The following is a 57,342-nucleotide window of genomic DNA, read 5'->3' on the forward strand; positions in this document are numbered from 1 at the left end:
CGTCGTTTCCGGCGGCCGTGGCATGGGCAATGGCGACAACTTCAGCATCCTTTATTCCCTGGCCGACAAGCTGGGCGCTGCTGTCGGCGCTTCCCGCGCTGCCGTGGACGCCGGCTTCGTGCCGAACGACATGCAGGTCGGCCAGACCGGCAAGATCGTTGCTCCGCAGCTGTACGTGGCCGTCGGCATCTCCGGCGCCATCCAGCACCTGGCGGGCATGAAGGATTCGAAAGTGATCGTGGCGATCAACAAGGACGAAGAGGCGCCGATCTTCCAGGTCGCCGACTACGGCCTGGTGGGCGATCTGTTCGAAGTCGTACCGGAGCTTCAAGGTTCACTCTGAGCCCCACTCCTGCCTGAAGTTGCGCGCCGGGGCCTGCTCCCTCGCCCTGGCGACGCGACCCGCTCCGATCAATCCAGGCGGAATACCAGCGCCTTGAGGCCGCTGTCTGCTTCGATATCGGCAAATTCCGGCGGGTTCTCCAGGCGCTCGACGAAGCGCAATTGCGACGCCTCGGCAGCCATGCCCTGGAGGAGGAAGTCCACCCCGACGGCAGGGTCGTTCACGCAGGCCAGTACGGTGCCGGCGCCATCCAGCAGTTCCGGCAGGCGCCGGAGGACGCGGGCGTAGTCCTTGTCGAGGACGAAGCTGCCTTTCTGGAAGCTCGGCGGGTCGATGATGATCAGGTCGTACGGGCCGGATTTCTTCACCTTGCCCCAGGACTTGAACAGGTCGTGGTCGAGGAAGCTCACCTTCGACAGGTCGTGGCCGTTCAGACGGTGGTTGTCGCGGCCACGGCTGAGCGCGGCGCGGGCCATGTCGAGGTTGACCACCTTCTGCGCACCGCCGGCCATCGCCGCCACGGAGAAGCCGCAGGTGTAGGCGAACAGGTTAAGCACGCGCAGGCCGGCGGAGTGGGTCTGCACCCACTGGCGGCCGTAGCGCATGTCGAGGAACAGGCCGTTGTTCTGCTTGCGGCCCAGGTCCAGCTGGTAGCGCAGGCCGTGTTCGCTGATCTGCCAGCCGTCGAAGGCTTCGCCGCAGAGTACTTCCATGGTGCTTTCCAGGGTGTAACGGTGCTGCAGCATCAGGCTGCGCGCGCCCGTTGCGCGCCAGATGTCGCCTTGCGCCAGCTCCACCAGCATCGCCCGCAGCGCGCTCAGTTCGTCCTCGGCCGGCTCGCGGAACAGCGACAACAGCAGCACGCCTTCCAGCCAATCGGCAGTCAGGTGCTCCAGCCCTGGCCAGCGCCGGCCGCGGCCATGGAACAGGCGGCGGGTTTCCGTGGGGGCGGGGTTCAGGGCGGTGAGCAGTTGCTCACGCAGGGTGGCGATGGCTTCGGTGTTCATGCTTCGGGGCTTTCTGATCAGGCGATTGGTGCGAATCGGGGCGGCGATTCTACGCGTTCAGGCTCCATGGCGCTGCACCTGGAGCTTTTCTTCCGGGCCTGGGGCGACGAAGTAGCGGTTGAGCGCCTCGTAGCCGGCTGGGTCCAGCGGCGCTGCCAGTGGGGCGATGGCGTGACGCGCCAGCAGGCGGCTGCGGCAGGTGGCCGGGTCGACATCGAGGAAATGCAGGCAATGCGCCGCGCCGGCCTGTTGCGCCAGGTCGATCAGCCAGCGGCGGTCGGCCAGGGTGTTGGCGGGGATATCCAGCACTACGCTGGTGCCGGCGCGCAGCAGGCCGACCACGTGCGGGCCCATGACCTTGCGCACGCGGCGGGCGTAGAGCTGGTAGTCGTCAGGGTTGCTGATGCCCCAGGGGAACAGCTCGGCCAGCCATTGCTCCTCGGCCAGCATCACGGTGCCCGGCGCCTGCGCCAGTTCGCGGGCGAGGCGGGACTTGCCCGACGCCGCCTTGCCGCACAGCAGGTGCAATGTGCCGGTACTCATGTCGTGGCCTCCAGCAGGTCGGTGCCGTAGGAGTTGTCCACGGCGCAGCGCCAGGCGCCGTCGGCTTCGCGGCGGAACACGTAGGTGGCGCGGCGGCTCAGCTTGCCGTGGCGGGTGTCGAGCAGGGTCTGTGCGACGACGAGCGCGGTGTCGCCGGTTTCGAGGATTTCCAGGCGGCCCTGGCGTACCCGCAGGTTGTGCCCGAAGTGCTCGGCGATGGCGACGAAGGCCTGGCGGATCTGCGCCTTGCCGCGCGCCAGCAGGCCGGGCTTGACCACCAGGAGTGCGTCGTCGGTGTAGAACGCGAGCAGCGCGTCGAAGTCCTCGCGGCCGATGGCTTCGTCGGCGGCCTGGATAAGCGCTTGCAGGGGATGCGGTGCCGCGGGAAGAGTAGGGGAAGGTGCCTGGTCCATCAGTGTCTCCTCGATCGGGAGCCTCGGACGGCGGGCATTAAAAAACCCGCCGGGAGGCGGGTTTGGTTGTTCGCGGAATGCGCTAACCCACCATCGGAGCGATGGTGGTAATAATCGGCTGGAAGGTGCGGTGGGCGGCATTCATGGTTCAGAAGCTATCAGAAGTTTCATACGTCGCGCCAGCGCTCTTTTTTTGCTGGCGGCATGGCATGATCGCGCCGCGCCATTGTCTGAGCACCATGTCTTTCTCCACGCCGTAGCGGAGCCTTTTCATGTCGTCCCCTTTTCCGACTCGTCTCTTGCGCGCTCTGGCGCTGCTCGCCGGGTTGGCCATGTCCGTCGATGCCGGCGCCGCAACCTGCCCGCCGGGGCAACGCCAGGTCTGCCTGGATACCTGCCTGTGCCTGCCTGACCTGGGCGCGGTACTCGGCCCGGTGCTTACCGATACCCGCAAGATGGCCGCCCAGGCGCTGGGCGTGTGGTTGCAGCAGTCCCGCGACCAGGCGGAGCAGGGCGGCACCGAGCCGATCCCGCTGGAGATTCGCGCGCAGCTGCAGCCTTATTTCTCCGATGAGGTGCTGATGACGGCGCGCTATTCCACCGGCGCGCTGGACGAGCTGAACGCTGCCCAGACGATCATGCAGAACCCCGACACCGAGGCCGTCACCCTGGTGGACGTAATCGTCTTCCGCCGCGAGGTCGATGCACAGAAGGACGTCGCCCTCTGGGCCCACGAACTGTGGCACGTGAAGCAGTACCAGGAGTGGGGCGTGCAGGGCTTCGCCACGCGCTATTCCGAGGACTTCGATGCCGTGGAGGCGCCGGCCTACGAGATGCAGCGGCGGGTCGCCAAGGACCTGCGCGACGGCAAGGTCACCGCGCAGGCGCAGTGAGTCTCAGCGGCTGGCGCTGGCCTCCGGCGCCGGCGTGCCGCCGCCGAGCGCCTTGCACAGGGCGATCAGCGTCAGGCGCAACTGGGTATCGCTGTCGACCACGTCGCGGCGCGACTGCAGGTAGGCGCGCTGGGCGTCCAGCTCCACCAGGAAGTCGGTCATACCGCCGGCATAGCGCGCCTTGGCCATGCCGTAGGCGACGTCGCTGCTGTGCAGCTTTTCCTGCAGGCGCTGGTTGCGTTGGCGCTCGGCGCCGTAGTGGCTCAGCGCGTCGTCCACCTCCTGCCAGGCCTTGAGCACGGTCTGTTGGTAGGACACGGCGGCTTCCTGCTCTTCCAGCTTGCGCAGGTTGATCTGCGAGCGCCGCCGGCCATTGTCGAAGATCGGCAGCGACAGGCTCGGGCCGACATTCCAGGTGCGGCTGCCCCAGTCGCTGAATTTGCCGTCGTCCGCCGATTCGTAGCCGAAGCTCGCGCCCAGGCGGATGGATGGGTAGAGGTCGGCCACGGCCACGCCGATGTTGGCGGTGGCAGCGTGCAACTGGGCTTCGGCGGCGCGGATGTCCGGGCGGCGGCGGGCGACTTCCGAGGGCAGGCCGAGGCTGAGGTCGGGCGTCTGCGGCGCGGCTTGGACGACGGGCTTCAGGTCGTCGCGCAGGCTGCCGGGCTCGGCGCCGATCAGCACGCCAATCTGGTTGATTGCAGCGCTCTCGCTGGCGTGCAGTTGCGGCAGGCTGGAGCGCAGGTCGGCGAGCTGGCCGCGCTGGCGCTCGACGTCGAAGTCGTCCACCAGCCCGCCGTCGGCGCGCACCTGGATCAGTTGCAGGGATTCTTCGGTGGCGACGATGTCCTGGTTGGCCACGGCGATCTGCTGCTGCACGCCGCGCAGCTCGAAGTAGGCGCGGGCCAGTTCGGCCGAGACGCCCAGGCGGGTTTCCTCGAGCATCGCCTGCTGCGCCGCCACGCTGGCGTCGGCGGCCTCGATGGAGCGGCTCACGCGGCCCCACAGGTCGGGCTCCCAGGAGGCGTCGAAACCGGCCTGGTAGAGGGTGAAAGGTTGGGCCAGCACCTTGCTGATCTCGTCGCTGCTGGCGCCCGGGGCGATGCGCTGGATCATCAGCGCGTTGGCGCCGTTCTCGCTCATGCGCTGGCGGGTTACGCCGCCGGAGGCGTTGACATCCACGCCGCGCTGGGCCGCCACCATCTGCCGCTGCATACGGCTCTGGGCGAAGCGCAGCACGGCGCTGTTGAGGTCGGGGCTGGCCTTGTCCGCGCGGCGTTGCAGGTTGTTCAGCACCGGGTCGTTGAACAGTGTCCACCAGTCTTCGCCAAGGCGTGTGCTGCCCTCGGCCGGGTGCAACTGCGTATCGCCGGAATGCGCGGCCTGCCAGCTGGCCGGCGCCTGGGTTTGTGGCGCTTCATAGTCGGGGCCGACGGCGCAGCCGGCGAGGCCGGCGCCGAGCAGGGCGAGGGAGACGAGGCGAGACGTGCGGTTCATCGATGGCACCTTTTCAGAATTGCACCTTTTCAGATTCGCTGGGCGCTAGTCATCGGACGAGCCCTCGAAACGTCTTGCGAAGTAGCCAAGCAGCAGGCCTGCGGCGATGCCGACGACCCCCAGTAGCAGGCCCATGGAGCGGTTGCTGACCATGCCGACGTTCTTTACGTGGGTGGGCAGGCCAAGCAGGCCGATGAAGACCAGCATCGCCAGCGAAAGCGCGATCAGGTAGATGCCGCCGGCCCGCCAGGTGTCGGTCGGGATGCCCTTGCGGCGGCAATACAGGTAGCCCAGCCCGAACGGCAGGGCGAGCTGGGTGACCGCGAAGACAATGAACTGGCTGGTTTCGCTCATGGGTTGCTGCTTCTGAAGTGAGGTTCCGGGGCAGGGTATTGCATCGCTTGGCCATCTCCAGTGATCGACTACGCAAGCCGGTGGCGGAACAGCCACGAAGCCAGCGGCAGGGTGATGGCGGACACCACCAGCATGGGAATCAGGTTGAGCCAGACATCGGCGAGGGTCGCGCCTTCGAGGTAGACGCGCTGGATCAGGTCGATGCCGAAGCGCAGCGGGTTGGCGTAGGTCACCACCTGCAGGAACTCAGGCATGTTGCGTACCGGCGTGGCAAGGCCGGAGAGCAGCGTCAGCGGCATGATCAGCACAAAGGTGTAGAGCATCGCCTGCTGCATGTTCAGCGACACCGCGCTGATCGACATGCCCAGCCCGACACAGGCCACGGTGAATACCGCCAGCCCGCCATAGAGGTTGAGCAGCGAGCCGGCCATGGGGATGTCGAACCAGAACAGCGCCATCAGCAGCACCAGGGTTGCCTGCGCCAGGCCGATCAGGGTCGGCGGGATGGCCTTGCCGAGCATGATTTCCAGCGGCGTGTAGGGCGTCACCAGTAACTGGTCGAAGGTGCCCTGTTCGCGCTCGCGGGCCACCGAGAGCGCGGTGAGCATCAGCGTCTGCATCATGCTCAGGGTGGCGATCAGCGCCGGGATCAGCGGCCAGCGGGTTTCCAGGTTGGGGTTGTACCAGGAGCGGCTGACCACGCTGATCGGCGCCGCGGCCAGGCCCTGCTCACGGTTGAATTCGTCCACCACCACGGCAAGGCCCGCAGCGGCGGACCCGGCGGTATTGGAGTTGCGCCCATCGAGGATGACCTGGATCGGCGCCGGGTCGCCCTGCGCCAGGCGGGTCTGGAAGTCCGATGGGATATGGATCACCAGCAGCGCTTTCTGCTCGTCGATCACCGTCTGGATTTCCTCGACGCGGGTCAGCGTCGCCACCCGGTGGAAGATGCCGCTGCCGTCCAGGCGCGAGGCGAGGCGGGTGGAGGATTCGCTGTGGCTGAGGTCGAGAATGGCGTAGGGCGCGTCGTTGAGGTCGAAGGTCACCGCGTAGCCGAACAGCACGCTCTGCATCAGCACCGGCGCCACCAGCACGATGCGGTTGGCCGGGTCCTTGAGGATCACCAGCAGTTCCTTGCGCCACAGGTTGAGGATGCGCCAGAGAAATTCCATGCGAGTCAGTCCAGCCGCTTGCGCGTCACCATCCGCGCCAGGCCCAGAAGGGCGACGGCGTAGGCGGCGAGGATGGCGCAGTTCTTGAGGATCATCGGCCAGAAGTCGCCGGCCAGGAACAGGGATTTCACCAGCTCCATGAAGTAGGTCGCCGGCAGCAGGTTGCCGATCACGCGGATCGCGGTGGGCACGTTGCGCAGGTCGAAGATGAAGCCCGAGAGCATCATCGCCGGCAGGAAGCTGGCGAGCAGGGCGATCTGGCTGGCGAGGAACTGGTTCTTGGTCACCGCCGAGATCAGCAGGCCGATGCCCAGCGCCACCAGCATGTAGAGCATGGAGGCGATCACAAGCACGATGAAGGAACCGTAGAGCGGCACGTCGAACAGGAATCGCGCGGCGAGCAGGCAAAGCGCCAGGCCGATCATGCCGATGCCGAAGCAGGGGATGATCTTCGCCAGGAGGATTTCCACTGGCCGCACCGGCGTGACGAACAGCGCCTCCAGCGTGCCGCGCTCCCATTCGCGGGCCATCACCAGGGCGGTGAGGAAGGCGCCGACCAGGGTCATGATCAGCACGATCAGCCCTGGCACCAGGTACCAGGTGCTGGTGTTGGCGGCGTTGAACCACATGCGCTGGACGATGGTGACCGCGCCGCGCTGGTCCGTGGATTGGGTCGCGCTGCCGGCGCTGCGGTCGGCCTGCTTCTCGCCATAGCCCGCCAGGGCACTGCTGACGTAGGTGGCGACGCTGGCGGCGCGGGTGGCGTCGGAGCCCTGCACCAGCACCTGGATTTGCGCGTTGCCGTCGTTCAGGCGGCGGGTGAAGTCGGACGGGAACTGCACCACCGCGTCTACTTCGCGGGCCTTCATCAGAGCCTCGGCCTCGGCGAAGGAGCGCACGAGATGGGGTTCCAGGTACTCGGTGCGGCTGATCCCGGCGGCCACGTCGCGGGCCACGGGGGAGGGGTCGTCGAGGACGATGGCGACGATGGCGCGCTTCACGTCCAGCGACAGGCCGTAACCGAAGATCAGGATCAGCGCGATGGGCAGGCCGATACCGATCAGCAGGTTGCTGCGGTCGCGCACCAGCTGCCGCACTTCCTTGCGGGTGAGCGAGGCGAGGCGTCGCCAGAAGCCGCCGGCGCTCATGCCGCGCCAGCCTTGGCGTGTTGGCGGTTGCTCTCCACTATTTCGATAAAAGCCTGCTCCATGTTCAGCGTGCTGCCCTTGCCGCCGGCCTGTTCGCGGACTTCCCGTGGGGTGCCCATGGCCAGCAGCTTGCCGGCGTCCTGGATGACGATGCGGTCGCAGTACTCGGCTTCTTCCATGAAGTGGGTGGTGATGATGATGGTGGTGCCGCCTGCCGCCAGTGCGGTGATGCGCTGCCAGAAACCCCGGCGGGCGAGGGGGTCGGCGCCGCTGGTGGGCTCGTCGAGGAAGAGGATTTCCGGCTCGTGGAGCAGGCCGACCGCCATCGCCAGGCGTTGCTTGAAGCCGCCGGGCAGTTGGCCGCTGGGCGAGTCTTCCTGGCCGCTGAGGTCGAACTGCCGGGACACCGCGTCCATCCGCTGGCTCAGGCGCTTGCCGCCAAGGCCATAGGCGCCGCCGAAGAAACGCAGGTTCTCGGCCACCGAGAGGTTGCCGTACAGGGAGAACTTCTGCGACACGTAGCCGACCTTGCGCCGCGCCTGGGCCCGCGCGTGGCGCAGGTTGACCCCGGCCACCTGCAGCGTGCCGCTGGTGGCCGGCAGCAGCCCGCAGAGCATGCGGAAGGTGGTGGTCTTGCCAGCGCCGTTGGGCCCGAGCAGACCGAAGATCTCCCCTCGGCGCACGCTGAAGCTGGTGCTGGCCACGGCGGTAAAGTCGCCGAACTTGCGCACCAGGTCCTTCACTTCGATCACCGCTTCGCTGCCGTCTTCATGACGGTGCGTACCGGCTTTCAGGGATTCCATGTCCACCGCCTCGGCGTCACTGCGGGCGCGCAGGAGGAACATGAAACCGTCTTCCAGGCGCGCGTCCACCTGGCGTACCGGCGCGCCGTCGAGCATCTGGTCGAGCTTGCCCTGGTCGGCGTCCGGCTGGCGGATGAAGCGCACCTCGCCGGACTGCGGCACCGCGTCGACGACGTTCTGGTGGTCGTCCAGCAGCCGCGCCTGCAGGGTGCGGGCAGGTTCGTCGGCGGGCGGGGTGGCGATGAAACAGAGGTTGTCGGCATGCTCGCGGATCGACGCCGGGTTGCCCTTGGCCATCAATTGGCCCTGGTGCAGCAGGAAGACTTCGGCGCAGCGCTCGGCCTCGTCCATGTAGGAGGTGGAGACCAGCACGCTGAGCTGCTCCTGCTCGATCAGTTGCTGGATGATCTCCCACAGCTCGCGGCGCGATAGCGGGTCGACGCCCACGGTGGGCTCGTCGAGCAGCAGCAGGTCCGGCGAGCGCACCAGGGTGCAGGCCAGGCCCAGCTTCTGTTTCATGCCGCCGGAGAGCTTGCCTGCCGGGCGCTCGGTGAAGCGCGCCAGGTCGGTCATCTCCAGCAGGCGCTGGTAGCGTTCGACACGCTGCTGGTGCGGCACGCCGTGGAGGTCGGCGTAGAGGTCGAGGTTTTCCTGCACGCTCAGGTCCTCGTAGAGGCCAAAGCGCTGCGGCATGTAGCTGATGCGGTCCTGCACCTGCTGCGGGTGGGCGTGGACGTCCACGTCCAGCACCGTGAGCGTGCCGGCATCGGCCTGCAGCAGCCCGGCGACCAGGCGCAGGAAGGTGGTCTTGCCGGCACCGTCCGGGCCGACCAGGGCGGTGAGCTGGCCGCGCGGGATGTCCAGGCTGATGTCTTTCAGCGCCTGTACTGTCTTGCCCGACTCTTTCACCAGGAACTGCTTGGCCAGGCTTTCGGCGCGGATGACTGGGCCGTCGTTGTGGTTTCCCTGAATCGGCGCCATCAGTGCGGCTCGTCGGCGAAGCGCACCGTGGCCGGCATGCCCAGACGCAGGCGGTTGTCAGGGTCAGCTACCAGCACCCGCACTTCGTAGACGAGGCTGGTGCGCAGCTCTTCGGTCTGCACCGACTTGGGCGTGAATTCGGCGACCGAGGAAATGAAGCCGACGTGGCCGTCGATGGCCTGGTCCGGATGGCTGTCGGTGAACACCTGGGCCTTCAGGCCGGGCTTGATGCGGCCCAGGTTGGTTTCGCTGACATAGGCACGAATCCATTTCGGGTCGGTCAGCGCCAGGGAGTACACCGGGCGCTGCGGCGAGGCCATGTCGCCGGGCTCCAGCAGGCGCGAGCGCACGGTGGCGTTCTGCGGTGCCTTGAGGTCGGCTTCGTCGAGGTTGTGCTGCAGCAGCGCCAGGTCGGCGCGGGCGGCGGCGAGCTGGGCCTCGGCCTGGGCGATGTCTTCCACCCGCGGGCCGATCTGCGCCAGGCGCAGGGATTTCTGCCGGTCTTCCAGTTCGGCCTGGGCGACCTTCTGCTGCGAGGTGGCGCTGTCGATGTCCTGCTGGCTCACGGCGCGGCCGCCGGGGCTGTTGGCGCGGATGTTCTGCAACCGGCGCAGCTGGGTATTGGCGAGGTCGAGCTGGGCGCGCGCGGCCTTGTCCTGGGCCTTGGCGCGGTCGATGTCCTCGGGGCGCGAGCCGTTCTTCAGGCGCAGCAGGTTCTGCTCCTGCGCGGCGATCTGCGCGCGGGCCTTGTCGACCTGCAGGCGCAGGGTGCGGGTGTCGAGGCTGGCCAATACGTCGCCGGCCTTCACCACGTCGCCTTCCTCGACGTTCATCTTCGCGATGCGCTCGCTGCCGGTGAAGGCCAGTGACACCTGGCGGATGTCCACGTTGCCGTAGAGCACCAGGCGTTTGTCATCGCTCTCGCGGGACTGCAAGGTCCACCACAGTCCGCCCCCCAACAGCAGCGCAACGAGCGCTACCAGCACCAGCTTCTTCGGCATTGCCCCATCCCTGTTTCGTGACAGCCCGGTGAAGGATAGACAGTTATTCGCTGCAGGACCGTGCGGCAGGCCGCTACCCCGCGTCGCAGAGCCTGCCCTTCGTCAGTTGCGATGCTGCTACGGGCATTGCCTGTTAGCGTGGAGAGACATCCCGAACGGAGATGCCGCCATGAGCGACAACGACAACATTCTGGCCGCGCACCGTAGCTCCTGGCACCTGCGCGCCCAGCGGATGCAGTGGTTTGGCCTGGTGCTGCTGTTCCTCGCCACGGGCCTGGCGGCATTGACTGACTTTCTGCAGCGCGAAGGCGGCGTGGCGACCATCGTTGCCTTCGCCGTCGTCGGTGTGCTGGCGCTGGTGGTGGCGCGGGTGATTCTGATGAGGCCCAGGCCTGCGTAGGAGCAACTGTCTTCTTCTGAAAGTCCGTGCCTGGAGTTTCCCTCTCCCTAACCCTGGCTGCGCGCCCGCTCCGAAGGGAGAGGGCGGGGGAGAGGGTTGGGGCCCGCGCAGAGTTTCCAGGTAGGAGCGGACTCCGTCCGCGATAGGCTCCCGGCGGCGCCGGAGCTGAGGTCGGTTCGCGAGCAAGCTCGCTCCTGCGCGAGAGCGCGCAGCGCCGGCACCTGCAAGGGCGAGGGGGCGCCATCGTTATGGCTGGCGAACCTGTCCGGAATGATCCTTGCCGGCGAACTGCTGTTCAGCGTCGCGGAATGGACTGCACCTGCGGTTGCATCTGCTGCTGCGGAATCCGGCCGTAGCCCATCTGTCCGTCATTCATCGGCGGTGGGGGCGGAGCATCGTGGCGATCGGGGTGGCCGCCGCAGGACGATCCGCCGAGCAGCACGGCCAATGCGCCGATCAGTAGCAGGATGGTGGTCCTTCGCATGGTCGAATCCTCCGCCAGTGCCTTCTTCCAGTGAACCCGAAAAACCCCATGCCAGCCGACCCGCCGGACGAATGGGCTCCGCCCGGAGAGGTACGCGGGCTCCCTGGCAAACGCTCGGAACCGCGCCAATCGCGCGCTTCGGCGATAGTGCAGCTTGCCATGGATCAACCATACTGAGCCGACTCGCCCCGGCGTTGGGCTCGGGGGAACAAGGAGGGCGGGATGCTCGACTATTTTGCGCTGGGGGTACTGATCTTCGTCGGATTGGTGCTGTTCTACGGGATCATCGTGCTGCACGACATCCCTTATGAGATTGCGGTACACCGCAACCATCCCCATCAGGACGCGATCCACGCGGCTGGCTGGGTAAGTCTGTTCACGCTGCATGCACTGTGGCCGTTCCTCTGGATCTGGGCCATGTTGTACCGCGATGACCGCGGCTGGGGCTTTCACCACGGCAGGACACCGGCTGAAGAAGCCGATTACCTCGAACGGCAACTGGCCGAACTGCGCCAGCGCCTGGACGTGCTGGAAGGCCGCAAGGCCACGCCTGCCGTGCCGACAACCACTCAATCCGGCGGGGAGGGCTGATCCATGGACCTGTTGCTGATCCTCACCTACGCCGCCATCTGCATCGCGATCTTCAAAATCTTCCGCATTCCACTGAACAAGTGGACGGTGCCCACCGCCGTGCTCGGTGGCGTGATCATCATCGGCGCACTGATCTTCACCATGAACTACAACCACCCGTACTCCGAGGTGGCGCGCAGCTATTTCGTCACCACGCCGGTGATCCCGGTGGTTACCGGGCAAGTGGTGGAAGTGCCGGTGAAGGGCAACGAGGTGATCGAGAAGGGCGCGGTGCTGTTCCGCATCGATCCCAAGCCGTTCGAGCTGAAGCTGCAATCGATCCAGGCGCAATTGGTGTCGGCGCGCGCCGACCAGTCGCGAGCCCGCGAACTGGCCCTGCGCAACGTCGGCAACAAGCGCGACGTCGATCTGACCAGCGCCCGCGTGGATGACCTCACCGCGCAACTGGGCCTGGCCCAGTTCGAGTTGGACAACACCGTGGTGCGCGCTCCGTCGCGTGGCTTCGTCACCCACGTGTCGTTGCGCCCCGGGATGATGGCGACGCGGCTGCCGCTGCGCCCGTCCATGGTCTTCGTGCCGGAAGAGGGGCCGTACTTCACCGCCTGGATGCGGCAGAACAGCCAGTTGCGCCTGACCGAAGGCGACGAGGCCGAAGTGGCCTTCGACGGCATCCCGGGTGAAGTGTTCACCGGCAAGGTCAAGCAGACCATCGCGGTGATCGGCGAAGGCCAGGTGCAGCCGTCCGGCACGCTGCTCAGCTACAGCGGTTCGCCGCCGCCGGGGCGGGTGCCGGTGATCATCGAGATCACCGACCCGAAGTTCGCCCCCTACGCCTCGCTGATGCCCGGTGGTGCCTATGGCCAGGCGGCGATCTACAGCGAGCATTTCCACCATGTGGCGATCATGCGCAAGATCCTCCTGCGCATGGCGGCCTGGATGAACTACATCTTCCCGTTCCACTGATCCATCCCCGCGCTGCGGCCGCCCGGCCGCAGCCGCCTTGCCTTTTTGTAGGCATCCCCTCGCCGCGTCCCTGGCGGCCTGTCATGAAATGAAAAGCCCCTGTCGCACCATGTGAAGCCTCCCGTCCGGCCTCTGCCTATTGTCCGCTCAAAGGGCGTTTGCCCGCTCCAAATGGGGCGCCCACGACAACAAGACAACTGGAGATTCCGGCATGGCCAAAGCCGTTCGTTTCTATGAAACAGGGGGACCCGAAGTCCTGCGTTACGAGGACGTGGAGGTCGGCGAGCCCGGCCCGGGGCAAGTGCGCATCCGCCATGTGGCGGTGGGCCTGAATTACGCTGACACCTACTTCCGCAATGGCACCTACGCCGTCCCGCTGCCCAGCGGCATGGGCGTGGAGGCCGCTGGCGTGGTGGTCGCGGTGGGCGAGGGCGTGAGCAACGTGGTGCCCGGTGATCGCGTCACCTACACCGGCTTCATCAACACCCTTGGCGCCTACAGCACCGAGCGCCTGGTGCCGGCGGCGCCGCTGATCCGCCTGCCGGAGAACATCGCCTTCGAGACCGCCGCCGCCATGACCATGCGCGGCCTGACTTCGGCCTACCTGCTGCGTCGCATCCACGACTTCAAGCCGGGCCAGAGCATCCTGCTGCACGCCGCTGCCGGTGGTGTCGGGCTGATCGTCGCGCAGTGGGCCAAGCTCCTCGGCCTGCGTGTGATCGGCACCGTGTCCAGCGATGCCAAGGCCGAGATCGCCTTCGCCCATGGCTGCGAGCACGTCATCAACTACAGCCGGGAAGGCGTCGCCGAGCGCGTGCGTGAGCTGACCGACGGCCGTGGTGTTGACGTGGTCTTCGACAGCGTCGGCAAGGACACCTTCATGACCTCCCTGGATTCGCTCAAGCGCCGGGGCCTGATGGTCTGCGTCGGTACCGCGTCGGGCCCGATCCCGCCGTTCGACCCGGTGCTGCTGGCGATGAAAGGCTCGATCTTCCTCACTCGCCCGGCCCTGGCCGACTACATCGCAGACCCGGCGGAGAAGGCGGCGCTGCTGGATGAGCTGTTCACCCATGTGGGCAACGGCGACATCCGCATCGAGATCAACCAGCACTATGCGCTGGAAGATGCCGTGCAGGCCCACCGCGATCTCGAATCGCGCAAGACCACCGGCTCGTCGATCTTCGTCATCTGAGGGCGCCGCCATGCACGTAGAACGTCTGACCTGCAGCATCGGCGCCGAAATATCCGGGGTGAACCTGGGCGATGCCTCTCGCGATGAAGGCCTGTTCGCCGAGCTGCGCGAGCTGCTGCTCAAGCACAAGGTGCTGTTCCTGCGTGACCAGGACATCACCCGTGCCGAGCACGTCGCCTTCGCGCGTCGCTTCGGCGAGCTGGAAGACCATCCGGTGGCCGGCAGCGACCCGGAGCATCCGGGCCTGGTGCGCATCTACAAGACCCCGGACCTGCCCAACGACCGCTACGAGAACGCCTGGCACACAGACGCCACCTGGCGCGAGGTGCCGCCCCTGGGCTGCGTCCTGCGCTGCGTGGAGTGCCCGCCGGTGGGCGGCGACACCATGTGGGCGAACATGGCGCTGGCTTACGACATGCTCCCGGCCGAGATCAAGGAGCGTATCGCCAAGCTGCGCGCGCGCCACAGCATCGAGGCCAGCTTCGGGGCGGCCATGCCGATCGAGAAGCGCCTGGCGCTCAAGGCGATGTACCCCGACGCCGAGCACCCGGTGGTGCGTACCCACCCGGAAACCGGCGAGAAGGTGTTGTTCGTCAACGCCTTCACCACCCACTTCAGCAACTACCACACGCCGCAGAACGTGCGCTTCGGCCAGGACGCCAACCCCGGCGCGGCCGACCTGCTGCGTTACCTGGTGAGCCAGGTGTACATCCCCGAGTTCCAGGTGCGCTGGCGCTGGAAGAAGAACGATGTGGCGATCTGGGACAACCGCTGTACCCAGCACTACGCGGTAATGGATTACCCGCCCTGCGTGCGCCGCATGGAACGCGCCGGAATCATCGGCGACAAGCCGTTCTGACGCCTGCAACACAGAGTCTTACAAGAACAATTTACGGAGACCGACATGCAATTTTTCGACGATTCGCTGCACCCCGAGAACCAGGACAAGGTGGTCATCACCACCGCTCCCTACGGCCCGGAATGGATGCCCGAGGATTTCCCCGAAGACATCCCGGTGACCATGGACGAGCAGGTCCAGAAGGCCGTTGACTGCTACGAAGCCGGCGCCACCGTGCTCCACCTGCACGTGCGTGAGCTGGATGGCAAGGGCTCCAAGCGCCTGTCCAAGTTCAACGAGCTGATCGCCGGTGTGCGCGAAGCCGTACCGGACATGATCATCCAGGTCGGCGGCTCGATTTCCTTCGCCCCGGAAAGTGACGGCGAAGCCGCCAAGTGGCTGTCCGACGACACCCGCCACATGCTCGCCGAGCTGACCCCCAAGCCCGACCAGGTGACGGTGGCGATCAACACCACCCAGATGAACATCATGGAGCTGCTCTACCCGGAGTACCTGAAAGGGACTTCCCTGGAGAACCCGCTCTACCAGGCGGCCTACAGCGAAATGACCGTGCCGGCTGGCCCGGCCTGGGTCGAGGAGCACCTCAAGCGCCTGCAGGATGCCGGCATCCAGCCGCACTTCCAGCTCACCGGCATGCACGCCCTGGAAACCCTCGAGCGCCTGGTGCGCAAGGGCGTCTACAAGGGCCCGCTGAACCTGACCTGGATCGGCATCGGCGGCGGTTTCGACGGCCCCAACCCGTTCAACTTCATGAACTTCGTGCACCGCGCACCCGACGGCGCCACCGTCACCGCCGAGTCGCTGCTGAAGAACGTCCTGCCGTTCAACATGATGGCACTGGCCATGGGGCTGCACCCGCGTTGCGGCATCGAGGACACCATCATCGGCCAGCACGGCCAGCGCATGACTTCGGTCGAGCAGATCCAGCAGTGCGTCCGCGTCGCCCATGAACTGGGCCGCGAAGTCGCCAGCGGCAAGGAAGCGCGCGCCATCTACAAGATCGGCGTGCAGTACGACAGCGTCGAGGAAACCCTGCGCATGAACGGCATGGCGCCCAATCGCCAGCCGGGCCAGAAGTCCGTCCCGCTTCGCGCGTGACAGGCTCCGGGGTGCGGTCTGCCAGTACCGCACCCCGGCTTTTATCCAAGAACAACAAGAATCCACTGACCCACCTGGAGAGCTAGCGCAATGGCCATCCACTCCGTCGCCCTGGGCGACATCCCTGCCACCGTGCCCAGCGTGCCGCGCCGCTATGCCTGGGTGGTATTCGCCCTGACCTTCGGCCTGCTGATCTCCGATTACATGTCGCGCCAGGTGCTCAACGCCGTCTTCCCGCTGCTCAAGGTCGAATGGGCCCTGAGCGATGCGCAGCTCGGCCTGCTCAGCGGCATTGTCGCGGTGATGGTCGGCCTGCTGACCTTCCCCCTGTCACTGCTCGCCGACCGCTGGGGCCGCGTACGCAGCCTGGCGCTGATGGCCATGCTGTGGAGCCTGGCGACCCTGGGCTGCGCCGTGGCGCAGACCTTCCCGCAGATGTTCGCCGCGCGCTTCTTCGTCGGTGTCGGCGAGGCCGCTTACGGCAGCGTCGGTATCGCCGTGGTCATCTCGGTATTCCCGGCGCACCTGCGCGCCACCCTGACCGGCGCCTTCATGGCCGGCGGCATGTTCGGCTCGGTGCTCGGCATGGGCCTGGGCGGTGTGCTTGCCGCGCACCTGGGTTGGCGCTGGGCTTTCGCCGGCATGGCGCTGTTCGGCCTGCTGCTGGCGCTGCTCTATCCGCTGGTGGTGAGCGAGAAACGCATCGCCCCGGTGGCCGCCGCCGAAGCGCCGCGTGGAGCAGGGGGGCGCTCGCTGCGCAGCCTGTTTGGCAGCCGTTCGGTGATCGCCGCCTACCTGGGCAGCGGCCTGCAACTGTTCGTCGCTGCTGCCGTGATGGTCTGGATTCCCAGCTATCTGAACCGCTATTACCACCTGGACACCGGCAAGGCCGGGATGATCTCGGCGGTAATCGTGCTGGTCGGCGGCACCGGCATGGTGCTCTGCGGCATCCTCTGCGATCGCCTGGGCCGTTCCAATCCGCCGCGCAAGATCATTCTCGCCATCGGCTTCTGCCTGGCCAGCTGTCTGCTGCTGTCGGTGGCCTTCCACCTGCCGCCGGGCACCGCGCAGCTGAGCCTGCTCGCCCTGGGCATGCTGGTCGCCGCCGGCACTTCCGGGCCGTCCGGTGCCATGGTGGCCAACCTCACCGCGCCGGCCGTGCACGGCACCGCCTTCGCCACCCTGACCCTGGCCAACAACCTGCTGGGCCTGGCCCCCGGCCCGCTGCTCACCGGCGTGCTGGCCGACCACATCGGCCTGGACCGTGCCTTCCAGCTGGTGCCGTTGCTGAGCATTCTCGCCGCGCTGGTGTTCCTCTACGCCCGACGCCATTACCACAGTGATATCCGCCGCCTGCGCGGCGAAGAGGAGAGCGCCTGATGCCGACTCCGTCTCTTAATTTGAGCGTCGACATGACCTTCGACTTCATCTGCCCCTGGTGCCTGATCGGCAAGCGCAACCTCGACCTTGCCCTGCGCCTGCTGGCGCGCCAGCGCCCCGAGTTGCAGGTGCGGGTGAACTGGCTCGGCCTGCAGCTGCTGCCGCAGATCTCCATGGAAGGTGAACCTTTCGCCGAGTTCTACCAGCGTCGCCTGGGTGGCAAGCGCGCCGTGCGGGCACGCATGGGTGAAGTACGCCGGGCGGCGGAGGGCGCGAAGGTCGATCTCGACCTCGAACGCATCCTCACCATGCCCAACACCACCTACGCGCACCGGGTGTTCCAGCGCGCGGTGCACATCGGTAGCGATAGCCAGAAGGAACAGCTGCTGGAAATGATCTTCCGCGCGCACTTCCAGCTGGGCCAGGACATCGGCCAGCGCGACACCCTGTGCCGCCTGCTGCGTGCCTGTGATTTCAACGTGGCGGACTTCGACGAAGCCCTGGCCGACGGCGCCCGGCAGTTCATCGGCCGTCGCGTGGCCCTGGCCGATTCCAGCGTGCCGATGTTCCTTCTCGAAGGCCGCGCCTTTGCCCTTGGCGGGCAGAGCCCGGAACAACTGCTGGCGGCCCTGTACCGAGCGTTGGAACGACAGGTCCCGGAGGCGATTTCGGCATGAACTGTTCGATCCATATTCCCGCCGAACGCCTGCCAGCGCCCGGCGGCCGCAGCCTGGTCCACCACGAGAAAGGCATCATCCTGCTGTTCGATGTCGACGGCGAGCTGCATGCCATCGACGATCGCTGCCCGCATGCCGGCGCCTCGCTGTTCAGCGGCCGCCTGGATGGCCGCTGGCTGCAATGCCCGGCCCACGGCCTGCGCTTCGACCTTGCGACTGGCTGCCCGGCGGGTATCAAGGGCTTCGGCCTGCAGCGCTATGAGATCCAATGGCGCGCCAACGAGTGTTATGTGGTGATGGCCAAGCAGGAGGTGCCAGCTTGAGCACGCTGACGATCTCCGCCCTCGGTTCGCGCAGCCGAAGCCTGCTGCCGGGCCTGCTGGTCAGCGCCATGGTGGCGGCGGCCGCGACCTTCCTTTCCGAGCACTATGGCGCGCCGGTGATGCTCTTCGCGCTGCTGCTCGGGCTGGCGATGAACTTCCTCTCCGGCGACAGTGTGTGCAAGGCCGGCATCGAATTCACCGCCCGCGAGATTCTGCGCCTGGGCGTGGCTTTGCTGGGCATCCGCATCACCTTCGGGCAGATCGCCGAGCTCGGCTGGCAGCCGGTGATCATGGTGGTGGTGCTGGTGACGGTGACCATCCTGGTCTCCATCGCGGCGGCCCGTGCCATGGGCTTCAACTTCCTCTTCGGCTTGCTCACCGGGGGTGCCACGGCCATCTGTGGCGCTTCGGCGGCGCTGGCCCTGGCGGCGGCATTGCCGGCGCACACGCAGAAGGAGAAGGCCACGCTGTTCACCGTGCTGGGGGTGTCGGCGCTGTCGACCCTGGCGATGATCCTCTACCCGATGATCGTCAAGTCGCTGGGCCTGCCGCCTTTGCAGGCAGGCATCTTCCTTGGCGGCACCATCCACGACGTGGCCCAGGTGGTCGGTGCCGGCTACAGCATTTCCAAGGAAGTCGGCGACAGCGCCACGGTGGTCAAGCTGATGCGCGTGGCGATGCTGCTGCCGGTGATCCTCTGCGCGGCGATGATCACCCGCGCTCGCGGTGTCGAGCCGGGAGAACAGCGCCCACCGTTGCTGCCGTGGTTCGCCGTGGGCTTCGTGCTGCTGGCGGCGGTGAACAGCACTGGCTACCTGCCGACGGTGGTGGTGGAGGCGGGTGGCAAGCTTTCGCAGTGGTGCCTGGTGATCGCCATCGCGGCGCTGGGCATGAAGACTCAGCTCAAGGCGCTGGCGACAGTGGGGATCAAGCCGATCCTGCTGATGCTGGGGGAAACGGCATTCCTGGCGGTGCTGGTGCTGGGGATGTTGCGCTTCGCCGGTTGATTCGGGCGTGGCGGAAGTCGATCGCGGACGGAGTCCGCTCCTACGCGCGGATCGGCGCTTCCGCTTTGGTCCTTGCTTTGGCTCTTATAGGTCTTCCAGCGAAACATCCGCACGCTCCGGAGTGCCCCTTTCAGGAGGCCGAGGGTGATCGGAGTTTCAGGGGTTGAGCGACATGGATGTCGCGAGAGCGTTGTCGGGCCAGGGATGGCCCGTCAACGCGGGCCCCTGAAACTCCGAAGAACCGAGGGTACTTTTCGCGAAGCGAAAAGCCGGATGTAGGGGCGAGACTTTTTGGTTCCTTTTGTGGCGTTTGACAAAAGGGACTCGCCGAGAGGCGAAATCAGATATCCCTGCGCATGCCGAAGCGGCGCAAAAACACCCAAGCGAGATGTTTTGAGTTCTTGTGTTTAGCGCCGCATTTGTGTGTTCGGATGTATTGGGTTTCGCCCCCTCGGGCGACCTACTTTGGCAAACGCCCCAAAGTAGGCAAAGGTCTTGCCCCGGACATCCGGTTTTTCGCTTAGGCGAAAAATACCCTCGTTGAAGCGCAGTTTCAGGGGCCCGCACTGACGGGCCATCCCTGGCCCGACAGCGCTCTCGCGACATCCATGTCGCTCAACCCCTGAAACTGCGCTTCAACGAGGCCTCCTGAACGGGGCATTCGACGCGTGCGGATGTCTCTCTGGAAGCCTTCAAAATCCAAAGCCAGAGCGGGGCTTGCCGTTGTAGGAGCGAGGGGGACGCCATCGTTGTTGCTCGCGAACGGCACCATTCCCCCGGAAAAACTCACTCCATCTCCCGCCCCAGATGCTCCTTGCGCCAGGCCGCCGGCGACATGCCGTACTGCACCGCGAACCAGCGGGTGAACGAGCTGGGCATCGAATACCCCAGCAGGTCGGCGATGCGCCCCAGCGAATAGCGCGGGTTCTCCATATAGCGCAGCACCAGTTCGCGGCGGACCTCGTTGATCAGGTCGGAGAAGGTCACCCCGTTGTCTTCCAGCCGCCGTTGCAGGGTGCGTACGTTCAGCCCCAGCGACTGGGCGATCTGCTCGATGGTCGCGCGGCCCATGGGCAGCAGCAGGTAGATGGACTTGCGCACTTCATTCAGCGTGCTGCCGTCGGTGGCGCCAGGCAGGGAGTCGACGAAGCTGCGCGCGTGGCGGGCCATGGCCGGGTCGGCCATGGGGTTGGCGGCGTCCAGGTCGGCGGCGGGGATGACGATGCCGTTGAATTCGCTGCCGAACTCGATCTTGCAACCGAACAGCCGGCGGTGCACCTGCATGTCGGCCGGGGCGTCATGGCTGAAGTTCACGCTGATCGGCCGCCAGTGCGGGCCGAGGAGGGCGGCGCAAAGCCGGTAGAGCGTGCCCAGGGCCAGCTCCAGGCCCTGGCGCATCGGCATCGGCGGCACGGTGAGGAGTTCCTCGCGCAGGATCGCCATCTTGCCTTCCTGGTCGATGTACAAGGCCAGGGATTCGTTGAGCAGGTGCCGGTAGCAAATGATCGTGTCGATGGCCTCGCGCAGCGTGGCCTGGTGCGACAGCAGCAGGCTGATCACGCCGAAATCGGCGAGCTGGCGCGATTCGGCCATGCGCAGGCCGAAGGTCTCGCAGCCGCTGATGCGCGCCGAGTCCTCCAGCAGGGTCACCGCCGCGGCAACGGGGATGCGCTGCTCCGGGTGGTCGAGCATGGACTGGGAAAGGCCCACCGCGCTCAGTTGCTGCTGCGGGTTGAGGCCCAGGTGTCGGGCCACTTCCAGGTAGTTGGTAAGGGCCGCAATGCGAACCATTGGGGTCATGCCGATCGCCTTCTTGTTCTTGTGGTTGCTCCATGCCGGCGGGGCCCGTGGACGCCCGACGACCAGAGTGCACGCTGGCTGGGTCGATGACGTCAGATTCTATCGGCAGCTGTAACCAATCGTGTACGAAAGTTCACGCTTCGGCCAGTGCTTCCAGCGCTCTGGAATGCACCGTACGTCCCGTGGTGCCCGGCCTGTGGCGTGATGGCGGGATGTCAGGCGGGCAGAGGCCTGTCATCAAATGCGAAGTGCCTGACGCTCAATGCAAAGCACCTTCACCGGTGCATCTCTACTGTCTGTCCAACAAGTTCGAAATCACCCAAAGGTGAACCGGTGAGCAACAACAAGACTTCCACCACCGTCCTCATGGTCCCCGGCTTGCGCGACCACGTCGCCGAGCACTGGCAGACCCTGCTTGAGCAGCGCCTGCCCAATGTGCGCAGCGTACCGCCGCTGACCGAGAACAAGCTGGACCTGAACGCCCGCATCGAAGCCATCCAGCGTGAGCTGGAAAGCATCGACGGCGAGGTGATCCTGGTCGCCCACAGTGCCGGTGTGCTGATGGTCGCTCACTGGGCCGCACGCTACAGCCGGCCGATCAAGGGCGCGCTGCTGGCCACCCCGCCGGATCTCGACGGCGACTGGCCGGCGCATTACCCCAAGCCCGAGGTTCTCGCCGAGATGGGCTGGTCGCCGCTGCCGCTGCAGCCGCTGCCGTTCCCCACCCTGGTGGCCTGCAGCGACAACGACCCGCTGGCGAGCCCCGAGGCCGTCCAGCGCATGGCCCGCCACTGGCGCGCCAGCCTGGTGGAACTGGGCCGGGTCGGCCATCTCAACCCGGCCTCCGGATATGGCGACTGGCCTGAGGCCGAAGCGCTGATCCAGATGCTGGACAACTGAGTCACCCGGCAACGGATTCAACCGGCAACTGATTAAAGAGCAACCCCCGGTCCTGGCGTTCGCGCCGGGGTGGGCCCTTCTGCGCCTTGGCGCCGGAGAAAGGGGCCGCGGGACGGGCCCATAAAGCGTCCCGACCACAACAAGAAACGGAGCAAACGAATGCATCATCAGAGCAATCCACACCGCCCCCTGAAGCGCTGCCTGCTGGCGACCGCAGTCCTCGCCGCGATGGCCGGCCAGCCAACGCAGGCCTTCGAGCTGGACACCGGCAACCCGGACTTTTCGATCCGCTTCGACAACACCGTCAAGCTCAGCTACGGGCAGCGGGTCGAGTCGCCCAACAGCAAGATCGCCGGCACTGCCAACACCAACGACGGTGACCGCAATTTCTCCTCCGGCACCCCGGTCACCCAGCGCTTCGACCTGCTCAGCGAACTGGATTTCGTCTACCGCGACAGCATGGGCTTCCGCCTCAGCGCCGCCGGCTGGTATGACCATGCCTACGATGATGTCGGCTCCGACAACCCGTTCCCCGGCCAGAAGGGCAACGCCGGCCACCTGGTCAGCCGCAACGGCACGGTGATCGCCCCGCGTGGCGCGCAGCCGGCCACCCACGGCCTGAGCAACTTCGCCGACCGCTACTACAACGGCCCGTCCGGCGAGCTGCTCGACGCCTTCGTCTTCGCCAGCCATCAGGTCGGCGACGACATGCAGCTCAGCGGCAAGCTCGGCCGTCACACCATCTACTGGGGCGAGACCCTGTTCAGCGCCGCCAACGGCATCAACTACGGCCAGTCGGCCCTGGACCTGGGCAAGCTGTACAACGTGCCCGGCACCGAGGCCAAAGAGCTGTTCATGCCGCGCAACCAGCTGTCCGCCTCGCTGACGGTCAACCCCGAGCTGACCCTGGCTGCGCAGTACTTCCTCGAGTTCGAGAACTCGCGCTTCCCCGAAGGCGGCACCTACATGGGCCCCTACGACATGCTCAACGACGGCGGCAACGTCTTCTGGCTGCCGCTGCCCGCGCTCAACGCCTACTACGGCGCGCCGCGCGGCCATGACCGCGAGCCCGACAACACCGGCGACTTCGGCCTGATGGCCAAGTGGAGCCCGGAATGGCTCGACGGCACCCTGGGCTTCTACTACCGCAACACCTCCGACACCCTGCCGGCCGTTCTGGTGGATGCGCCGAACATGCACAAGCCCGGCCTGGCCGGCTTGCAGGGCATGAACTACATCACCGCGTATGCCGACGACATCGACATCTACGGCATCAGCCTGTCCAAGGAAATCGGCGGGGTGAGCGTCGGCCTGGACCTGAACTACCGCGAGAACATGCCGCTGGCGAGCAACTTCACCACGGTCAACTCGACGCTCTATGCGGCGGCCAAGCGCGGCGCCATCAACGGCGCCAACCTGATCGGCGAAGTGCCCGATGACGGCGACACCGGCCTGGCCCGTGGCAAGACCTTCCATGTCGTGCTCAACGGCCTGGTGACATTCGGCGCCACCCCGCTGTGGGACGCCTCGTCCCTGGCGGTGGAAGGCACCCTGACCCATCTGGTGGACGTCACCGAAGGCCAGCAGACCTTCAAGGGCGATTCCAGCTACCACGGCGTCGACAAGGTCACCACCAACGCCTACGCCATGTCCGCCAACTTCACCCCGACCTGGTACCAGGCGTTCCCCGGCGTCGATCTGTCCATGCCCATGGCCTACAACGTCGGCCTGCACGGCAACTCGGCGGTTCAGCTGGGCGGCAACGAAGACGCCGGCAGCTACTCCGTCGGCGTGGCCGCGGACTTCCACCAGAAGTACCGCGTGGACCTCAAATACGTCGACGCCTTCGGCCCCTTCGATACCTGCGAGAGCGGCCGCGACAACAACACCCCCGGCGCCAACGGCCAGTACCAGTGCATCCCCGGCCAGATCACCTCGCAAGGCGGCCTCGCGCCCCTGCTGAAGGACCGCGGCATGGTTACCGCTTCCCTGAAGGCCACCTTCTGATTTCACCCCAGGCTTCGTCTTCGAGGCAGGAGAAACACAGCATGAACTTCAAGCCCACCCTGATCGCCACCGCCCTCGGCCTGACCCTCTGCGGTCTGGCCCAGGCCGCGGTTTCCCCGCAGGACGCCGCCCAGCTCGGCAGCACCCTGACCCTGGTCGGCGCCGAGAAAGGCGCCAGCAGCGACGGTTCGATTCCCGCCTACGCTGGCGGCCTGACCACCGCCCCGGCCAGCTTCAAGGCCGGCGACAGCATGCGCCCGGACCCCTTCGCCGGTGAGAAGCCGGTGCTGGTGATCGACGGCAAGAACGTCGACCAGTACAAGAACGAGCTGTCCGCTACCACCGTCGAACTGGCCAAGCGTTATCCGACTTTCCGTGTCGATGTCTACCCGACCCATCGCAGTGTCGCGTTGCCGGAAACCGTGCTGGAGAACAGCCGGAAGAACGCCGTCACCGCGCAATCCCTGGAGGGTGGCACGGCTATCGACAACGCGCTGCCGGGCGTGCCGTTCCCGATCCCGAAGACCGGCGCCGAAGCCATGTGGAACTTCCTGCTGCGCTACCAGGGGGTGAACATCAAGGCCAAGTACGACTCCTGGAACGTCGACTCTTCCGGCAGCGCCAACCTCGCCACCACCGGCCAGGCCTTCATCAACTACCCGGTGTACGAAGACCTCACCCAGCCGGTGAAGGGCTCCGAGGTCTACTACCAGATGAAGCTGTACTACAGCGGCCCGGCCCGCCGCGCCGGCGAGGCGATGATGCTCAAGGACGCCGCCAACCCGCTGCAGCAGCCGCGCCGCGCCTGGCAATACCTGCCCGGCCAGCGCCGTGTGAAGCTCGCGCCGAACCTGGCCTACGACACCCCGAACCCCGGCATGGCCGGCGCCGGCACCTATGACGACGTGTTCGTCTTCAACGGTGCGCTGGACCGCTACGACTGGAAGCTGGTGGGCAAGCAGGAAATGGTCGTGCCCTACAACACCTACCGCCTCACCTACGTCAACGACATCAAGCCGGTGGTCACCCCCAACCACCTTTCGCCCGACTACGTACGCTGGGAGAAGCACCGCGTATGGGTCGTCGAAGGCACGCTGAAGTCCGGCGCGCGGCACATCTACGCCAAGCGTCGCTTCTACCTCGACGAAGACAGCTGGGTGGCCCTGGCCTCCGACCAGTACGACGCCCGCGGCCAGCTGTATCGCGGCTCCTTCGCCTTCCTCAGCCAGAGCTACGACAAGCGCATCCCCGATGCCACCCCGTTCATGATCTACGACCTGACCGCCGGCTCGTACAACATCAACGGCGTGGTCGGCCCGTACGGCGGCATCAGCTACATCGACCCGCTGGCCAAGACCCAGTGGTCCCCCGAGGCGCTGGCCGGTAGCGGCATTCGCTGACCAGGGACGCGGTGGCCCGGCCTGTTGCAAAGCGGGGCCGCCGCGGCTCCTGCAGCGAAAGCCGCAGGAAAAGATGCGAAGAGAGTTGTGAGGAAAGCACCATGCAGATCCCCTTCAAGCGCCTGATGCTCCTGGGCGCCTTGCTGCTGGCGGGCGGCGCTCAAGCCGGCGAAACGGCCGCAGAGTTCGTCGACGTGCTCGACCTGCCGGCCCCCCACAGCGCCGACCCCAGCCATGCACCGCTGCTGGCCGTCACCCGCGTCGACAAGCGCCTGGTGAGCGTCGGCCAGCACGGCCACATTCTTTACTCCGATGACGGCGGCATCAGTTGGCGCCAGGCCGAGGTGCCGGTCAGCTCCGACCTGACCGCCGTGCGCTTCCCCACGCCACAGGACGGCTGGGCGGTAGGCCATGACGGCGTGGTCCTGCACAGCGCCGACGGCGGCTTGCACTGGCAGCGCCAGCTCGACGGCCGGCAGATCGGCCAGTTGATGCTCGACTACTACACCTCCCACCCGCAGCCGGATAACGCCACCTGGCTCGACCAGGCGCGGCGGATGCAGGAAGAGGGCGCCGACAAGCCGTTCCTCGACCTGTGGTTCCGCGATGCCCAGGAAGGTTTCGTCATCGGCGCCTTCAACCTGATCCTGCACACCCTTGACGGTGGGCGCACCTGGGAACCCTGGAACCACCGCATCGACAATCCGCAGGCGCTGCACCTGACCGCCATGGCGGCCAGCGGCGATGACCTGTTCATCGTCGGCGAGCAGGGCCTGTTGCTGCGCCTGGACCGTCAACAAGAGCGTCAACAAGAGCGTCAACAAGAGCGTCAACAGGAGCGCTTCGTCGCCCTGCAGTCGCCCTATGCCGGCAGCTTCTTCGGCGTCGTCGCGCAGCCGGGCCTGGTGTTCGCCTACGGTCTGCGCGGCCATGCGATCCGCAGCCTCGACGGCGGCAAAAGCTGGAGCGCGGTGGACACCGGCCTGCCGGCGAGCCTGACCGCTGCCAGCTTCGATGCCAACGGCCGGCTGTACCTGTTCAGCCAGGCTGGCCAGGGCCTGGTCAGCGACGACCGTGGCGCCAGCTTCAAACCGTTGGAACTGACCGAACGCCTGCCCGTCAGCGGCGCTGTGGCCGGCCCTGGCCGGCTGCTGCTGGTCGGTGCCCGCGGCGTCCGCGAGAACGCGATGCCGGTGCGCTGAGCGCGCCGGTGTTTCGCCCGTACAAGAGCCATAAGAACAAGAGATAGAGAGACAGCCTCATGGTCGACCTGAAGCAAGGCGAGATGCCTGTAGTCCGCGAACTGCGGGACTTTGACACCCACAGCGGCAACCTGCTGGAGCGCCTGGTGTTCAACCACCGCGCGCTGTTCATCGCCTTGATCGCCCTGGTCACCGTGGTGCTGGGCTACATGGCCGTGACCCGTCTGGAGATGCGCCCGGCCTTCGAGAAGATGATCCCCCACGGCGATCCCTACATCCGCAACTACCTGGACAACCGTGCCGCCTTGCGCGGCCTGGGCAACTCGGTGCGGGTGGTGGTGGAGAACCCCAACGGCGACATCTTCGACCCGGCCTACATCGACAGCCTGCGGCAGATCAGCGACCAGCTGTTCCTCAGTCATGGCGTCGACCGTGCCTGGATGAAGTCGCTGTGGTCACCGGCAGTACGCTGGACCGAGGTCACCGAGGAAGGCTTCCAGGGCGGCCCGGTCATGCCCGATGGCTACGACGGCAAGCCCGAGGCCATCGGCCAGTTGCGCCAGAACATCGCCCGCGCCGGCATCGTCGGCAGCCTGGTGGGCAACGACTTCCGTTCCAGCATGCTGGTGGTGCCGCTGCTGGACCGTGATTCGGCCACCGGCAAGGGCATCGACTACCGCGAATTCTCCCGCGCCCTCGACGACCTGCGCCTGAAGTACGAGTACCTGGGCGACGCCCGTGCCTTCGCCGCCGGCGAGGAGGGCAAGGGCCCGGTGCGCCTGCACGTGATCGGCTTCGCCAAGCTGGTGGGCGACCTGATCGACGGCCTGGTGCGGGTGATGCTGTTCTTCGGCCTGGCGGTGGTCACCGCCTTCGTCATCATCTTTTTCTACACCCGCTGCCTGCGCAGCAGCCTGCTGGTGATCGGCTGCTCGCTGCTGGCGGTGGTCTGGCAGCTCGGCCTGGTGGCCTGGCTGGGCTACGCGCTGGACCCGTACTCGATCCTCGTGCCGTTCCTGATCTTCGCCATCGGCGTGTCCCACGCCACGCAGAAGATGAACGGCATCATGCAGGACATCGGCCGTGGCACCCACAAGCTGGTGGCCGCGCGCAACACCTTCCGCCGCCTGTTCCTGGCCGGCGTCACCGCGCTGCTGTCAGACGCGGTGGGCTTCGCCGTGCTGATGCTGATCGACATCCCGGTGATCCAGGACCTGGCCATCGCCGCCAGCATCGGCGTGGCGGTGCTGATCTTCACTTCGCTGCTGATGATGCCGGTCGCGCTGTCCTACGTCGGCGTCAGCCAGAAGGCCGCCGCGCGTGCCCTGCGCGAGGATCGCCAGGTGGACCGCCAGCAGGGTCTCGGCAAGCTCTGGGCGCTGCTGGATCACTTCACCGAGCGGCGCTGGGCGAGCATCGCGCTGATTGTCGCCGCGCTGATGGGCGCTGGCGGGCTGCTGGTCAGCCAGCACCTGCAGATCGGCGACCTCGACGCCGGCGCCCCGGAGCTGCGCGCGGACTCGCGCTACAACCGTGACAACGCCTACATCACCAGCCACTACGCGCTTTCCAGCGACCTCTTCGCGGTGATGGTGAAGACCGCGCCGGAAGGCTGCCTGAACTACCGCACGCTGGTTCTCGCCGACCGCCTGGGCTGGGCGCTGCAACAGCACGAGGGCGTACAGGCCACCACCTCGCTGGTCAACGCGGTCCGGCAGATCACCGCCGGCACCTACGAGGGCAACCCCAAGTTCGCCAGCCTGCAACGCAACCAGGACGTGCTCAACTACGCCGCCCAGCAGGCCTCGGTGAACACCCCGGAGCTGTTCAACACCGAATGCTCGCTGATGCCGGTGATCGCCTTTCTCAAGGACCACAAGGCGCAGACCCTCGACGAAGTGGCCGGCATCGCCGAGAACTTCGCCCGCGCCAACAGCACGCCGGACCGCCAGTTCCTGCTGGCCGCCGGCAGTGCCGGGATCGAGGCAGCGACCAACCGCGTGGTACGCGAGGCCAACCACCGCATGCTGTTCTACGTCTACGCGGCGGTCGGCATCTTCTGCCTGATCACGTTCCGCAGCTGGCGTGCGACCCTGGTGGCGCTGCTGCCGCTGGTGCTCACCTCGATCCTCTGCGAAGCGCTGATGGTGATGATGGGCATCGGCGTGAAGGTTGCCACGCTGCCGGTGATCGCCCTGGGCGTGGGGATCGGCGTGGACTACGCGTTGTACCTGCTCAGCGTGCAGCTACAGATGCAACGGGCCGGGCTGCCGTTGTCGGTGGCCTACCAGCAGGCCGTGGCCTTCACCGGCAAGGTGGTCGCGCTGGTTGGCGTGACCCTGGCGGCGGGCGTCATCACCTGGGCCTGGTCGCCGATCAAGTTCCAGGCGGACATGGGGATCCTGCTGACCTTCATGTTCCTCTGGAACATGCTCGGGGCGCTGATCCTGATTCCGGCGCTGTCACACTTCCTGTTGGGTGGTCGGAAGCTCTGATCGTGCCGGCTGGCGCGCTCGGGATGCGCTTTGTAGCGGGCCATGCCCGCGCGCGTACCGCACGGCACCGCATCTCACAAAGGCACAAAGGCACAAAGGCACAAAGGCTAATCGCGGTGCAGGGGGCCGCGCTCAGGGTTACAGCAACAAATCCCCCTGTGGCGCCTTGAATCGCGGCGGGTCGGCAATGAACCTCAGCCGCTCCGGTTTCCACCACCCCGGCAGCAACCGCCGCACTGCCGGCTGGTTGAAACGGTCATCGAGCAGGTAGATCACCCCCGAATCCGTGGGCGTGCGGATTACCCGGCCGGCTGCCTGGACGACCTTCTGCAAGCCGGGGAACAGGTAGGTGTAGTCGTAGCCGTCGCCGAACATTCCCTGCATGCGCTGCTTGATCTCCTCGTTGACCTCGTTCACCTGCGGCAGCCCCAGCGTGGCGATGAAGGCGCCGATCAGGCGCTCGCCCGGCAGGTCGATGCCCTCGCCGAAAGCGCCACCGAGTACAGCGAAGCCAATGCCGCGCGAGCCGGTGGTGAAGCGGTCGAGGAAGGCCTGGCGCTCCAGTTCGTTCATGCTGCGCGACTGTGCCCAGTGCGGGATGTCCGGGTGCTCGGCGGTGAAACGCTCCAGCGCCTGCTGCAGGTAGGCGTAGCTGCTGAAAAAGGCCAGGTAGTTGCCGGGGCGCGCGCGGAACTGCCGGGCCATCAGGGTGCTGATCGGCGTGAGGCTGGCCTCGCGGTGCTGGTAGCGGGTGGAGAGATTGCTCAGCGCATGGACTTCCAGCTGTTCGGCGTGGAAAGGCGACTCCACTTCGCGCCAGCCGGTGTCTTCGGGCAGGCCGAGCAGGTCGGCGTAGTAGTGCGCCGGCGTCAGCGTGGCGGAGAACAGTGTGGTGCTGTGGGCCACCTTGAAGCGGTCGGCGAGGAAGGGCGCCGGCACCACGTTGCGCAGGCACAGGGTCGAGAGTACGCGCCGCGCGCTGACATCGTGGCGAGTGATGTCGAACAGCGAGTGCGGCCCGTAGGCCTCGGCCAGCCGGCAGAACAGCATGGCGTCGAGGTAGAAGCGCAGCAGCTCGGCCTCGTTGCCGGTGGGCTGGTCGGTGAGGTGGTCGGTGATGGCGCTGACGGCTTTCTGTAGCGCGGCGATGAACAGGTCGGGGATGGTCGGGTAGATCTGGTAGTCAACGTCCTGGTCCTGGTGCAGCTGGTTCCAGTGCCGGCCGACGCGCTCCAGCGCGCTTTTCAGCTTGGCCGGGGCGACCTTGCGCAGGGCGTTGAACTCGTCCTGGTCGAGCTCGGCGCTGTACATGCCGCGGCCGCGCTCGATGAGGTTGTGCGCCTCGTCCACCAGCAGGGTGACCTTCCAGTCATTGAGCACGGTAAGGCCATAGAGCAGGGCGGTCATGTCGAAGTAATAGTTGTAGTCGCCCACCACCACGTCGGACCAGCGGCACAGCTCCTGGCTCAGGTAGTACGGGCAGACCTGGTGCTCCAGCGCCACCTTGCGAACCGCTTCCTGGGTCAGCCAGCACTGCTTGAGCGCGGCCTCGCGGGCGGCGGGCAGGCGGTCGTAGAACCCCTTGGCCAGCGGGCAGGATTCGCCGTGGCAGGCCTTGTCCGGATGCTCGCAGGCCTTGTCGCGGGCGACGTGCTCCAGCACCCGCAGCGGCTGGGCGGCCTCCTGCTGGCGCAGGGTCGCCAGGGCGTCGAGCGCGAGGCGCCGGCCGGGGGTCTTGGCGGTGAGGAAGAACAATCGGTCCAGCTGCTGGCCGGGGAAGGCCTTGAGCTGCGGGAACAGCGTGCCGAGGGTCTTGCCGATGCCGGTGGTGGCCTGCGCCATCAGCGTCTGGCCGTCGCGGGCGGCGCGGTAGACCGACTCGGCAAGCGTGCGCTGGCCCTGGCGGAAGTCGGCGTAGGGGAAGCGCAGCGCTTCCAGTCCCTGGTCGCGCTCGACGCGGTGAGCGCTTTCCTGCTCGGCCCACTGCACGAAGCGCTGGCATTGCAGCTCGAAGAAGGCGCGCAGCTCGTCAGCGGCGAAGCGCTCGCGGAACTCGGTTTCCTTCTGGGTGATGACGTTGAAGTAGACGACGGCGAGATCGATAGCATCGATCTCCAGCGTCTGGCACAGCAGCCAGCCGTACACCTTCACCTGCGCCCAGTGCAGCAACCGGTGGTTCTGCGGGATGCGTGCGACGTCGCCGCGATGGGTCTTCACCTCTTCCAGCAAGTTGGCGTTCGGGTCGTAACCGTCGGCGCGGCCGCTGACCACCAGCCCCGGATATTCGCCACGCAGCGGAAGTTCGGCGATGTAGCCCAGCCCCCGGCGGGAGACCACCGTGGCGTGCCCGGCCATGCCTTCCTGGGCGGTGGGCGCGGGGGTGAAGCGCAAGTCGAGGTCACCTTCCTTGGCGGTGAATTCGCACAGCGCGCGCACGGCGATGGCGTAGCTCATTCGCACTCGTCCGCCTCGCCCTGCCAGCGCACGTAGCAGACCTCCACCGGCATGCCGTGCTCGGCGCAAAAGGCCAGCCAGCGCTTCTGGTTGTCCTGCAGGCGGTCGCCGGGGCCCTTCACCTCGATCATCCGGTAGCGCGCCTCGGCGGGCCAGAACTGGATCAGATCGGGCATGCCGGCGCGGTTGGCCTTCGGGTCGGCCAGCAGGCGCTCGAACCACAGTTTCAGGTGCGCCGCCGGCAGGCAGTGCAACGCCTGCTCCAGCAGGCTTTCGTCGAGCACCTCCCAGTGCACGAAGGGCGAGAGGATGCCGGATTTGGCGGCCCAGGTTTCGCGGATCGCCGGCCGATACGCGTCGCTGTCCAGCAAGGCCAGGCGTGCGGCGAAGGCTTCCGCGCGGCGGCTGACGAAGTCGCTGCGGTTGAGGTCGCTCGGCCCCGCCTGGAAGGGGTGGAAGAAGGCGCCGGGCAGCGGGGCGAAGATCACGTCCCAGCAGAGCAGGCCGAACAGGCTGCAGATCAGCGCGTTCTCTACGTAGTGCACTGGCGCTTCGTCCTCGTGGAGTACGGCCTGCACGGCGAACTCGACGTTGACGTCCGGGCGCGGCAGCTCCAGGTCGATGCGCAGCGGCAGCGCGGCCTTGGCGGCTTTTTCCTTCGGCAGGCCGAGCTGGCGGACCAGCCGGGTCAGCGCGCGCTCGACCAGTTGCAGCTCGCCGTCGCTTTCCGGCGCGGCCAGCGCGGCTTGCACCAGCGCGTGGGCTTCCTCGAAGCGTTGCAGACGCTCCAGCACGCGAACCTGCCGCTGCCGCGACCCCCCGGCCGCAGTGCGCTGGTACAACGCCAGCGCGGCGTCCAGCTCACCTTCGCGCTCCAGCTGGTAGGCCATGCGGTACAGCAGGCGGCCGTGGCGGGTTTGCAGGTAGGCGTTGTCGCTGTGGAAGTCGCCCAGTTCGGCCAGCAGCTCGCCGATGGGCTCGCCGGTTTCGAAGCGGACCGCACCGTTCCACAGGTGGATGTAGGCTTCCAGGTCGTCGCGGCTGCGGAAGGCGCGGGAATCGGCAGTGAAGGGGACGGTTTCGTAACGGAAGATGCCGAGGTCAGCCAGGACGAACTCGGACCAGCCCTGCTGCAGGTTGCCGAAGAAAAGCAGGCGCAGGCGGTCGCACAGCGGCGTTGCCATCAGGGTGTAGAGGTGGTCGAGGTCCGGGTACCAGCCGGCGAAGGGCTGTACCTGCTCGTGGTAGGCATGCAGATGTTCGTAGAGCTCGGCTTTCTTCAGCGAGCCGCGTGGCAGGTCATCGCGGAAGCGCGCGAGCAGTTCGTCCTTGAGCAGCAGCGGCAGCAGCTCTGCCAGCGCGAGCGGGTAGGCGTCGTCGAGCCAGCCCAGCTCCAGCAGTGGCGCGGCAGCGGCAGGGATGTCACCGATCTCCGCGTAGCTCAGCTTGCCGGCGCGAAAGTGCGGCCCCTTGCGCATCACCAGCCGCACCAGCAGCGCCCGCGAGGCGAGCGGCAGCGCGCGGAAATCGGCAATGAACCGGGCTTCCTCGGCGTCGAGCAGGTCGGCGTAGCGTTCGTCGATCCAGTCGAGGGCGCGGTGGAAGTTGGTCAGGTAGTAGAGGCTGGGCTCGAGCGGCGCGTGCATTTTTGAGGAATAGGGCGGGCACTGGTTTTACATACAGTGGCAAGGATGGCGTGATGGGGGCTTGGCCGCAAGGGCTGTGGCGGCCTTTCATCGGGTCGGGACGAGTTGAGCAAGGCGGTGGTTGCCTGTCGGGGCTTTCTATTTCTACTGCTGCGCGCCCCGCTCCGCAGGACGAGGGGGTTCGGGCGGGGCATTGGTGACTCTTCGCTCCGCTCCAGTTTCCTCTCCCTCAGGGAGAGGATTAATAGACAAGGGAAACCCCTGCACGGGGTTTCAGAAGCAGAGTCACGGCCGCTGGAGCAACTGCGCGTTGGCATTGATGAGCCCCTGCGCGACCTCCACCAGACCGTTGATGGCGAACTGCACGCCCATGCACACCAGCAGGAAGCCCATCAGCCGCGAGATGGCGTCGATGCCGGATTTCCCCGTGGCCTTCATGATCAGGTCCGAGGCGCGCAGGCAGCCCCAGAGGATCAGCGCTGTGCACAGGAAGATCAGCGGCGGGGCGACCAGCAGCACCCACGACGGGAAGCTGGTGCTGTGCTTGATGCTGGCTGAGGAGCTGATGATCATCGCGATGGTGCCGGGCCCGGCCGTGCTGGGCATGGCCAGCGGGATGAAGGCGAAACTGGTGCGCTCGGGCATGTCTTCACGGGCGTCAGGGGAGGGCATGGGCGCGGGAAACAGCATGCGTCCGCCGATGATGCAGAGGATGCCGCCCCCGGCGACACGCAGGCCCGGAATCGAGATGCTGAATACCCCCATGATGAACTCGCCGATGTAGTAGGTGAGCGTCATGATGATGAACACGTAGCAGGCGGTCAGCAGCGCCTGCTGGTTCTTTTCCTCGTGGCTGAAACCCTGCGACAGGGCGAGGAACAGGGCCACCGTGGTCGGCGGATTGATCAGGGGCAGCAACGCGAGCAGCCCAAGTAGGATAGCGTCGAACAAACTGCTCATATCGGCACACTTCTCCACTGGCGGTTGCGGGGAAGTTTAGGTGCGAATTCGCCCCCGACGGAAAATCTGTCAGGGCGCGGTCGTCGCCGGCCGCGCGAGCGCTGATCTACGCTGCATGTCGAAAGGCCTGCCGTTTCGCGCGGCCTTTCGCCGTACCCGTCTGGAGCCATTTCCCGATGTCCGATACCTCGCCGCGCCCCCGTTCCGGATTCGACTGGCAGCGCTGGCTGCCCGGTCTGGTCACCCTGCGCAATTACCAGGTGAGCTGGCTGCCCAAGGACCTGGCCGCCGGCCTGGTGCTGACCACCATGCTGGTGCCGGTGGGCATCGCCTACGCCGAGGCTTCCGGCGTGCCGGGCATCTACGGGCTGTACGCGACCATCATCCCGCTGCTGGCCTACGCACTGTTCGGGCCCAGCCGGATTCTGGTGCTCGGCCCGGATTCGGCGCTGGCCGCGCCCATCCTCGCGGTGGTGGTGCAGTACGCGGCGAGCGATCCGCAGCGGGCCATCGCCATCGCCAGCCTGATGGCGCTGGTGTCCGGCGCGGTGTGCATGGTCGCCGGCCTGCTGCGCCTGGGTTTCATTACCGAGCTGCTGTCCAAGCCGATCCGCTACGGCTACATGAATGGCATTGCACTGACGGTGCTGATCAGCCAGTTGCCCAAGCTGTTCGGCCTCTCCGTCGACAGCCAGGGGCCGCTGCGCGATCTCGGGTCTCTGGGCCAGGCGTTGCTGGAAGGGCGTGCCAACTGGATGAGTTTCGCCGTGGGGGCGGGCAGTCTGGTGCTGATCCTCCTGCTCAAGCCCTACAAGCGCCTGCCGGGCATCCTCATCGCGGTGATCCTGGCGACGCTGGCGGTGAGTCTGTTCGATCTGAGCAGCCACGGCGTCAAGGTGTTGGGCCAGTTGCCGCAGGGGTTGCCGTCGTTCGCCTTCCCCTGGGTAACGGATATCGACCTGGTGGAAGTGGTGCTCGGCGGTGTCGCGGTGGCGCTGGTGTCCTTCGCCGATACCAGTGTGCTGTCGCGCACCTACGCGGCGCGGCTGAAGACCCCGGTGAACCCCAACCAGGAGATGTTCGGGCTGGGCGTGGCGAACCTCGCATCCGGGCTGTTCCAGGGCATCCCCATCAGCAGCAGTTCCTCGCGCACGCCGGTGGCCGAGGCGGCCGGCTCGAAGACCCAGCTCACCGGCATCATCGGCGCGCTGGCGGTGACCCTGTTGTTGCTGGTGGCGCCCAACCTGATGCAGCACCTGCCTAACAGCGCGCTGGCCGCCGTGGTGATCGCCGCGGCGCTGGGGCTGTTCGAGTTCGCCGGCCTCAAACGCATCTTCCGTCTGCAACAGTGGGAGTTCTGGCTGTCCATCAGTTGCTTCGTCGGCGTGGCGGTGTTCGGCGCCATTCCGGGCATCTGCATCGCCGTGGCGATCTCGGTGATCGAGTTCCTCTGGGACGGCTGGCGGCCGCACCACGCCGTGCTTGGCCGGGTCGGCGGGGTGCGCGGCTATCACGACGTAACGCGTTATCCGAATGCCCGGCGCATCCCCGGCCTGGTGCTTCTGCGCTGGGATGCGCCGCTGTTCTTCGCCAACGCCGAACAGTTCCAGAACCAGGTGCTGGCGGCGCTGGATGAATCGCCTACGCCGGTGCAGCGCCTGGTGATCGCGGCGAGCCCGGTGACCAGCATCGACATCACTTCCGCCGACATGCTCGCCGAACTGGACAAGGTGCTGGAGCAGCGCGGCGTCGAGCTGCAATTCGCCGAAATGAAGGACCCGGTGAAGGACAAGATGAAGCAGTTCGAGCTGTTCGAGGGCCTGGGCGAATCGGCCTTCCACCCGACCCTGGGCGCCGCCGTGGATGCCTACCTGGCGGATTCCGGGGTGGACTGGGAACCCTAGGCCGTACGGGCCCGCGCGCGGCGGCCGTCGATCCAGATGAGCATGCCGCTGGCGTACAGCGACACCGCGAGGAATAACGCCATGCGGATGGCGAAGGCGCGGTAGACGTCCTGGCCGCCGGCGCTGTCCTGCACCGACTGGCCGAGCAGGATCAACATCGTGGTCAGGCAGCTCACCCAGTACGCCGGGCTCTTGCGCGTGGCCACCGCGGCATACAGGCGACGCCCTTGCCAGAGGGTGAACAGCAGCACCCAGAGGAAGAACATCCACAGGTGCACGAACAGGCTCAGGGCGCTCCAGACCAGGATCGCCAGCAAACCGGCCAGCAGGGTGGAGCCGATCAGCTCGCGGCTGGCATGGCGCGCACGGGTCTCTCCGGCCTGTTGCCCGAGGCTCACCGACTTCATGATCAGCGGCATGAAACGGTCCGGCGCGATCATCGCCAGCAGGAAGGCCGGCATCACGATCAGCACGGCGCGCAGGGCGATCCAGGCGGCGTCCTGCTCGCTGGGCAGCGGCGGCGCGGGAGGCGAGGGTGCATTGGCCGGCTCCGGGAACAGCGCATGGGCCACGGCGGTGCTCAGTACGGCCAGCAGCATGCCCTTCGCCAAGGCTTCGACCACCGACAGTGCGAGGGTGAAATCGCTGGTGCCCGCCGCCGCGATCATGGTCAGGCCGATCACCAGCAGGTTCGCCAGCAGGCCGTTGCCGCCGCGCAGGGTATAGCGGAATACGCCGTACAGGCCGACGCCCACCAGCAGCACGCCGCTGAGTGGCGCATGGCGCAGCAAGGGGATCAGCAGCAGGCCGATGCCGCAGCTCAGCAGCACCAGCACCGCCAGCGCTGGAGCCGCTTTCAGCGGCAGGGCCTGGGCGCGCATCGCCAGCAGGAGCACGGCAAGTACCGGTGCAAGAAAGGGGATCGGCAGGCCGATGCCGTAACTGGCTGCCAGGCACAGGGCGACGCCCCAGGCCAGGCGCAGCGCGCGCCGCCGGCGCAACTCGACGGGGGACAGCTCAATAGGCATACGAGAGCCAGCTCATCAGCCACATGAACACGCGGCCGAGCAGGTTCAGCGGGTTGCCTTCGCTGGGCAGCGCCATGACCTCGGCCTGGCCGCCCACGCGCAGGCCGGCGGCACTTTCCAACTGGTCGCGATCCAGCTCGACTATCACCGGGAAGCGCTGCGCCGAACGCAGCCATTCGCGGCTGTTCTGCACCGTCGGCAGTGAGCCGGGCGGGGTGCTCTGGCCGACGCTGACGCCGTAACCGATGCTGCGGATGCGCCCCTTGAGCAGCTCGCCGGGCAGTGAGTCGAGTACCACCAGCACCGGTGTGCCGTTGCGCAGGTGGCCGAGGTTGTTTTCGGTCATGTCGGCGCTGATCCACAGGTCGTGGATGGCGATCAGCGTCATCACCGGGCTGCCGGGGCCAACGTAGTGGCCAACGTCGGTGCGCAGGTCAGTGATCAGCCCGTCGGAATCAGCGCGCACGGTGGTTCGGGCGAGATCCAGGCGAGCCTTGGCAACGTTGGCCGTGGCGCTGCGCAACTGGGCGTTGTCTTCATCCTGGCCGCCTTGCTGCTCGCGGGCGCGTTCGACCTCGGCGCGGGCCGCCGCCACCTGGCTGGCCGCCTGTTCGCGGGTGGCCTGGGCGTTTTCCAGGCGGCGCACGGAGACGGTGCCGGGGTCTTCCTGATAGAGCCGTTGCAGGCGCTCGGCGTCCTGCCGGGCCTTGCGTTCGTTGGCCTGTGCCGCTGCCAGCGAGGCCTGGGCGGAGTCGATGCCGGCGGTGCTCGCGCCGATCTGCCGGCGCACCGTGTCCAGGTCCGCCTCGGCGCGCTGCAAGGCGATGCGGTATTGCTCCTGGTCCAATTCGAAGAGCACGTCGCCCTTGCGCACTTCCTGGTTGTTGCCCACCGCCACGCGCTTCACCGAGCCGGCCACCTCGGCGCTCACCGGCACCACGTAGGCCTGCAGCCGCGCCTGTTGGGTGTAGGGCGTGAAACGGTCGGCGAGCAGGTACCAGGCCAGGCTGACGACGATCAGCAGCAAGACCACGCGCATGCCGCGATCCGGCGCGGATTTACCCGGGGCCGGGAGGGTGGGTGGTGCCGGCGGCGTAGCGGGGGCGTCGCTCATTTCGGGCTTCCTTGTTCCTTGGCGGTTGGGGCGGGCTCGTCGAGCAGGTCGCCCCAGTCGGTACGTTGTTGCATCTGTTGCCGGGTGGCGGAGTCGACGGGTGTGCGCTGGTCGTCCCAGCCACCGCCGAGGGCCTTGTACAGCGCCACCAGGCTGCTGACCGCATTGCCGCGGCTGACCAGGTAGCCGTCCTGCTGTTGCAGCAGCAGTTGCTGGGCGTCGAGTACGCGCTGGAAGTCGGCGAATCCTTCGCGGTACTGCGAGCTGGCCAGGCTCAGCGAGCGCTGCGCCGCCTGCGAGGCCTGCTCGCGGATGCCGGCGCTCTGCAGCGAGCGCACCAGCCCACTGGCGGCATCGTCGGCTTCCCGCGCGGCGTTGCGCACATCCTGCTGATACAGCTCGATCAGTTGCTGCAGGCGCGCGTCTTCCACGCGCACGGCGTTCTTGCGCCGACCGTAGTCAAAGGGGTTCCAGATCAGGCTCGGGCCGGCGGCGAGGTTGAAGCTGTCGGGCAGGTTGCTGGCCGAGACGAAGCTCCAGCCGAGACTGCCGATCAGGCTCAACGACGGGTACAGGTCGGCCTCGGCGACACCCACCAGCGCCGACTGCGCCGCTACCGCCTGCTCGGCGGCGCGGATGTCCGGGCGGCGCTGCAGCAGGCTGGCCGGCACATCCTGGAGGATTGCGCCATCGGGCATCGGTAACTGGCCGTGTCGTGCAAGCAGCTCCGGCATCTCGCCCGGCGGCCGGCCGAGGAGGGCGCAGAGGATGTTGCGCAGGGCGTTCACCTGGTTCTCGAACTCGGGGATGGTCGCCAGGGTCGCCAGGTATTGGGTGCGTGCCTGCTGCCAGTCCAATTCGTCGTTCTCGCCGTGGCGGAACAGCCGCTCGGTAATCTGCAGGCTGCGCTCCTGGCGCTTGGCGTTTTCGCGGGCGATGTCCAGGCGCGCCTCGGCAGTGCGCAGGCCGAAGTAGGTGTCGGCGACCTGCGCGCGCAGTAGCACCAGGGCATCGGCATAGTTGGCTTCGGAGGCGAAGTACACGGCATCAGCGGACTCGATGGCGCGGCTGAAGCGGCCCCAGAAGTCGATCTCCCAACCGATGTCGAAACCGGCGCTGGATTGCCAGAACACCGAGTCTCGCGCACTGGCGGCGCCGTGCTGGTTCTGCTTGAGGTAGAGGCTGTCCGCACTGATCTGCTGCAACTGCGGGTAGCGCCCGGTCTCGGCGATCGCCAGTTGCGCACGCGCTTCGGCGATGCGCAGGCCGGCTACGCGCAGGCTGGTGTTGTGTGCGTCGGCCTCGGCGATCAGCGCGTCCAGGGTCGGGTCGGCGAACACGGCCCACCAGCGGCTGAAGTCCGGCGCAGCCTCCCTGTGGCCAGCCTGGTCCAGCAGCGGCGTGCTCCAGTCGTTCAGCCACGGGGTCTGCGGCCGCTGGAAGTCCGGGCCGACCTGGGTGCATCCGCCCAGCAGGGCGGCAAGGGCAAGGGTGCAGCGGCCGACGCGCTTTGGCATGGCTAACCCTGTTCGGACGGTTTGGCGGGGCTGTCCAGCTTCGGCACCTGCTGGTCGACCCATTGCCAGAACAGCTTGTAGGTCACCGCGAGGATCACCGGACCGATGAACAGGCCGATGATGCCCTTGACCACCATGCCGCCCAGGGCGCCGATCAGCACCACCGGCATCGGCACATCGACGCCGCGCCCCAGCAGCAGCGGCTTGAGTACGTTGTCGACGAGGCCGGCGACGAAGATGTAGATGGCGAACACGATGGTCGTGCCGGTGAAGCCCTCGGTGCTCAGCACATAGATGATCACCGGCAGGGTGACCAGGCTCGCCGGGGCCTGGGCGATCCCCAGCACGAGGACGATCAGCGCCAGAATCCCCGCGCCCGGCACGCCCTTGAGCACGAAGCCGATGCCGATCAGCAGCATCTGGATGAAGGCGATGCCGATCACGCCGACGGCAACCGCGCGGATGGTAGAGGTGCACAGTGCGGAGATATGCAGGCCGCGTTCGGCTCCGGAAATCCGCATGGCGATGCGCTGCGCGGCGATGGTGCCCATGTCGCCAAAGGCCATGATGATGCCGGAGATGATGATCGCGCCGATGAACAGCAGGAATGCGCCGCCGGCGCTGGCGGCGGCGCCCAGCAGCATACGCCCGGCGTCCTTGATGTTGGGCATCAGGCCGCGCAGTACGTCGCTCAGACTGTTGGAGGCGGCCAGCCAGTAGTCATAGACGCGCGGGCCGATCAGCGGCCATTCGGCCACCGAGGGCGCGGGCGCCGGTACGCTCAAGGTGCCGCTCTTGAGCACAGCGCCGACGCTGTCGACGGAGTCGGCGATGGACGTCGCCATCAGGTAGATCGGTGCTATCAGGACCAGCAGGATGACGAGCACGATCAGCGTCGCCGCGTGGCCATCCTTCAGCCCGGTGCGCGCCTTGACCCAGCGCAGCACCGGATAAAGGGTCACGGCGAGGATGACCGACCAGAGCATCAGCTCCAGGAACGGCCGGAACACCTCGAACGAGAAGAGTACCAGGGCGGCAATCACCCCCGCCTTGATGAGAATGTCGAGCATGCCCTGGGACAGGGCGCCGTCGAGCTTGAAGCCTGGTTGCATGGTTTCCTCCGGATCGGCCGTGTCAGGTCGGGCGATCATTGCCCGGCTGGGCGCTAGGGGTGGGCTGTTCGGTGGGCGGTTCCTGGATGGATGGGCTGACGCCGGCGAGGGTGTCGCCGGCATCGTTGAAACGGCCGTTCGGCTCGTCGTCACGGCCCTGCCGGTGCAGGTCCAGCAGCGACTGCACTTCCTGCTGCTGATAGCGGCGTACCCAGGCAGCGGCCTGTTCCTCGCTCACGCCCAGCTCGATGAAGGCGCGGCGGCCCATCTCAAGGCTGGAATGGAAGGTTTCACGGACCGGGTTGGCGCCGCGGTCGAGCAACTGCAGGGCCTGCTGGCGGTCGAGCGCGCGGGCGATTACCCGCGTCTGCGGATAGAGGCGCGCGAGGGCGTCCACGGTGTTCAGGTTGATCTGCGGGTCATCGGTGGCGACGATCACCAGCTCGGCCTCGCCGACCTTGGCGGCGTGGAGGATTTCCGGGCGCGTCGGGTCGCCGTAATAGATGGGCACGCGGCCATCCTTGCGCTGGCGGACCAGGGCATCCATCGAGGTATCCAGCGCCACCACCGGCACGCCCTGGGCGTGCAGCAGGTTGGCAACGACTCGCCCCATGCGGCCCATACCGGCGATCACTACCTTGGGTTGGTCATCCACTTCGGGTGGCTCCTCGGGTACGACCGTGGGCGTGCTGTCGCCACGCAGTTGGCGGGCCAGCGCCATCATCACCAGCGGCACCACCGCCATCGACAAGGTGATGGCCAGCACCAGCAGGTCGTGGACTCGCTGGTCCAGCAACCGGTGGTCGAGGGCGAGCTGGAAGACCACGAAGGCGAACTCGCCACCGGAGGCCAGTACCACGCCCAGGCAGATCGCCTCGGCGCGATTCAAACCACCCGAGAAACGCCCCAGGCCGAACAGCAGCGGCAGCTTGATCCCCACCAGCAGGACGGTCAGCCCCAGCACCAGAAGCGGGGCTTCGAGCAGCAGGCTGAGGTCGGCCGTCATGCCCACACCAACGAAGAACAACCCGAGCAGCAAACCCTTGAGCGGCTCGATCTGCGACTCCAGCTCGTGGCGGAACGGCGACTCGGCCATCAGCATGCCGGCCAGAAACGCGCCTAGCGCCATGGATACGCCTACATGCTCCATCACCCACGCGGTACCCAGGACCACCAGCAGCGCGGTGGCGGTAGACAGTTCGCGCAACCCCGAGCCGACAGCCCAGGTGAACACCGGGCGCAACAGATAACGCCCGCCGACGATGACCACGCCGATGCCGACAGCGACGGTCAGCAAGGGGCGTATGCCCTCGTTGGAAGGGTCGCCACTGCCCGCCAGCAAGGGCACCACGGCGATCAGCGGAATGGCGGCGATGTCCTGGAACAGCAGGATGGCCACTGCCAGCCGGCCGTGGGGCTTGCCCAGGTCCTTGCGTTCGGCCAGCACCTGCAAGCCGAAGGCGGTAGAGGAGAGCGCCAGGCCCACGCCCAGTACCACGGCTGCGCCCGGCGACTGGCCGAATAGCAGGTAGGCGATCAGGCCCAGAATGAGTGCGGTCAGCCCGACTTGCAGCGAACCCACCCCGAACAGTGAGCGGCGCATCATCCACAGGCGGCGTGGGGAAAGCTCCAGGCCGATGATGAACAGCAGCATCACCACGCCCATTTCAGAAAGGCGGCTGACGTTTTCCGGATGACTGACCAGGCCCAGCACGGACGGGCCGATCAGGATGCCGGCCAATAGATAGCCCGGCACGGCGCCCAGCTTCAGGCGTTGTGCCAGGGGGACGAGTATGACGACCGTCAGCAGGAAAATTACCGTCGCCTGCAGCAGGCTCCCGTCATTTGGCATTCATCAGCCCTCTTGTGGTTCCTTGCGGGCTCATTGCCCTGTCGATACTTCCCGGCGTTAGCGAACGCGGGGGCTTCCCGGCTGCCACCGGCACCCCGGGCCTGCCTGGCTTCCTGAAGGCAAGAGAACAGGGACGGGTGCCGCGCCGCTCACGCATTCGCCTCGCGGAGGCGCTTTCTCCGCGAGGGCAGTCGCTGGGGGCAACGTGAAATGGAGTATGGGTGATCCGTGGCTTTTTGCCGGCCGGCGAGCTTAAGCGCGGAAGACCCGTCGCGAAATACAACGCCAGCAGATTCAAATACTTACGAGGGCAACGCGCGAAGCTAGAGTTTCCAGATGGGACCGTAGGAGCCAAAGCAGGCGTTCGACAGCGCCTGCGCGCGGACACCGTGGGCTTCGTAACCGCCCCATTCGTTGACTTCCAGGGTTAACTGCGGCGTGAGTTCCTTGCCGCTTTTCAGGCGCACGCTGTCGAACACCCGCAGCTTCTTGCCGCTTTGGACCACGCTGGTTTCCATCCAGGCGTCGGGCGTGCTGGCCTCATCCAGACGAGCCAGCAGCGCGTTGTAGAGTGGCAGGTAGCGGCCGTCGGGCGCCTTGCAGTCGATGTTGATCTTCTTCACCAGGGCTTCGGCCTCGGCGGAGCTGAAATACAGCCGGGCGCCGAAATCGCGCTGCAACTTGTCGACGTAGCTCCCCTGGCCATCGGCGCCTGCCGGAACGGCTTTGGCGGTGTCGACCGGCTGCGCGGACAACTCGGCCTGGCAGGACTGCCGGCTCTTGTAGAACGTGTATGAAACCCGGGCGCCTGTGGGCTTGTAGACGGCCGAGGTGATCAGTACGTTGCCGTCTGCGCTCAAGTGATCGCCATCGGGAACGTAATCGCCGCCCTGGCCCCATACGCCATCCGGCAGGCCATTCGACACAGATGGGCGAGGAGGCCTCGCGGCGTAATTCGTAGACGCGGCCGTGCAGGAACGTTCCCGCATCACCGGCATGGGCCAGAAGTGATGGCAGCGACAGGCAGGATGCAATGAGCAGTTGAGTCCGATTCAAGAAGCCTCCCTTGGCAGCGTCCGCCCCGGATGGGCGGGCTCCATCATGAGGATAGCTGCGTCTGGCATACAAGCCGGCCGAGTTTTCCGACCGGGCGGCCGGGAAACAGCGCCGGGCCCTGGCACGCAGATGGTTGCGCCAGGGCAGTCGGCGAACGGCCGTCGGGTGCAATTCGTCGTCCGTTCACCGCGTTCGGTAGACGCCCGCATCACCCTCGACTAACCCTACAGGTCAGCGCCGACGAGCAGGTGTGGCTTTGCGAAAGCAAGCGGGAGGTTGCTCCTCGTCACGGAGTCTGGGTCCACGCCCAACCACTGCCAGCCAGGAGAGCGCCACCATGCCTGCTTCGCCCCTCCATCCCTTCCACCCGATTATCTACGTACGCGGTTTTGCTGCGACTTCCGGCGAAATCGAGGACACCGTCTCCGACCCCTACATGGGTTTCAATATCGGCTCCGCCCGTGCGCGCAGGATCTGGACGGGCGAAACGCAGCGTTTCTACTTCGAATCGCCGCTGGTGCGCCTCATGGGCGAGTACCAGTACGACGATCTGTATTTCGACGGGCTCGACAAGCTCGGCGCCGGCAATGAAGCGGTTCCCTATCGCTGCGTGGTCATCCACCGCTATTACGACGCAGCCTCGGAGGTGTTCGGCTCGGGCGATACGCCACCGATCACGCACTTTGCCCAGGGCCTGAACGACCTGATCCTGACCCTCAAGCGCAAGGTCCTGGTGAACCCCGAGAACATTGCCAATGGCGTCACCGCGCAGAACTTCCGCGTCCATCTGGTCTCGCACTCCATGGGCGGCCTGGTCTGCCGTGCCTTCCTGCAGAATGCCAGCCTGGGCTCGCAGGAGGCCCGGGATGCCGTCGACAAGCTGTTCACCTACGCCACGCCGCACAACGGTATCGACATGCGCATCGTGCGCAATGTGCCCGGCTGGCTGACCTTCGGCGACGTCAACAACTTCAACCGCGAGCGCATGGCCCAGTACCTGGCCCTGCCGGCGGGCACGGAAGATGTTTCACAGGTGCGCGGATTTCCGGCCGAGCGGATCTTCAACCTGGTGGGCACCAACCCCAAGGACTACCGGGTGCTGGCCGGCGCATCGGCCTGGGCGGCGGGTGATGAGAGCGACGGCCTGGTGCGCATCGAGAACGCCACGACCCATGGCCTGGGCGCAGATGGCCAGGATGTCACCTCGCCGAGGGCGTTCGTTCACCGCAGCCACTCGGGGTACTACGGCATCGTCAACTCGGAGGAGGGTTTCCAGAACCTCACCCGTTTCCTGTTCGGCAAATTGCGCTTCGATGGCGTGCTGGATATCGACGACATCACCCTGCCGGTCGAAGTCGATAAACAGATGAAGGAAGGTCGCGAGGTGAGGGCGTCCTACCAGTTCGAAGTCGCGGTGAGCGTCCGCGGCAGCCAGTGGCAGGTCACCCGGCGTGAAGTGCGCGAGAACTCGGCGATCTTCCGCACCTACGAGCAATTGTTCCCAGGCGCGCCGGGCGCAGTGAGACCGCCGGACCGGAGCCAGAGCCCACATCTCTTTTCGGTCTTCCTCGACCCGGACAAGAGCGTGAAAGTCTCGAAATCCGTGAGCTTCGCCTTTGAACTACGCATCCTCGTGCCGGATTACGAAGTGGACGGCGTGCTCTTTCTCAAGCGGCACTACGAGGGCAGTTACATCCTGCAGAAGCAGATACTGGTCGAGGCCATACGTGACCCGGCATCCCCCGTGGGCTGGAGCCTGAAGTACGGCTTCCAGGAGACCAATCCAGGCAAGCCGGGAGTCACCGCCAACAGCAGGCCACTGGCTGGCGGAAGCGGCATCGGTTTTGACATTCCCATTGCACAAGCCGTGCGCCCCGGCGTGACCGGTACGTTGCGTATAGAAGCTCGGCCGTGGAATGAAACCCTTCGCTGAGGCCGCAGATAACAACCAGAGCCGCTCAAGTTGAGGAGAATCACCCGCTCCGAATAGACCATTGCCCGCTTGGCTGGGCATGCTCCGCGCGACGCTCAATAAAAAAGCCGCCCGAAGGGCGGCGAGGGAAGGCATGCATGGAGCCCTGCCGGGGCACCAGCGGGGAGCACCGCCGGTGTCTACTGCATGTCGCTGGTTCAGCGCACGCCGTCGGTGCGCAAGGCCGCCGGGGTGAAGTCGAAGGTTTTCGCGCTGAAGCCGTACTGGGTGCTCCGTGGCTCCTCATTGCGCAGGCCCAGAACGATGTAGCGGCCGGAGAACAGGTCGTACAGCGTCTCGGCTGCCAGGTAACTGGCCTGCTGGTCATAGCGGTACAGCGCGTGTCCTTCGCCTACTCGCCAGAGTTGACCGCGGCCGTCGTAGTGGTCGACCTCGGCGATCTGCCAGGTGTCCTCGTCGATGTACATGTGGCGCTTGGCGTAGACGTGCCGCTGGCCCGGCTTGAGGGTTGCGACGACCTCCCAGACGCGATGCAACTCGTAGCGGGTGTGGTCCGGGTTGATGTGGCCAGCCTTGATGATGTCGTCGTACTTCAGCGCGGTGGATTCTAGGCGGTAGCTGTTGTAGGGGATGTACAGCTCCTTCTTGCCCACCAGCTGCCATTCGTAACGGTCGGGGGCGCCGTTGAACATGTCCAGGTTATCGGCGGTACGCAAGCCGTCGGCGGCAGTGCCTGGGCCATCGTAGGCGACCTGCGGGGCACGCCGTACGCGACGCTGGCCGGCGTTGTAGACCCAGGCCAGGCGCGGTTCCTTGATCTGGTCCAGGGTCTCGTGGGCCAGCACCACGGTGCCGGCCAGGCGTGCCGGTGCGGTGACGCGCTGTTTGACGAAATACAGCAGGTTGTCCTGGCGCTCGGCGGGCAGGTCGCTGATCTGCTTCGGATAGACCTGCTCCTCCTCGAAGCGTACCGGCGTATAGGCGCCGTCGACCTGGGGGGTGGCCTGGATGTAGCTGCGTTTGTAGTTGCCGCCCACGTAACGCGTAATGTGGTTCCACACCACCTCGACACCGTTCTTCGGAATCGGGAAAGCGTAGTAGCCGCTGCCGCTGAAGTTGCTCAGACCATCACCGCCGTTGATCGGCTGCACGTTCAGCGCGCTCTGTTTTGCCGCCTCCATGACTGCCGGCGGAACGCTGGCCGAGCGGTGGGTGGGGTACACCGGGATCCGGTAAGTCTGCGGGTAGCGCTTGAACAGGGCCATCTGGCCCGCGGTCAGGTTGGCCTTGTACTGCTCGGCGTTGGCACTGGTGATGACGAACAGCGGCTTTTCGCTGGCGAAGGGGTCGCCGAGGAAGCCGTTGGCCTGCACCGGGGCGGCGTCCTTGGGCAGGCCGCCGGTCCAGGCCGGGATGCTGCCGGCGGCGTTGCCTTCCTTCTCGGCCCCCAGGGGCGTCAGCGTGGTGCCCAGCCTGGCCGCTTCGTCCGCCGGGACAGCCGCCATTACCTGGCTGGCCAGTAGGCTCAGTGCCAGGATGAAACCCTTGTGAATGATCGTTTGCATGATTGTTTTCCTGAAAGGGTCTAGAAGTTCACGCCGAAGCTGAGCGAGACGAAGTCGCGGTCGATGTCGGTGTTGAAATCGCCGCCGAAGTTGTTGGTGTAACTGAGGCTGGCGGTGTAGGTGTTGCGGTAGTCGGCGTCGAGGCCGAGACCCACGGACTTGGCGCCTTCGTTGAAGACCGGCCCGTAGCCGTCGACGTCATGGGACCAGAACAGGTTGGGAGCCAGGTTCACGCCGGCGAACACGTCGCTGTACTTGAGCGTGGTGAAGGCGCGATACCCCCAGGAGTTGGCGGTGTAGTAGCCGTGGCGTCCGCCCTGGGAGATGTCGCCGAACACCGAGTCGCGGCCGTAGCGCTGCTTATCCAGCGACTCCAGGCCACCCACGTGGGTCAGCCCGAATTCGGCGGCGACACTCAGAGAGTCAGCGCCCAGCAGCGGGTCGAACAGGTGCAGAAAGGTGGTCTGTACCTGCGTCACTTCCTTGCGTTTCCAGCCCTGCAGGACCTGGCCTTCTTCGGCCTGCACGGTGGGTTCGGCGTTGCTGCCGGTGAGGGCACGGAAGGTCGGGTTCAGTGCGCCGCCGAACAGGTCGGCGGTGTTGATCGACACCGGCATGTTGGGGCGGTAGCTGAGCTCGCCGCTCCAGGCGGTCCCCGTGGGCAATGTGGTGGCGAAGCTGAGGCCGTAGAGGTGGATGTCTTCCGGGTAGTCGAGGAAGTAGCGGGTGTTGCCTGCGCCGGTGGCCAGGCCCAGGGCGAAGGCGGCATCCGGATCACTGGCCTCCAGGTTCGCGTAGCCCGGATCGTTCTGGATGAAATTGGTCACACCGCTGGCGGTGCGAAGACTGAATTTCGGCGAGCGGGAGTGGTAGTTGATGTAGTAGGCACCGTATTCGGCGCCGTCGCCGAGCCAGCGCAGGGCAAGGCCGTACTGGCCGCTGTCGCGCGGGTCGTTGTTCTTCTCGCGCCCCACCACCACACCCTCCGGGTCGGTGATGTCGAAGCCCAGTCCGGCATTGGCGGCGATTGGCTGGAGCGGGCGAACGCCCGCCAGGCCGCCATTGAGGTTGCGGTTGCACCCCTTGGCGATCGGGTCCGCGCCGAAGAAGGTGCCGCAGTTGTCGAGGGCGTAGGGTTTCCACTGCAGTTGGTAGAAGGCCTCCAGGCTCAGGCTTTCGCTCAGCCCCTGGGACACGTAGAGCATGTTGACCGGGATCAGGCCTTCCTTGAGCTCCGCGCCGGGGCGGCGCAGGGCGGCGACGTCCAGGGGGTTGATCGAGTTGATCGAGTTGCCGATGAACAGGCTCTCACCCCAGCTCACGACCTGCTGGCCGAGGCGAACATTGCCGGGATGCTCGGCGATCTCGTACTTCTGCGAGATGAAGGCGTCGAGGAATTCGGCGCCGGAGGAGCGGGCCGACATCTCCCGGCCATCGTCGCTGATCTGCTTGAAGGGGCGATTCTCGTCCTTCAGCTCGAAGTCGTACCAGTACTTGCCACGCACGAAAACGCTGGTGTCCTGGTAGCGCAGCTCAAGATCGTGCACGCCTTTGAAAATCTTCGAGAAGGTTTCGCCCTTCTTGAAGTTCAGGCGGCCATCGTCGCCGGAAGAGGAGAAACCATGGCCGCCGTTGGTGGTGTCGATCAGGCTTTGGGAGGAGCTTTGGGTTTGCCAGCTGGCGCCGATCGACAGGGCCGAATCGAACTGGCCGTGGACCTCGCCGATGTCGAAGGTGACTGCAACTGCCGGAGCCGTCGCGGCCGAAACCGCCGCTGCCAGAAGGCAACGTTTGAGGGGGGTGATATGCACGGGTTTATTTTCCTTGTTTTGGCTGTGCAACGTGTCGGCGGGTGTTGGCGTACCCGCCAGAGCGGAGGCCTGCGGTGCAGGCGCGGGGTCAGCCGTTCTTCTGCAGGTAACAGAGCACGGCCTGGCGTTCCCCGACATTGCGCAGGCCGCCGAAGGCCATTGCCGTGTCGGGGAACATCTGCGCGGGGGCTTGAAGCCAGCGGTCGAGCTGTTCGACGGTCCAGTGACTACCTTTCGCCCCGGCCAGGTCGGCGGAGTAGGTGAAACCCTTCACCGAGCCGATGGGCCGGCCGACCACGCCGGAGAGATGTGGGCCGACGTGGTCGGCGTCCAGGGCATGGCAGGCGCTGCACTTGGTCTGGAAGACTTTCTGGCCGGCGTCGGCGTCGCATTCGGCGGCCTGGCCGGCGAGGCTGACGAGCAGCGCGGCGGCGCCGGCCAGTGGGCGAATCAGGTGATGCATGGTGGTGTCCCCGGTTGGCTTTGACAGGACCGAACGGTGACATTCGCCAGGCAGGGGTGAATCGTTGGGCAACGCCAGAGACTTGTCTTTCGATGCCAATCGGGGACGCCCGGCGCGAGGCCGGGCAGGGGAATCACTGAGGCGGGAGGTAGGGGTCGGGCGTGCCGGCTTCGATGGGCGGGTAGCGCTTCAGGCTCGCCTTGAAGTCGGCGACCAGGCGCATCATCGGGTGCGCGACCCAGGTGTTCTCGATCACCACATTGTGTTCTTCGCGCAGGTCGGTCAGCAGGTTGTACAGGCGCGGTATCGGCAATTGCTGCGGCGGGTCGAACATGTTGTCCTGCAAGTAGAAATGCAGCTTCCAGTCATGCCACTTGACCGCCGACAGGCGATCGCTGACGTAGGCCGGAAAGCCCTCGCGGTTCGACTTCGGCTGCTGGCCGGTGAGGAAGGGCATCTGGTCGACGCCGTCCACCGGGCGATCGCTGGGCGTGCTGGTCCCGCCGGCATGGGCGAGGGTGGTGTAGAGGTCGACGATGTGAACGATCTCATTGCTCACTTTCCCCGCCGGCACATGCCCCGGCCAGCGCATGATGAAGGGCGCGCGCAGGCTGGCCTCCATGGCGGTGAAGTAGGTGCCGCGCCAGGGCCCGTTGGCTCCCTGCCAGGGGGCCTCGGCCTCGCCGCCGTTGTCGCTGGCGAGGATCACCAGGGTGTTGCGTTCGACCCCGGCGGTCTTCAGCGCGTCGAGGATCTGTCCGGCGCGGTAATCGACCTCGGCCAGGGCGTCGGCCCAGGAGCCGTTGCCGGTCTTGCCGACGAAGGCCGGATTCGGCTGCGTCGGCATGTGCACCAGGGAGAAGGGGACGTAGGCGAAGAATGGCTTGCCGGCGGCCGCGTTGCGCTGGATGAAGGCGCTGGCGCGCTTGGCGATCTCTTCGTCCAGGGTCCGCCGGCTGTCCAGGTCGAGCTTCTTCACCTTGCGCGGTGTCTGACCACGCTGTGCCTCGTAGATGTACTGCGCCGGCACCCGTTGCTCGTCCCAGCCCTGTTTGCTGCCGATACCCGGTTGCAGGCCTTCGGCGGCGTCGGCATTGGACCACATGGCCTCGTCGTAGGTGCGCGGGACGCCGTAGAACTCGTCGAAACCCTGGTTGGTCGGGAAGCGCGCCTCGCTGCTGCCCAGGTGCCATTTGCCCCAGATGCCAGTGGCGTAATGGCGCTCGGAGAGCAACTCGGCGAGGGTCACTTCCCACAGGGTCAGACCGTCCGGAGCGCCGCCGCTGGGCACCCGGTAAGTGCCGGAGCGGATCGGGAAGCGTCCGGTCAGCAGGGCCGAGCGCGACGGCGTGCACTGCGCCTCGACGTTGAAGTTGGTCAGGCGGATGCCTTCGGCGGCCAATTGGTCGATGGTCGGGGTCTCGGCGCCGCGCAGGACCCCGCCGCCGTAGACGCCGAGTTCGCCATAGGCGAGATTATCGAAGAGAATCACCACGATGTTCGGCGGCGGCTCTTCGGCCTGTGCCAGGGGTATCATCAGCAAGGTACCCAGCAGCGCCAGGCAGGACAGTCGGATTCGCATCGCATTCTCCAGTCTTGCAGCCCCGCGGGCCAAGGTACGGGGCAGCCTAGCTGTAAACGTTAGTGGAGGCGGGGTTTGGCGAATCTCCCGACAGCGCCAAGGAGTTGTCTTCGCGTGCCAAATCGCCGGCGGTGATCGACACCTTGTTGGCCTGAACTTGCGTGAGTTTTCGAGGCTTTGTTACGGTTCGCGTCCGCAAGTGGGCCGGGTGTTCCGAGGTGCCACCGGAACGATCATCCGTAGTCAACCGTGCCCAGGAGATGTGCTTCGATGTCCCGTCTGAAATACACGGTCTACGCCGAGTCGATACTTCAGCAGTACGAAGCTATCTTCCGCCCGTACCTCGCCGAGGTCGGCCTGGGCGAGGAGGTGCTCGACGACCCCACGGCAAAGATTCCGTTGAGCCAGTACAACGCCTTGCTGGAACTGGTCGCGCAGCGAAGCGAACCGTGCCTCGGCTTGCGCATGGGCATCGGCCAGCTGGGCGTGCCGGTTACCGGCAGCCTGCTCGGCGGATTCGGCCACGCCCTGCGCGCGGCGCCGGATGTGCGCACCATGCTGGACTGCGCCAGTCGCTACCTGGTGGTGCACGCCCAGGCCAACGAACTGAGCTGGTGCCTGCGCGGCGGGCGCCTGGAAATCAGTTACCGCCTGTCCGACCCCGGCATCATCCACCGGCGCCAGGATGCCGAACTGGCGCTGGGCGGCCTGTGCGTGCGGCTGCGCGAGATGACTCTCGGCAAGTACGCTTTGCTGCGCGCGGATTTCGCCCATCCGCAGCCGGCCGACATCAGCTTGCACCACGAGGTGTTCCAGTGCCCCCTGCGCTTCGGCCAGCCGGGCAACCTGCTGGTCTGGCCAGGCGAAATGCTCGACGAGCCGCTGGTGAGCGCCGATCCACGCCTGTACCAGGCGCTACTGCCGGGCCTGGAGGAGGAGCGCCGCAAGCGCCTGGCCGACATCGACCTGAGCAGCCGCCTCAGCCTGGTCATCCTGGCCAACCTGAGCAGCGGCAACATCGGACTGGATGAGGTGGCGAGCGAGCTCTGCATGAGCAAGCGCACGCTGCAGCGGCGCCTGCGGGAGCTGGAGCTGGAGTTCGCCGATGTGGTCGAGGATATCCGCCACGCACGGGCCATCGAGTTGGTGAGCGGCACCGTGCGCAGCCTTACCGAGATAGCCCACCAGTTGGGTTACAACGAGGCCAGCTCCTTCACCCGAGCCTTCCGCCGCTGGACAGGCCTGACCCCGCGCGAGTTCCGCCAGCAGAGCCAGGCCTGAGCCGCGAATCGGCCGTCAGCCAAGCAGCGTCTTGGTGCGCAGCGCCGCCTTGCCACCGGCGCCAATCGCGCCATCGATGAAGCCGCGCCAACCTTCGCCGTGGTCGCCCTGGCCGAACAGCACGCGGCCGCGATCCTTCTGGAAGTGGTCGTAGTACTTGCCGAACCATTTCGGCTTGTAGTTGCAATACGTCCCCTTGGCGAACGGGTCGAGCGTCCACTCATAGCCGTAGCACTCTTCCACTTCCAGATCGGGGATCAGGTTGCCGAAGGCTTTCTGCACGGCCTCGCGGTCCTGGATGTCGAGTTTCTGCGGATCGTTGCCGAAGCAGACGAAGATGGTGTGGTCCTCGGCCTTGGTGTACACCGCCGTCAGGTTCAACGGATGTGCCGAATCGGCCACCCCGGTGATCTTGCCTTCCAGCTTGCCTTTGGTCTTCACATAGACTTTTACGCCGCTGCCGCTGTGTTTCTCCTTGGCGGCCTCGACCAGCGCCGGGTCCAGCGCCGGAGTGAAATCGATGCGTGGCAGCACGTTCATGGGCACGGCCACTATCACCGCGCCGGCGGTGAGGGTGTCGCCCTTCTGGGTGGTCACCAGCACGCGATCGCCCTTGTCCTCGACCTTGGTCACCGGGGTGGAGAGGCGCACTTCGGGCTTACTGTCGTCGATCATCGCGTTGATCAGGCTGACGGTGCCGTCCTTGAACGAGTAGCGGCCGCACGAGTCGACCAGGGCGGTCATGTTCCAGCCCGGCAGCGACCACCAGCGCGCCATCTCCACGTAGGAAACCTGGTCGCAGACGTTATGGCCGATTCCCGACATGTACGCGTCGACAAAGCTGCGCTGCAACGGTGTGAGCTTGAGCTGATCGAGACGCTGGGTAACGCTCACGGGGTCCGCGGCGATGAGATCCTTCCAGTTGTGGTGGGCGTCGTAGGGGCGCTCCCAGAGTTTCGGTGCGTCGGCGAAGAAGGCTTGCAGGGCCTGCATGGCGGCGATGAGGTCCTTCTGCTCCAGTTCCACGCTCTTGCCGTTGAGCACCAGGCGCACGTGCTCTTCTTCCCGTTGGAAGGGCTCCGGGGTCTCCTTGAGCTTGAGCCCGTAGCGCTGCGTCTCGGCCCAGACGAAGGGCTGCGTCCAGTGGATCCAGGTGCCGCCGAGCTCGACCTTGTGGCCGGCGAACTCGCTGCTGAAGGTGCGCCCGCCAAGGCGGTTGCGGGCCTCCAGGAGCAAGGTCCGGTAGCCGTTCTTCATGCTGTCCCGGGCCGCCGTCACCCCGGCGAAGCCGCCGCCGATCACGATCACGTCGTAGTCCAGGCCCGTGCGCCCGGCGACTTCCTTGCGCTCGCTGGCACTCGCCGCATCGATCGCTCCCACCGCCAGCGCCGCGCCCGCTGCGCCGACCACCCCCGCATTGCGCAGGAAGCCGCGGCGACTGACGCCGTTCTTGTCGTTATCACCCATCGTTTCATCCTCGATCATTGTCGTCATGCCTGGTGACAACATGCCTGAGCGGCGAGCGCGCAGATTGGCCGGTGACGCCAGTGATTTGCCATTGGGTGCCAGTGTTTCGTCCCCTCACGGGTAGCGGCGCGCAAGACTTGCCGGCAGGGCCATGATCCTCGCGCCCTGCCGGGTTCCAGCAGGGGGAGGCCACGATGCGTGCGCTGCGGGGCGTTGCAGCAGTTCGTCGGCGGGCGGGAGCACATGGCGCCAGTGCCGGCAGCAACAGGCAAAGCGTCAGGCGCGCCCCATCTCCCTGGTCGAGGCGCTGCGCCAGACCGGCCGGACCGTCCGGAACATGGGGCCTGGTTGGCGCGGCGGTGGTTCATGGTCCCCCCAATTCCGGGCGGGTTCTTCCGTCCGGGAGCCAGGGCATAGTGCAGCCTCACCGCACTGCCCCTTGAATTCGGAGTCGCCATGCAAGAAGTCGTCATAGTCGCCGCAACCCGTACCGCTGGTCCCGGGCAAAACCCGGCGCGCCAGGCCGCCATCGCCGCCGGCCGGGGCGTCGCGCTGGCCATCGAACACTGACAGACCGGGGAACCCGCACATGAACTTCGAACGGATTGGCGTCATCGGCGCCGGCACCATGGGACACGGTATCGCACAGGCCTGTGCCTGCGCGGGGCTGCCCGTGACCCTGATCGACATCACCGAGGCCGCGCTGGCGCGTGGCATGGCGAATATCGCCGCCAGCCTTGATCGCCTGGTCAGCAAGGACAAGCTGAGCGCCGCCGATAAGGACCAGGCCCTGGCCCGGATTCAGACGAGCACCGACTATGCCAGCCTGGCCGGCGCGGACCTGGTGATCGAGGCGGCCACCGAGCAACTGGAGCTCAAGCGACGCATCCTGCGCCAGGTGGACGAACTGATCTCGACGGACGCGATCATCGCCACCAATACCTCGTCGATCTCCATCACCGAACTCTCCGCCTGCGTGCGCTCGCCCGAGCGTTTCATCGGCCTGCACTTCTTCAATCCCGTTCCGGTCATGGCCCTGCTGGAGATCATCCGCGGCCTGCAGACCTCCGACGCCACGCATGACGCCGCCCTGGCGCTGGCCAAGCTCCTGGGCAAGAGCCCGATCAGCGTGCGCAACGCCTCGGGCTTTGCAGTCAACCGGATTCTCGTCCCGATGATCAACGAGGCGATCTTCGTACTGCAGGAGGGAGTAGCCAGCGCCGCCGACATCGACACCGGCATGCGCCTGGGCTGCAACCATCCCATCGGACCGCTGGCCCTGGCCGACATGATCGGCCTGGACACCACCCTGGCCATCATGCAGGTGCTCCACGACGGTTTTTCCGATCCCAAGTACCGCCCCGCGCCGCTGTTGAAGGAAATGGTCGCCGCGGGTCTGCTCGGTCGCAAGAGCGGCCGGGGCTTCTTCGTCTATTGAGTACCAAGAGAGCAATGTGATGAGTGAATACAACGCCCCCCTGCGTGACATGCGGTTCGTGCTCGATGAACTCGGCTTCCTGGAGCGGGTTCGCCAGTTGCCGGGACAGGAAGACCTGGGCCTGGACCTCGCCGAAGCCATCCTTGCCGAGGCCGGGCGCTTCGCCGAAGGCGTGCTGTCGCCGCTGAACAGTGTTGGCGATCGCCAGGGCGCGCGCTGGAACGAGGGCGAGGTGCGCACCGCCGAGGGTTGGCGCGATGCGTACGAGCAGTTCGTCGCCAGCGGCTGGAATGCCTTGTCCTGCGATCCGCAGTTCGGAGGACAGGGGCTGCCGCGCCTGGTCTCGGCGTTGGTGGAGGAGATGTGGAACGCCGCCAACGTCTCCTTCGGGCTGTGCCCCATGCTGACCCGAGGCGCCATCGAGGCCATCGAGCTGCGTGGCTCGGATCATCTCAAGCAAACCTACCTGCCGCAGATGATCAGCGGCCACTGGACCGGCACCATGAACCTGACCGAGCCGCAGGCGGGCTCGGACCTGGCCGCCGTGCGCAGCCGCGCGGAACCTGCGGGTGACGGCACCTACCGTGTTCATGGGCAAAAGATCTTCATTACCTACGGCGAACACGACCTCACCGAGAACATCGTGCACCTGGTGCTGGCCCGCGTCCCCGGCGCGCCCGAAGGGGTCAAGGGCATCTCGCTGTTCGTCGTGCCGAAGTTCCTGGTGCAGCCCGACGGCAGCCTGGGCGCGCGCAACGATGTGCGTTGCGTGTCCCTCGAACACAAGCTCGGGATTCATGGCAGCCCCACCGCGGTGCTGGCCTTTGGCGACAACGAGGGGGCCGTCGGCTGGCTGGTCGGTGAGGAGAACCGTGGCCTGGAATACATGTTCATCATGATGAACGCGGCGCGCTACTCGGTCGGCATCGAGGGCGTCGGCCTGGCCGAGCGTGCTTACCAGCGTGCCGTCGGCTATGCCCGCGAACGCATCCAGGGTACCGAAGCCGGTACCGGCAGCCGCGACAAGGTGGCGATCATTCGCCATCCGGACGTACGCCGCATGCTGCTGTCGATGAAGTCGCGGGGCGAGGCGATGCGCGCCCTGGCCTGCGAGGTGGCGACCGCCATGGATTGCGCCGAGCGAGGCGCCGACGGCGAACAGCGCCGGCAGGAGCAGGCCTTCGTCGACCTGATGATCCCGGTGGTCAAGGCCTGGTGCACCGAGAACGCGGTGGACATCGCCTCCCTCGGCGTGCAGATCCACGGCGGCATGGGCTTCATCGAGGAAACCGGCGCCGCCCAGCACCTGCGCGATGCGCGCATCACCACCATCTACGAAGGCACCACCGGCATCCAGGCCGGCGACCTGATCGGCCGCAAGATCGCCCGCGACGGCGGCCAGGCCATCGCCCGGCTGGTGGAGCGCATGCGTGACGTCGAGCTGTCGCTGCTGCTCGCCGATAGCCCGGAGCTCGCGGCCATCGCCAGCCGCCTGGGCGAAGCCATCGGTGCCCTGCAGCAGGCGGTGGAGCATATCGTCGTCAACTTCGATGGGCAGATGCGCCAGGTGTCGGTGGGCGCGGTGCCCTTCCTCGAGCTTCTAGGCCTGGTGGCCGGTGGCTGGCAGCTGGCGCGCTCCGCATTGGTCGCCCAGCGCCAGTTGGCAGCCGGCAGCAGCGAGATCGGCTTCTACCAGGCCAAGTTGCACACGGCGCGTTTCTATGCCGAACACCTGCTGCCGCGCACCGGGTCCCTGGCCCATGCGCTGGTTCACGGCGGGGACAGCCCCCTGGCAATGGCCGACGAGCAATTCTGAGGCCGGCAAGGCGGTCGTGCTGGCAGTTTGCCCGCACGACCGCCCGGAGGGGGGATGGTTGCTCGGGCGCGACCTAGAACCAGCAGCCCAGGCTCATCAGCAACAGCAGGCAAGCGAGCATCGGGTAGCGGTAACGGGACGAAGCCGACGCCGACGCCGACGCCGACGAGCTACCGCAGGCATAATCCTGTTGCTGGCGGGACGACCCGCACCGGCAGGATGGCACGGCGTTCGGGATACCCGTGGCTTGGCCGTGAGCGCTGGCGTTGATCGTTACGACTTCTTGCATGGGTGGCTCCGAATCCAGGAGTGGCGCTGACAACTGCACTATGCCGTGGACGTCGGATGGCATGACCCGCCCCAAATGGGGGGAAAACATCGCCGATGCCAAGCGCAGCCACGGGCGACGC

Annotated in this window: 47 protein-coding genes; 22 read left to right on the forward strand and 25 right to left on the reverse strand. The window is 66.4% G+C overall.

Going from position 1 to position 57,342, the window contains the following annotated elements:
• On the forward strand, positions 1-343 hold a 343-nt coding region (locus CTR55_RS20105; protein WP_296288725.1), incomplete at its 5' end, for an FAD-binding protein.
• A gap of 68 nt (positions 344-411) precedes the next feature.
• On the opposite strand, the gene CTR55_RS20110 is transcribed toward CTR55_RS20105, so the two are convergent.
• From CTR55_RS20110 to CTR55_RS20120, 3 genes are read right to left on the reverse strand one after another with little or no spacing between them, the layout of a single operon-like run.
• Positions 412-1,350 carry a class I SAM-dependent methyltransferase gene (locus CTR55_RS20110; RefSeq protein WP_296288727.1) on the reverse strand — a complete coding sequence of 313 codons (939 nt, stop codon included), beginning with the start codon at positions 1,348-1,350 and terminating at the stop codon, positions 412-414.
• Positions 1,351-1,407: 57 nt separating this feature from the next.
• Complete coding sequence (locus CTR55_RS20115; protein ID WP_296288728.1) at positions 1,408-1,893, reverse strand: ATP-binding protein; 486 nt, start codon at positions 1,891-1,893, stop codon at positions 1,408-1,410.
• Positions 1,890-2,306 carry an SgcJ/EcaC family oxidoreductase gene (locus CTR55_RS20120; protein WP_296288730.1) on the reverse strand — a complete coding sequence of 139 codons (417 nt, stop codon included), beginning with the start codon at positions 2,304-2,306 and terminating at the stop codon, positions 1,890-1,892. The genes CTR55_RS20115 and CTR55_RS20120 overlap by 4 nt, the downstream gene beginning before the upstream one ends.
• 272 nt (positions 2,307-2,578) lie before the next feature.
• On the opposite strand from CTR55_RS20120, the gene CTR55_RS20125 reads away from it, so the two are divergent.
• Positions 2,579-3,199: a DUF4157 domain-containing protein gene (locus CTR55_RS20125; protein ID WP_296288732.1), complete on the forward strand. Its 621-nt coding sequence runs from the start codon at positions 2,579-2,581 to the stop codon at positions 3,197-3,199.
• A 3-nt stretch (positions 3,200-3,202) separates the two neighbouring features.
• On the opposite strand, the gene CTR55_RS20130 is transcribed toward CTR55_RS20125, so the two are convergent.
• From CTR55_RS20130 to CTR55_RS20155, 6 genes are all read right to left on the reverse strand, one after another.
• Positions 3,203-4,696, reverse strand: coding sequence for an efflux transporter outer membrane subunit (locus tag CTR55_RS20130; RefSeq protein ID WP_296288733.1), 1,494 nt, complete (start codon positions 4,694-4,696; stop codon positions 3,203-3,205).
• A gap of 45 nt (positions 4,697-4,741) precedes the next feature.
• The gene (locus tag CTR55_RS20135) at positions 4,742-5,050 is read right to left on the reverse strand and encodes a hypothetical protein (protein ID WP_296288735.1); all 309 of its coding nucleotides are present in this window, start codon (positions 5,048-5,050) and stop codon (positions 4,742-4,744) included.
• A 68-nt stretch (positions 5,051-5,118) separates the two neighbouring features.
• Positions 5,119-6,222 (reverse strand): ABC transporter permease, encoded by a 1,104-nt coding sequence (locus CTR55_RS20140; protein WP_296288737.1) that lies wholly within the window; start codon positions 6,220-6,222, stop codon positions 5,119-5,121.
• 5 nt (positions 6,223-6,227) lie between these two features.
• Positions 6,228-7,370, reverse strand: coding sequence for an ABC transporter permease (locus CTR55_RS20145; RefSeq protein ID WP_296288739.1), 1,143 nt, complete (start codon positions 7,368-7,370; stop codon positions 6,228-6,230).
• The gene (locus CTR55_RS20150) at positions 7,367-9,154 is read right to left on the reverse strand and encodes an ATP-binding cassette domain-containing protein (RefSeq protein WP_296288740.1); all 1,788 of its coding nucleotides are present in this window, start codon (positions 9,152-9,154) and stop codon (positions 7,367-7,369) included. The genes CTR55_RS20145 and CTR55_RS20150 overlap by 4 nt, the downstream gene beginning before the upstream one ends.
• Positions 9,154-10,155, reverse strand: a complete 1,002-nt coding sequence (locus tag CTR55_RS20155) for an HlyD family efflux transporter periplasmic adaptor subunit (protein WP_296288741.1) — start codon at positions 10,153-10,155, stop codon at positions 9,154-9,156. The genes CTR55_RS20150 and CTR55_RS20155 overlap by 1 nt, the downstream gene beginning before the upstream one ends.
• A gap of 169 nt (positions 10,156-10,324) precedes the next feature.
• On the opposite strand from CTR55_RS20155, the gene CTR55_RS20160 reads away from it, so the two are divergent.
• On the forward strand, positions 10,325-10,555 hold the full coding sequence (locus tag CTR55_RS20160) for a hypothetical protein (protein WP_296288742.1): 231 nt from the start codon (positions 10,325-10,327) through the stop codon (positions 10,553-10,555).
• 295 nt (positions 10,556-10,850) lie between these two features.
• On the opposite strand, the gene CTR55_RS20165 is transcribed toward CTR55_RS20160, so the two are convergent.
• Complete coding sequence (locus CTR55_RS20165) at positions 10,851-11,039, reverse strand: hypothetical protein (RefSeq protein ID WP_296288743.1); 189 nt, start codon at positions 11,037-11,039, stop codon at positions 10,851-10,853.
• Between the two features lie 222 nt (positions 11,040-11,261).
• Here CTR55_RS20165 and CTR55_RS20170 point away from each other — a divergent pair, with 222 nt between their 5' ends.
• The 9 genes from CTR55_RS20170 to CTR55_RS20210 all read left to right on the forward strand — a co-directional run bounded on the left by CTR55_RS20170 (position 11,262) and on the right by CTR55_RS20210 (position 19,129).
• The gene (locus CTR55_RS20170; RefSeq protein WP_296288744.1) at positions 11,262-11,630 is read left to right on the forward strand and encodes a DUF3302 domain-containing protein; all 369 of its coding nucleotides are present in this window, start codon (positions 11,262-11,264) and stop codon (positions 11,628-11,630) included.
• A 3-nt stretch (positions 11,631-11,633) separates the two neighbouring features.
• On the forward strand, positions 11,634-12,593 hold the full coding sequence (locus CTR55_RS20175) for a biotin/lipoyl-binding protein (RefSeq protein ID WP_296288745.1): 960 nt from the start codon (positions 11,634-11,636) through the stop codon (positions 12,591-12,593).
• A 211-nt stretch (positions 12,594-12,804) separates the two neighbouring features.
• The gene (locus tag CTR55_RS20180) at positions 12,805-13,785 is read left to right on the forward strand and encodes a quinone oxidoreductase (RefSeq protein ID WP_296288746.1); all 981 of its coding nucleotides are present in this window, start codon (positions 12,805-12,807) and stop codon (positions 13,783-13,785) included.
• Positions 13,786-13,795: 10 nt separating this feature from the next.
• The gene (locus CTR55_RS20185) at positions 13,796-14,644 is read left to right on the forward strand and encodes a TauD/TfdA family dioxygenase (RefSeq protein ID WP_081516843.1); all 849 of its coding nucleotides are present in this window, start codon (positions 13,796-13,798) and stop codon (positions 14,642-14,644) included.
• A gap of 45 nt (positions 14,645-14,689) precedes the next feature.
• On the forward strand, positions 14,690-15,742 hold the full coding sequence (locus tag CTR55_RS20190; protein WP_296288749.1) for a 3-keto-5-aminohexanoate cleavage protein: 1,053 nt from the start codon (positions 14,690-14,692) through the stop codon (positions 15,740-15,742).
• 90 nt (positions 15,743-15,832) lie between these two features.
• Positions 15,833-17,122 (forward strand): MFS transporter, encoded by a 1,290-nt coding sequence (locus CTR55_RS20195; RefSeq protein ID WP_296288751.1) that lies wholly within the window; start codon positions 15,833-15,835, stop codon positions 17,120-17,122.
• The gene (locus tag CTR55_RS20200; protein ID WP_296288752.1) at positions 17,122-17,799 is read left to right on the forward strand and encodes a DsbA family protein; all 678 of its coding nucleotides are present in this window, start codon (positions 17,122-17,124) and stop codon (positions 17,797-17,799) included. Before CTR55_RS20195 ends, CTR55_RS20200 begins: the two co-directional genes overlap by 1 nt.
• Positions 17,796-18,122 (forward strand): Rieske (2Fe-2S) protein, encoded by a 327-nt coding sequence (locus tag CTR55_RS20205; RefSeq protein WP_296288753.1) that lies wholly within the window; start codon positions 17,796-17,798, stop codon positions 18,120-18,122. The genes CTR55_RS20200 and CTR55_RS20205 overlap by 4 nt, the downstream gene beginning before the upstream one ends.
• On the forward strand, positions 18,119-19,129 hold the full coding sequence (locus CTR55_RS20210; protein WP_296288754.1) for a putative sulfate exporter family transporter: 1,011 nt from the start codon (positions 18,119-18,121) through the stop codon (positions 19,127-19,129). The genes CTR55_RS20205 and CTR55_RS20210 overlap by 4 nt, the downstream gene beginning before the upstream one ends.
• A gap of 786 nt (positions 19,130-19,915) precedes the next feature.
• On the opposite strand, the gene CTR55_RS20215 is transcribed toward CTR55_RS20210, so the two are convergent.
• Entirely contained in the window at positions 19,916-20,920 is a 1,005-nt protein-coding gene (locus CTR55_RS20215; RefSeq protein ID WP_296288857.1) for an AraC family transcriptional regulator, read from the reverse strand.
• Positions 20,921-21,262: 342 nt separating this feature from the next.
• On the opposite strand from CTR55_RS20215, the gene CTR55_RS20220 reads away from it, so the two are divergent.
• The 5 genes from CTR55_RS20220 (at position 21,263) to CTR55_RS20240 (ending at position 28,933) form a co-directional block, all read left to right on the forward strand.
• Complete coding sequence (locus tag CTR55_RS20220) at positions 21,263-21,829, forward strand: alpha/beta fold hydrolase (protein ID WP_296288755.1); 567 nt, start codon at positions 21,263-21,265, stop codon at positions 21,827-21,829.
• 159 nt (positions 21,830-21,988) lie between these two features.
• Entirely contained in the window at positions 21,989-23,836 is a 1,848-nt protein-coding gene (locus tag CTR55_RS20225; RefSeq protein ID WP_296288756.1) for a DUF1302 domain-containing protein, read from the forward strand.
• Positions 23,837-23,877: 41 nt separating this feature from the next.
• Positions 23,878-25,236 carry a DUF1329 domain-containing protein gene (locus CTR55_RS20230; protein WP_296288758.1) on the forward strand — a complete coding sequence of 453 codons (1,359 nt, stop codon included), beginning with the start codon at positions 23,878-23,880 and terminating at the stop codon, positions 25,234-25,236.
• 101 nt (positions 25,237-25,337) lie between these two features.
• Positions 25,338-26,438, forward strand: coding sequence for a YCF48-related protein (locus CTR55_RS20235; RefSeq protein ID WP_296288759.1), 1,101 nt, complete (start codon positions 25,338-25,340; stop codon positions 26,436-26,438).
• Between the two features lie 59 nt (positions 26,439-26,497).
• Positions 26,498-28,933 (forward strand): MMPL family transporter, encoded by a 2,436-nt coding sequence (locus CTR55_RS20240; RefSeq protein WP_296288761.1) that lies wholly within the window; start codon positions 26,498-26,500, stop codon positions 28,931-28,933.
• A 138-nt stretch (positions 28,934-29,071) separates the two neighbouring features.
• On the opposite strand, the gene CTR55_RS20245 is transcribed toward CTR55_RS20240, so the two are convergent.
• The 3 genes from CTR55_RS20245 to CTR55_RS20255 form a co-directional block, all read right to left on the reverse strand.
• The gene (locus CTR55_RS20245) at positions 29,072-31,387 is read right to left on the reverse strand and encodes an ATP-dependent DNA helicase (RefSeq protein WP_296288763.1); all 2,316 of its coding nucleotides are present in this window, start codon (positions 31,385-31,387) and stop codon (positions 29,072-29,074) included.
• A complete protein-coding gene (locus tag CTR55_RS20250; protein ID WP_296288765.1) occupies positions 31,384-33,033 on the reverse strand; it encodes a VRR-NUC domain-containing protein in 1,650 nt (549 codons plus the stop codon). Before CTR55_RS20250 ends, CTR55_RS20245 begins: the two co-directional genes overlap by 4 nt.
• Before the next feature lie 285 nt (positions 33,034-33,318).
• A complete protein-coding gene (locus tag CTR55_RS20255) occupies positions 33,319-33,993 on the reverse strand; it encodes a MarC family NAAT transporter (RefSeq protein ID WP_296288767.1) in 675 nt (224 codons plus the stop codon).
• Positions 33,994-34,169: 176 nt separating this feature from the next.
• On the opposite strand from CTR55_RS20255, the gene sulP reads away from it, so the two are divergent.
• Positions 34,170-35,897 (forward strand): sulfate permease, encoded by a 1,728-nt coding sequence (gene sulP, locus CTR55_RS20260; RefSeq protein WP_296288768.1) that lies wholly within the window; start codon positions 34,170-34,172, stop codon positions 35,895-35,897.
• Here the strand turns inward: sulP and CTR55_RS20265 are convergent.
• The 6 genes from CTR55_RS20265 to CTR55_RS20290 form a co-directional block, all read right to left on the reverse strand.
• Positions 35,894-36,925, reverse strand: a complete 1,032-nt coding sequence (locus CTR55_RS20265) for a DUF2955 domain-containing protein (protein ID WP_296288770.1) — start codon at positions 36,923-36,925, stop codon at positions 35,894-35,896. The genes sulP and CTR55_RS20265 overlap by 4 nt on opposite strands.
• Entirely contained in the window at positions 36,915-37,964 is a 1,050-nt protein-coding gene (locus CTR55_RS20270) for an HlyD family secretion protein (RefSeq protein WP_296288859.1), read from the reverse strand. The genes CTR55_RS20265 and CTR55_RS20270 overlap by 11 nt, the downstream gene beginning before the upstream one ends.
• Positions 37,965-38,035: 71 nt before the next feature.
• Positions 38,036-39,556 carry an efflux transporter outer membrane subunit gene (locus tag CTR55_RS20275; RefSeq protein WP_296288772.1) on the reverse strand — a complete coding sequence of 507 codons (1,521 nt, stop codon included), beginning with the start codon at positions 39,554-39,556 and terminating at the stop codon, positions 38,036-38,038.
• 2 nt (positions 39,557-39,558) lie between these two features.
• On the reverse strand, positions 39,559-40,668 hold the full coding sequence (locus tag CTR55_RS20280) for an AI-2E family transporter (RefSeq protein WP_296288773.1): 1,110 nt from the start codon (positions 40,666-40,668) through the stop codon (positions 39,559-39,561).
• A 22-nt stretch (positions 40,669-40,690) separates the two neighbouring features.
• Positions 40,691-42,520 carry a monovalent cation:proton antiporter-2 (CPA2) family protein gene (locus tag CTR55_RS20285; RefSeq protein ID WP_296288775.1) on the reverse strand — a complete coding sequence of 610 codons (1,830 nt, stop codon included), beginning with the start codon at positions 42,518-42,520 and terminating at the stop codon, positions 40,691-40,693.
• Positions 42,521-42,843: 323 nt separating this feature from the next.
• Positions 42,844-43,446, reverse strand: coding sequence for a hypothetical protein (locus CTR55_RS20290; protein WP_296288778.1), 603 nt, complete (start codon positions 43,444-43,446; stop codon positions 42,844-42,846).
• Positions 43,447-43,913: 467 nt separating this feature from the next.
• Here CTR55_RS20290 and CTR55_RS20295 point away from each other — a divergent pair, with 467 nt between their 5' ends.
• The gene (locus CTR55_RS20295) at positions 43,914-45,509 is read left to right on the forward strand and encodes a hypothetical protein (RefSeq protein ID WP_296288780.1); all 1,596 of its coding nucleotides are present in this window, start codon (positions 43,914-43,916) and stop codon (positions 45,507-45,509) included.
• A 197-nt stretch (positions 45,510-45,706) separates the two neighbouring features.
• Here the strand turns inward: CTR55_RS20295 and CTR55_RS20300 are convergent, their stop codons facing one another.
• From CTR55_RS20300 to CTR55_RS20315, 4 genes are all read right to left on the reverse strand, one after another.
• A complete protein-coding gene (locus CTR55_RS20300) occupies positions 45,707-47,074 on the reverse strand; it encodes a DUF1329 domain-containing protein (RefSeq protein WP_296288782.1) in 1,368 nt (455 codons plus the stop codon).
• Positions 47,075-47,094: 20 nt separating this feature from the next.
• Positions 47,095-48,885, reverse strand: coding sequence for a DUF1302 domain-containing protein (locus tag CTR55_RS20305; RefSeq protein WP_296288784.1), 1,791 nt, complete (start codon positions 48,883-48,885; stop codon positions 47,095-47,097).
• An 88-nt stretch (positions 48,886-48,973) separates the two neighbouring features.
• A complete protein-coding gene (locus CTR55_RS20310) occupies positions 48,974-49,348 on the reverse strand; it encodes a c-type cytochrome (RefSeq protein WP_296288786.1) in 375 nt (124 codons plus the stop codon).
• A 133-nt stretch (positions 49,349-49,481) separates the two neighbouring features.
• Complete coding sequence (locus tag CTR55_RS20315) at positions 49,482-50,930, reverse strand: arylsulfatase (RefSeq protein WP_296288788.1); 1,449 nt, start codon at positions 50,928-50,930, stop codon at positions 49,482-49,484.
• Positions 50,931-51,200: 270 nt separating this feature from the next.
• Here CTR55_RS20315 and CTR55_RS20320 point away from each other — a divergent pair, with 270 nt between their 5' ends.
• Positions 51,201-52,211, forward strand: a complete 1,011-nt coding sequence (locus CTR55_RS20320; RefSeq protein WP_296288789.1) for an AraC family transcriptional regulator ligand-binding domain-containing protein — start codon at positions 51,201-51,203, stop codon at positions 52,209-52,211.
• Positions 52,212-52,226: 15 nt separating this feature from the next.
• Here CTR55_RS20320 and CTR55_RS20325 read toward each other — a convergent pair whose 3' ends face one another.
• Positions 52,227-53,678 carry an NAD(P)/FAD-dependent oxidoreductase gene (locus tag CTR55_RS20325; RefSeq protein ID WP_296288790.1) on the reverse strand — a complete coding sequence of 484 codons (1,452 nt, stop codon included), beginning with the start codon at positions 53,676-53,678 and terminating at the stop codon, positions 52,227-52,229.
• Positions 53,679-54,267: 589 nt separating this feature from the next.
• Between CTR55_RS20325 and CTR55_RS20330 the strand changes: the two genes are divergently transcribed.
• Both CTR55_RS20330 and CTR55_RS20335 read left to right on the forward strand, forming a co-directional pair.
• Positions 54,268-55,116: a 3-hydroxybutyryl-CoA dehydrogenase gene (locus tag CTR55_RS20330; RefSeq protein WP_296288791.1), complete on the forward strand. Its 849-nt coding sequence runs from the start codon at positions 54,268-54,270 to the stop codon at positions 55,114-55,116.
• Between the two features lie 19 nt (positions 55,117-55,135).
• Positions 55,136-56,932: an acyl-CoA dehydrogenase C-terminal domain-containing protein gene (locus tag CTR55_RS20335; RefSeq protein WP_296288793.1), complete on the forward strand. Its 1,797-nt coding sequence runs from the start codon at positions 55,136-55,138 to the stop codon at positions 56,930-56,932.
• Positions 56,933-57,342 lie beyond the last annotated feature (410 nt).

Origin of the sequence: Pseudomonas sp., from assembly GCF_002796985.1 — a bacterium.
GTDB lineage: Bacteria > Pseudomonadota > Gammaproteobacteria > Pseudomonadales > Pseudomonadaceae > Pseudomonas.

Bases quoted from the DNA above. Each gene is read 5' to 3' on its own strand.
- CTR55_RS20110 (WP_296288727.1), bottom strand. From the start codon at position 1,350: ATGAACACCGAAGCCATCGCCACCCTGCGTGAGCAACTGCTCACCGCC.
- CTR55_RS20115 (WP_296288728.1), bottom strand. From the start codon at position 1,893: ATGAGTACCGGCACATTGCACCTGCTGTGCGGCAAGGCGGCGTCGGGC.
- CTR55_RS20120 (WP_296288730.1), bottom strand. From the start codon at position 2,306: ATGGACCAGGCACCTTCCCCTACTCTTCCCGCGGCACCGCATCCCCTG.
- CTR55_RS20125 (WP_296288732.1), top strand. From the start codon at position 2,579: ATGTCGTCCCCTTTTCCGACTCGTCTCTTGCGCGCTCTGGCGCTGCTC.
- CTR55_RS20130 (WP_296288733.1), bottom strand. From the start codon at position 4,696: ATGAACCGCACGTCTCGCCTCGTCTCCCTCGCCCTGCTCGGCGCCGGC.
- CTR55_RS20135 (WP_296288735.1), bottom strand. From the start codon at position 5,050: ATGAGCGAAACCAGCCAGTTCATTGTCTTCGCGGTCACCCAGCTCGCC.
- CTR55_RS20140 (WP_296288737.1), bottom strand. From the start codon at position 6,222: ATGGAATTTCTCTGGCGCATCCTCAACCTGTGGCGCAAGGAACTGCTG.
- CTR55_RS20145 (WP_296288739.1), bottom strand. From the start codon at position 7,370: ATGAGCGCCGGCGGCTTCTGGCGACGCCTCGCCTCGCTCACCCGCAAG.
- CTR55_RS20150 (WP_296288740.1), bottom strand. From the start codon at position 9,154: ATGGCGCCGATTCAGGGAAACCACAACGACGGCCCAGTCATCCGCGCC.
- CTR55_RS20155 (WP_296288741.1), bottom strand. From the start codon at position 10,155: ATGCCGAAGAAGCTGGTGCTGGTAGCGCTCGTTGCGCTGCTGTTGGGG.
- CTR55_RS20160 (WP_296288742.1), top strand. From the start codon at position 10,325: ATGAGCGACAACGACAACATTCTGGCCGCGCACCGTAGCTCCTGGCAC.
- CTR55_RS20165 (WP_296288743.1), bottom strand. From the start codon at position 11,039: ATGCGAAGGACCACCATCCTGCTACTGATCGGCGCATTGGCCGTGCTG.
- CTR55_RS20170 (WP_296288744.1), top strand. From the start codon at position 11,262: ATGCTCGACTATTTTGCGCTGGGGGTACTGATCTTCGTCGGATTGGTG.
- CTR55_RS20175 (WP_296288745.1), top strand. From the start codon at position 11,634: ATGGACCTGTTGCTGATCCTCACCTACGCCGCCATCTGCATCGCGATC.
- CTR55_RS20180 (WP_296288746.1), top strand. From the start codon at position 12,805: ATGGCCAAAGCCGTTCGTTTCTATGAAACAGGGGGACCCGAAGTCCTG.
- CTR55_RS20185 (WP_081516843.1), top strand. From the start codon at position 13,796: ATGCACGTAGAACGTCTGACCTGCAGCATCGGCGCCGAAATATCCGGG.
- CTR55_RS20190 (WP_296288749.1), top strand. From the start codon at position 14,690: ATGCAATTTTTCGACGATTCGCTGCACCCCGAGAACCAGGACAAGGTG.
- CTR55_RS20195 (WP_296288751.1), top strand. From the start codon at position 15,833: ATGGCCATCCACTCCGTCGCCCTGGGCGACATCCCTGCCACCGTGCCC.
- CTR55_RS20200 (WP_296288752.1), top strand. From the start codon at position 17,122: ATGCCGACTCCGTCTCTTAATTTGAGCGTCGACATGACCTTCGACTTC.
- CTR55_RS20205 (WP_296288753.1), top strand. From the start codon at position 17,796: ATGAACTGTTCGATCCATATTCCCGCCGAACGCCTGCCAGCGCCCGGC.
- CTR55_RS20215 (WP_296288857.1), bottom strand. From the start codon at position 20,920: ATGGTTCGCATTGCGGCCCTTACCAACTACCTGGAAGTGGCCCGACAC.
- CTR55_RS20225 (WP_296288756.1), top strand. From the start codon at position 21,989: ATGCATCATCAGAGCAATCCACACCGCCCCCTGAAGCGCTGCCTGCTG.
- CTR55_RS20230 (WP_296288758.1), top strand. From the start codon at position 23,878: ATGAACTTCAAGCCCACCCTGATCGCCACCGCCCTCGGCCTGACCCTC.
- CTR55_RS20235 (WP_296288759.1), top strand. From the start codon at position 25,338: ATGCAGATCCCCTTCAAGCGCCTGATGCTCCTGGGCGCCTTGCTGCTG.
- CTR55_RS20240 (WP_296288761.1), top strand. From the start codon at position 26,498: ATGGTCGACCTGAAGCAAGGCGAGATGCCTGTAGTCCGCGAACTGCGG.
- CTR55_RS20245 (WP_296288763.1), bottom strand. From the start codon at position 31,387: ATGAGCTACGCCATCGCCGTGCGCGCGCTGTGCGAATTCACCGCCAAG.
- CTR55_RS20250 (WP_296288765.1), bottom strand. From the start codon at position 33,033: ATGCACGCGCCGCTCGAGCCCAGCCTCTACTACCTGACCAACTTCCAC.
- CTR55_RS20255 (WP_296288767.1), bottom strand. From the start codon at position 33,993: ATGAGCAGTTTGTTCGACGCTATCCTACTTGGGCTGCTCGCGTTGCTG.
- sulP (WP_296288768.1), top strand. From the start codon at position 34,170: ATGTCCGATACCTCGCCGCGCCCCCGTTCCGGATTCGACTGGCAGCGC.
- CTR55_RS20265 (WP_296288770.1), bottom strand. From the start codon at position 36,925: ATGCCTATTGAGCTGTCCCCCGTCGAGTTGCGCCGGCGGCGCGCGCTG.
- CTR55_RS20270 (WP_296288859.1), bottom strand. From the start codon at position 37,964: ATGCGCGTGGTCTTGCTGCTGATCGTCGTCAGCCTGGCCTGGTACCTG.
- CTR55_RS20275 (WP_296288772.1), bottom strand. From the start codon at position 39,556: ATGCCAAAGCGCGTCGGCCGCTGCACCCTTGCCCTTGCCGCCCTGCTG.
- CTR55_RS20280 (WP_296288773.1), bottom strand. From the start codon at position 40,668: ATGCAACCAGGCTTCAAGCTCGACGGCGCCCTGTCCCAGGGCATGCTC.
- CTR55_RS20285 (WP_296288775.1), bottom strand. From the start codon at position 42,520: ATGCCAAATGACGGGAGCCTGCTGCAGGCGACGGTAATTTTCCTGCTG.
- CTR55_RS20295 (WP_296288780.1), top strand. From the start codon at position 43,914: ATGCCTGCTTCGCCCCTCCATCCCTTCCACCCGATTATCTACGTACGC.
- CTR55_RS20300 (WP_296288782.1), bottom strand. From the start codon at position 47,074: ATGCAAACGATCATTCACAAGGGTTTCATCCTGGCACTGAGCCTACTG.
- CTR55_RS20310 (WP_296288786.1), bottom strand. From the start codon at position 49,348: ATGCATCACCTGATTCGCCCACTGGCCGGCGCCGCCGCGCTGCTCGTC.
- CTR55_RS20315 (WP_296288788.1), bottom strand. From the start codon at position 50,930: ATGCGAATCCGACTGTCCTGCCTGGCGCTGCTGGGTACCTTGCTGATG.
- CTR55_RS20320 (WP_296288789.1), top strand. From the start codon at position 51,201: ATGTCCCGTCTGAAATACACGGTCTACGCCGAGTCGATACTTCAGCAG.
- CTR55_RS20325 (WP_296288790.1), bottom strand. From the start codon at position 53,678: ATGGGTGATAACGACAAGAACGGCGTCAGTCGCCGCGGCTTCCTGCGC.
- CTR55_RS20330 (WP_296288791.1), top strand. From the start codon at position 54,268: ATGAACTTCGAACGGATTGGCGTCATCGGCGCCGGCACCATGGGACAC.
- CTR55_RS20335 (WP_296288793.1), top strand. From the start codon at position 55,136: ATGAGTGAATACAACGCCCCCCTGCGTGACATGCGGTTCGTGCTCGAT.